We start from the raw sequence: 57,671 nt of genomic DNA, 5'->3' as shown, positions 1-57,671 counted from the left end.
AGAGCCGGTACAGAGGGTGACGATGGGGATATTCAGCATACGGGCAATACGGCATTGGGTTTCGAATTGCAGACATCCTGCTTTTCTTGCCTCTTTATCAGGGTCAATCATATTGAAGGTGCCGGAAAGCGCATCCAATAGGATTCCATATTTACCGGTTATCTCCTTTATTTCTTCGATTTTCTTCTCGTCGAAAGTTTCCGGCAGTGTAGGCATTCCGGCGTTCAGCAGATTGAACTGCGTATGAACAAGTCTCTCAGCCTTCATTCTTAGGCAGGTCTCTTCTATATTATCTGTTTCATAAGTGCGGGAAAAAATTCCTAGTTCCATTCCTTATAATCCTCCCTTTACATCTTTAAGCTTCACCCATGTGCCGCCTTCTTGCACGGACTGGTAAGTAGCGATTAACGCCTGCATAATCATAATACCGTCCTGTGCGGTAGCACCTGTGCATGGAACTTTCTCCAAGATGCTCTCCGCAAATCCCTCCAGCTCCCGGCGGTAGAACTGCCCGTCAAAGGCAGCAGGAGTGAAAGCAGTTTCCGTAGATTTATCAAAGCATTCTACAACGGAGGAGCGGAATTCCCAAGGATTAAATGTCTTTGCATAGACGGTTCCCTCTGTGCCGTAAATCTCACAGCCTTCATGCCAGTGCTGGGCAATCGCTACCGTGAGGTCCAGGCTTCCGATGGCGCCGCTTTCGAAATTACAGTCGATAAGCCACGAGTGAAGATTTTCCTTATGAATGTAGCGGGCACAGACGTCTCGAATGGGCCCCATAAAGTATAGGGAAGTATCGAACAGATGGCTGCCGTGTCCGAGAAGATAGTAACGGTCCAGCATGGCTTTTGGATTCCCCTCCGGTTTTTTCATAGATGAGCTGGAGTAAAGGATGGGCATGACATTGTCGGTGAGAGTATAACGTCCGATACTGTCGCAGTACCAGCCTTTATAGGTAGTGATTTCGCCCATTTTCTCTTCCTTGAAGCGTTTCGCATATTGGAGTCCCTCGTCATATCGTTTCATATGCCCAACTTGCAAAAGAAGGCCCCTTTCCTCCGCCAGTTTTTTCAGCTCCAAACATTCCTCGATGGAAACTCCCATCGGCTTTTCTAAAAGAACATGTTTGCCTGCTAAAATAGCCTGCTTTGCGCAGGGCACATGAAACTGGTCGCCGATTCCGATGATGACGGCCTCCACAGCGGAATCAGCCAGCATTTTCTCATAATCTGTATAGATGCTGTCCGGTTCGTAAACAGCGGCCATTTTATTTAAGAGCTCTTCAGAAACATCACAAATTGCCTGCAAATGAATATTTTTTGCCTTACTGCTTCCGATGAGATGAGCCGCCTGACAGATAATGCCGCACCCCAGGACGCCGACGCGCAGACAGCGTTCGTCTTTCTTTACATTTGTGTTCATTTTAAAATTCTGCCCCTTTCGAGTAAGTTATATTTTTACAATTGCTTATCACCATGGCTGTAATAAGGGATAATGCATTATATTTACCGTAGCACTTGCATGGTGTAGTATCAAGCATATATCTTGCGCGTTTTTGCATGTTTTATATTCAAGAGGATGAAAACGCAGTATTTTCGGAGATAGATAAAATCTGCACGAAGATATCTGCGAATAAGAATGATATTGCAATGAAGGGAAGAGGGAGTTGGCTTTGCCTTTCAAATAGGCGGAAGTGCCTTGCTGAATGCTGTTTTAGGAGTGCGGCATTCAGCAAGGTAATGATTCTATTATAAAATATTTTCAAAAATTAAAAATTTTTTCCCAATTAAAGCAGCCGGATTCTTCCGTGCTTTTCGGCCACTGGCTGCACCATGCAGGGACATCGGGATTTTCCACTCTGTCAAGACTGGGTGTGTAGGGCTTGATGTCGAGCACGGGTGTTTTGTCATTTGCGTCAATAAAGGTAACTTGGATAATGCCTTTTTCAAAGTCGATTTGAATGATTTCTGTTGCGGTCAAAGCTATCGGATTAGGACGTATAGGTGATCTTGTAGCAAAAATTCCCATTATTTCCGGAGCTCCTTTGTAGGGTTGCTCTGTTTGCAGTACCGAGCGTGATCTTTCGTCATCATATTCGCTGAACCACCAAAGTACGTTGATATGGCTAAAACCATCCAGCGCTTGTAAAGCCGGAATATAATTTTTATCCACCTCAATAAATGTACCGTTTTCATTGCTGCAAATCTTTCCAATGGAATGTACTGCTAAATTACTCATATGAATATCCTCCTTATATTTGATGTGGGTACAGCGTAAACCCTCACATCATGTGAGGGTCAAGGAAATAAAAAAACGTCCTGCAAAAATGCAAGACGAGTTGATTATAAGGTTTCCAATGGTATTTGGAGTTCGATCAGATATTTTTCAGAATTATTTTCATTCCATGGTCCGCGATGCACAATTTGCCGCGTTTGACCGGACATCTTGTACCGGCTGTTCGTTTGCAGCCACTCGGCGAAAGCCGCATATGCTCCGGCGATATTAGAAAAATCACCATATACCATTGTGCAAGCCATGACCGGTACAGGCTCGGTGTTTCGATATATAAAAATATCAGTATCTCTGCCATATTTTTTCACAGGAGCACATAGCTCAACATCGACATTAGTTTCTTTGTACTCGATATCGTGATAAATAGAGAAAGTATCATTTGATAAATTAATCTGGTTATCTGCGGCAAAAGTGGATAACTCCTTCCATAGCCCGCCCTCCGCATAGTAGTCTGCTATTACCCTGCGCAGGGAGAGGACTTGATAACCGGGGATGGATTTAATGGAAATATTATAGTGCATTTCGTTTTTTTCGTTTTGAATTTCTTTTTTAGCAAGTTCTATTTTTCTTAGTTTTTCCCGTTCATTTTGAATTGATTTTTCTATTTCAGAATATTTTTCATCGAGCTGTTCCACAAGCAATTTATCATCTTTTTTGTTAAGGGCGGAGGCAATTTCTGAAACATTGAATCCACTGTCGCGCAGATATACGATTCTGTTAAGAACGGGTATTTGTGAAGCGCTGTACATACGATACCCTGTCCATTTATCAATTTCTGCGGGCTTTAAAAGTCCTATCTCGTCATAGTATCGGAGCATTCGTATTGAAACTTGTGTCAGTTTTGAAAATTCTCCAATTTTGAACATAATATCACCACCTGATATCTATCATTATAAGCATTGTCTTTGATACTTCAAGATTGCGTCACCAGCAGATTTTATTCTTATACTTTGTTTGCATCTGTTTTGTGACCGGATGCTCGCAAATAATTCTGTCTGCGGCATCGATGGGGCAGATAATATAGTTAGAAATTTTATTTAACTTTGAGCAGGAACACATGACATTGATTTCCGAGCTGTTTTCCACAAGAAGCCGTTTTACAGAGGTTTCGTCCTCAAAGGGATAGGGCACCGAGATACCGCCCTGTGCATCTACCGCGTAGGCACCCAGAAAGCATTGGTCGAAGCGAAATTCCTTTAGCTGTTGATAGACGGTCTCGCCCACGGTAGTCTGAGATTCCTTGTTGTAATGTCCTCCCAGAAAGGTGACATCTATGTTGGGGCGCTTACGAAGCTCTTCCGCAACCGGGAAACTGTTAGTCACCACGCGCAGGGTGATGGAAATCGGCATGAGCGAGGCGAACAGTGTATTTGTCGTGCCGCCGTCCACCGCGATGAGAGAATATGGGCGGACGAGGCCGGTGGCCTTTTTGGCGACCATGTATTTTTCGGTTCTTTCCAGATTCTTCCTTGCATCCAAAGCTAACGGCTGCCGCTTCTGTGCAATAGCGCCGCCGTACACCCGCCTTAAGATTCCCTGTTCCTCTAATTCGCTCAAATCCCTTCGGATGGTGTCTCTGGACAACCGGAAATTATGTGCCAGTTCCTCCACATTCACCGTTCCGGAAGAATATAGAACATCTAAAATATGCTGATGGCGTTCTTCCTTTAACATAACCTTCTCCTCGCAATTCATTGGAATCGTAGATTGTCTAAGCCTTAATATTGCCAATATTTTAACATATTTCTGCTATATTTCCAATAAGCCTGAAAAGCTAAATTAATTGGGGAAAGATACCGATAGTAATAGTACAAGGATGTAAATTGTGCTATGGATGGCGGTTTCTTTGAAGAGGGTAATGATATGGCGATAACGGGATTGAGAAACGGTTATGACGAACAAAGCGGATTTTGTCAGAAGCTGCGGGAAAAGTGCGGAGATGAGAAGGATAACCGGACATCGGACTTTATGCAGCAGATTCGCGACAAAAAAGAGGAGATACTCGAAAAGGTAAAAAATGGGGATACGGAGCCGAGCTTCCAGATAGGGAGCCAGTCATTTACGCAAAAAGAATGGGACAAACTCCTTAAAGCTTTTGACGGGCCGGAGGAAGAAATGAAGAAAGAGGACCGAGCCGGCGATGAAGCTGTTTCTGCAGGAGAACAGCTTTGGCAGTTGATGAGGCAGAAAGAACAAAAGTGTGCTTCGCAGGCTTCCATGACCAAATACGGAGCCTTTCCTATACATAATATACCATAGGCGGACCGGTAAGGCTCCGCCTATGATATACCGGTAAATAAGTTCAAATTATCTCGTATGTGCCCCGCTTACGCTATGATATATGCGCTGACAATTTCAGCGCAGTAAGCGACATGGTAATCTTTGTTCGAACCGTGGAAACTGCTGTCCACGTCCTGCGGATAAAATGCATTATTGATTTCTTCCGGAAGCTTGCTGCCTTCCTGCTTATTCTTATAGAGTACTTTACATTCCAGTGTAAGGGGAAGTTCCTTGATGCCCGGTACGGAAGTTTTTGCGGGAGCTTCGAGAGTTAAGTCCAGTTCCTTTATCTTATCCACGTCCCGGCCGGATTTCGCGCCGCAGAAGCCCAAAATCTTTTTATCGAAATCGCCGTAGGGCACGTTGATTGTGAACTCCGCATTTTTCTCCAGCTGGGAATTCGTAAAACGGCCTTCCCTGACAAACACTGTAAAGATGGGCCTGCCCCACTCAATACCCAGCGTTCCCCAGGATATGGTCATGGAATTTACTTTGTCATCTGTTTTCGTAGTTAATAAGACGCCCGTCTTCACGCCGCTCATAATCTCATTTGCATAGTTAAAAACTTCAATTTCTTTTTTCATCGAATATTCCTCCTTGATGATTCATTATTTGTATGATACATTGATATGCGTGAAACTGCAAGTATGCACTTTTGGGTGAGATACTATCGAAATAGAGAGTGGGAATTGTGAAATATGGGTGGGGGTGAGTGCAGTTGAGGGAGGGTGTGAGAGCCTTTCTTCGGCGGCTTTGTTTTCTGTTCCGGCGTGCGCGGCTGCATTTTCTAAATGAAACCGGGGATGCGGTGGTAACGGACGGGGCGGCAGCAACGCACATCCATGTGCTATGCTGCCTAAACACCGCATCCGTGCGGTGTTTACCCTGGTGGTTGAAGGTTTCATTAAGAAAATGCAAGCCGCTTACTTAACGGAACAGAAAACAAAGCCGCCAAAGAAAGGCTCGCTCAAGGTGGTGAAACGGCACTTGGAGGTTACGGTAGTGTATTTCGACAATTGGTTGGAAGGGAGAAAAGGGATGGAAAGCTGTGGGGCAAATGGTGAGGTGAATGTGAGGCCTTTTGCGTATGCGATGTCGTTGATCGATGGTAAATGGAAGATGCATATATTGTTTTGGCTTTGGAAGAGGGATGTGTTGCGGTATGGGGAGCTGAAGCGCTCGCTTGAGACGATTACACATAAGATGCTTAGCACGCAGCTGAAGGAGCTGGAAGCGGATGATTTGATCGTGCGTAAGGAGTTCTCTCAGATTCCGCCGAAGGTGGAGTATTCGCTGTCTGAGAGGGGATTGACTCTTATGCCGGTTTTACAATGTTTGTGCGAGTGGGGGAACAGTCATATGGATGATGATGAATCATTGGAAAATAGAAGAGGTAAGTGAATAGGACGGCAGATATTTATAGGTATAATTAATAAATAAAATTTATATATTTTATATAATGTTAATTTTGCATCTAAAATATCATAGTGTATAATAAAGAGTAGGGCTACCGGGTAGTGGATACTCGGCAATCATGTTATACAACCTAATGGGATTTTAAAAAGAGGAGAGAAAATGAAAGTAACGAGAGATGAAAATGGGGCTGGATTCGAAAGATTCAGCGGAGGAGAAGTAGGCAAGGGTTCCTCCAACTTTAAGAAAGTGGTGAGGGGAATCAAGATAACCCTTTTGGTTCTTATCGCAGCAGTCTGTCTTCTGAGCAGCTTCTATAAAGTAGGGGAACAGCAGCAGGCTGTTATTACTATGTTCGGTAAGGTGGTAGATGTTAAGGGAGCCGGATTATATGCCAAAATCCCTTTTATTCAGCATGCGATTAAGGTAGATACTACCACACATGGTTTGCAGATAGGCTACCGTACATCCAGCGAGGAATCGGAGAATTATAGTGTGCCTGAAGAGGCGATGATGATTACTTCCGACTTCAATTTTGTCAACGTGGATTTTTATTTGGAATATAGAGTAAGCAACCCTCAAACTTATTTGTATGCCTCGGGTTCTCCCGAAGAGATTCTTCGCAACACCGCGCAGGCATGTATTCGAACGATTATAAGCAACTATAAGGTCGATGACGTTATTACCACGGGAAAGAGCCAGATTCAGGCGGACATCCGGGTTTTACTTGGTGAGGAGCTGCAAAAGAACGACATCGGACTCCAGATTGTAAATCTGACCATTCAGGATGCCGAACCGCCTACAGACATTATCATGCAGGCGTTTAAGTCTGTAGAGACTGCAAAGCAGGGAAAAGAGACCGCTATCAATAACGCCAAGAAATATCAGAATGAGAAGGTACCGCAGGCGGAAGCGGATGCAGATAAGATCGTTCAGCAGGCGGAAGCTGCCAAGGCGGCGAGAATTAGTGAGGCAGAGGGGCAAGTGGCGAGATTTAATGAGATGTATGCGGAATACATCAAGAATCCTCTCATAACGAAGCAGCGTATCTTCTACGAGACGATGGAGGATGTGCTTCCTGACGCAAAGGTTATTATCGATGATGGGAATACCCAGAACATTCTGCCCTTGGAGCCTTTTGCAGGTACGGAAAGCAGCAAGTCTTCCGCTGCTCAAAGTGCAGGAACCGATACGGAGGGAAACGCACTTCTTGAAAAAAGCGACGAAAGTAAGGAACAGTAGAGAGACGAGTATGGATAAAAAGAGGGAAAATAGATGAAAAAAACGAAAATTATAGCGGTTATTGTAGTTCTGGCAGCATTGTTCATATCCGGCAATTCGATTTTTACCGTTGCGGAGAACGAATACGCGGCAGTGACTCAGTTTGGAAAGATTCAATATATAGTATCTGAGGCGGGAGCCAGTTTCAAGGTTCCGTTTATTCAGACGGTAAGGAAGATTCCTAAAGAGCTGCGGCTTTATGATATCAATCAGTCAGATGTCATTACGAGCGATAAGAAATCGATGATTGCTGACGATTATATATTATGGCGCATTACAGATCCGGTTAAATTTGCACAGACGCTGAATTACTCCATCGGAAGCGCAGAGGACAGAAGCAGTGTGGCAGCTTATAATGCCACTAAGAATGTCATAAGCTCTATGACGCAGGATGAAATCATTATGGCCAGAGGAACGAAGCTGACAGAGATGATTACCCAGAACGCCAATGCGGCAATCGGAGAGTATGGCATTGAAATCGTCAAGACGGAAATCAAGCTGTTGGATCTGCCTGATGATAATAAGGAAGCGGTATATGAAAGAATGGTCTCGGAGCGTAATAATATAGCGGCTTCTTATACGGCGGAGGGCAAATCGGAAGCACAGAAGATTATGAACCAGACGGATAAAAATGTATCGGTCATGCTGGCAGAGGCCAAGATGCAGGCGGCTGTTTTGGAAGCCTCGGGCGAATCGGAATATATGAAAAAGCTTGCGGAGGCTTATAACGATGAGAGCAAGGCAGATTTTTATACGTATATCAGAAGCCTGGATGCGCTTAAGAACTCCTTACAGGGTGAGAATAAGACAATTATTCTGGATAAGGATTCTGCTATCGCGAGATTATTTTATCAATAAAAAACAGTTAATAGTATAAAAATGTCATTTATTAGTATAAAATCGGGGAGAATGTCGAAAAATATTCTGCCCGATTTCTAATTATTTTATCAATAATATTGAATACGCGAAACCAATATGATATATTTGAACTTACGTGGGGAGTAAGCAAACTTGGTTGGTAGGAAAGTAGGGAGCTTATGAAACGGAAAAGGAAAGGATGCCTTCTTGTATTCTGTGTCAGCATGATATTAAATATGATAACTTCCATTCCGGCGCTGGCAGCAGAAAGCAGCACGATGGATTTGACCCGGGAAGAGAAAGAGTATCTGGAGGAAAAGGAAGTTCTCAGAGTCGCAGTAATTGACGGATGGCGTCCTTACATGTACAAAAGCAGCGGGGATACCTATTCAGGCTTTGCCTTGGATATGTTGGAAACCTTGCAGAAAGAAAATGGAATAACCATACAATATGTGGAAGCGGAAGATTATGAGAGGGCTCTTGAACTGCTGAAGGACGGTCAGGCCGATATCGCCGCATTTATGGAGAAGGAAGGCCTTCAAGAAGATGCTCAGAAGGGTTTCGTCCCCTATATAACTGCGCCCTTACAGATGATTACAGGGACAGGCGCAGTACTATTTGAAGATCGGAGTTTGAAAGCGGCTGTACCGGCGGGCGTGGATTACATAAATTTTGATAAATACGGGAAGATTGAGCGGATGGAATTTCCAACGCTTGAGGACTGCCTGAAATCGGTAGAGAAAAAGCAGACGGATTTTATCATAAGCGATTTCTATACGGCGGAATCACTGACTCGCTATGCAATAGCTCAGACAATAGTGATAAAGAATATCCCACAGGCTTATGTGACGATAGGATTTTTGACCGGAGAATCGGAGGGTGTACTGCAGGGGATTCTGGAAAAGCTGAGGGGGAGTATATCCGATGCAGAAGTGGTGAACAGTCTGACGCTTCACGGGGATCGTCTTTTGAATGAACCGAAGATTATAAAGCTAATGTATAGTAATAGTTTTATTGCATTAAATGGTGTGTTTATTCTCATCTTTTTAGCAGTATTTATTTTGCTCTTATATATGAAAGCACATGCAGAGAGGCAGAGTGAACTGTATGGCCATGAGCAGAGCTATCAGCTTCTTGCGGATACTTTCGGTCAGGCGGGCATGGAATATGATTTTCTAAATGACAGATTAGTGCTTTTTGGTAACAGGCATGATGAAATAGATATACCGGAAGTAGTGGAGAACCTTCATGATAAGTTGGCGAAACGGGAACTCCGCATTACTTTGACAAAGGAAGAGTTCGATAAATTCTGTTTGAACAGTGAACCGGGAAAGACCTACCAGACGGAATTCCAGTGCGGTATGCGGGGAGAGGGCTGGAACTGGTTCAGTATGATATATATCGTAGTGGGCAGCGAGGAGTCGCGCCGCATGCAAAGGAGACTTCTGGGTGTTTTAGTGGATGCGCAGAAGCAGCATCAGACTCAGGAGAAATTGTTGGAAATCGGTCAGTACGATAAGCTGACGAAGGTTTTCAACAGGGCGGGAGCAGAGGCCTTGCTTGTACAAGCACTGCAAAATCTGGGGGAATATTCCCAGAACGTCTTCCTGCTCATGGATGTGGATAAGTTCAAGCAAATCAATGATACTTACGGACATTTGTACGGAGATGAGGTACTTCGTACACTGGGCCGCAACATGCAGGAAATCTTTCAAGGAGATACGATTGTCAGCCGGTGGGGCGGCGATGAGTTCATTATGTTCGTCAGAGGGCCCGGAGCGGAAGATGAGCTGCTGAGAAAGCGTGTCGAAGAGCTTCGCCGCAGAATGAAGGAATTTCAATACGATGGAGTGGCATATCCCATCGGGCTTAGTATAAGCGGCGTGGTGCCCAAAAAAGGAATATCGCTTCAGGACTTGTTCAAAAAAGCGGATGAAATGCTATATCGGATAAAGCAAGAAGGACGTGACGATTTTCGTATTCAATAGGAATCGGGAAGAGGAAGAATGATGAATAAGGTCGGTTTGAAAGAGGACATGGTGCACGGAACGGTGAAGTTTCCTCTTGCCGTATATTATTGGCAGAAGGCACAGGAGCGGTTTGCGGTAAAGCTTCACTGGCATGAGGAAACGGAAATCATTTATCTTGTGAGCGGCAGATTCAGCGTAAACGTCAATATGAAAAAGTATAAGCTGCAAGGCCCGGTCATTTTATTTGTGGGCGCGGGCGACATCCATTCCATAGAGGGAGAGCCGGGCGGTCTGGAGAATGCAATGGTATTCGATATGAAAATGCTCAGCTTTGAACAATTGGACGGCGTACAGTTGCAGATTATAACACCTCTTTTGGAAAAACGCATGCAGTTTCCTCAAATTGTTACGGCCGATGATTCGATATGGGAAGAGCTGAAACGGCTTTATGAAGCGGTGCTTTCGGAGGCAGAAAAAGAAAATCCGGCTTCTTGCATGAAGGCTAAGGCATATTTGTATGAAATGCTGGCTTATCTTTATGAGAGCGGAAGCTTTATCAACATGGAAAATACCGGCGATTATAACAGTGAAAAGATCAATAATGTAAAAAAAGTCCTTGGATTCATCCAGGAGCATTATAATAGACGGATTACAGGCAAGGATATGGCTCAGCTCATCGGTATCAACGAGCAGTACTTTTGCCGGTATTTCAAAAAAATTACGGGAAAGACGCCCACCACGTATGTCAATGAGGTAAGAATCGAGAAGGCGGCGCGCTATCTCCAGCAGACAGACCGAAAGATTATAGATATCGCCATGGAATGCGGCTATGATAATATAGGATATTTTATTAAGCGCTTTAGAGAGCAAAAAGGTTTATCGCCCTCGGAGTACAGATTAAAAAGTCAAAATAGTGTAATAATTAGTCAGAATAGATAAAGAATGATAAGATATGTGTTCATATAATGTAATTAAGCTTACAGACTAGCAGAAAGGCAAGGTTACTTACATGAATATGAAAAAACAGTGGTGGCATGAAAAAGTAGCATACCAGATATATCCTAAGAGCTTTAACGATACCGACGGTGACGGAATCGGGGATATCAGAGGTATCATTGAGAAATTGGATTATTTGAAGGAGCTGGGAATCGATATCATATGGATTTCTCCTCTTTACCAGTCTCCGTTCGTGGATCAGGGCTACGATATTTCGGATTATTATAAGATTGACCCGGTATTTGGAACGATGGAGGACTTTGACGAGCTCCTTTTAGAAGCGAAGAAGAGGGACATGTATATCCTTATGGATTTGGTAATCAATCATTGCTCCGATAAGCATGAATGGTTCCAGAAGGCACTTGCGGATCCTTATGGTGAATATGCGGATTATTTTTATTTTGAAAAGGGAAGAGATGGGAATCCGCCCAGCAATTACCGCTCCTATTTCGGAGGCAGCGTATGGCAGCAGGTGGAAGGAACGGATTTATACTACCTTCATTTATTCGCTAAGGAACAGCCTGATTTGAACTGGGAAAACGCAACGGTACGGAAAGAGCTGTATCAGATGATCAATTGGTGGCTGGATAAGGGACTGGCAGGTTTTCGTATCGATGCGATCATCAATATAAAGAAGGTGCTAAGCTTCCCTTCTTATGAGCCTGACGGAGACGACGGCCTGGTCACATGTACGAAAATGGTGGAGGAAGCGCAGGGAGTAGGCGATTTTCTTCAGGAGCTGAAGAGGGAAACCTTCGAAAAGCACCATGCGTTTACGGTGGCGGAAGTATTTAATATGAAAGAGGATGAGCTTAGGGAATTCATCGGAGAAGAAGGGCATTTTTCTACCATGTTCGACTTTTCACCGCTTTCCGTAACTTTCGGAGAACACGGCTGGTACGATGCGCCGGAGTTCGACTTTAGAAAATGGAGAGAAGTGCTGTATACCTCTCAAAAGGAATGTAAGAATACCGGATTTTTAGCGAATATTATAGAGAATCACGATGAGCCCCGGGGGGCATGTACCTATCTTCCGAAGCATGCGCAAAACGACAACGGTACCAAGATGCTTGCCACTACAAGCATTCTGTTACGGGGACTGCCGTTCCTCTACCAGGGACAAGAAATCGGTATGAAAAATTGCATGATGGACAGTATCGAGGAATATAATGATATTGATACCATAAATCAGTATGAACTTGCAAGGAAAGCCGGCCTGTCGGATAAGGAAGCCCTTATGGCATGCTTTAGGCACAGCAGGGACAATGCAAGAACCCCGATGCAGTGGAGCGGGGCGGATAACGCAGGGTTTACGGAAGGAACTGCATGGCTTAAGGTAAATCCGTGCTATAAGGAAATTAATGTGGAGGCGCAGGAGAAGGATGTAAATTCCGTGCTCTCTTATTATAAAAAACTGATAACTCTTAGAAAGTCAGAGGCTTATAGAGAAATATTTACCTACGGAGATTTTCAGCCGGCCTTCGAGGCGGAGGAAATGATATTAGCTTACTATAGACAGGCAGAAGGCAGGCGAATCCTCGTTGCGGCGAATTTTGGGAAAACGGAAGCCGCGCTCACTGTAGACGAAACGGGGGAAATGTTGCTTTGTAACATGGAAGGCATAGAAATAAAAGGCATAGGAGAAGGCGGCAGCAGGCTAATGCTTCCCTCTTGCGGTGCGGCGGTAATTGAGATATTATAAGAGTTGGGATAACAGATAGATGCGCAGTTACGCGCGGAACAAAAGTTGTGCTGCCAAACCTTGGCCGCGGGAGTGTGTGAAACACACTTTTATTGTACAAAAATAAACATATAATTTCAGCAATACAAAAGACATGTGAAACCGGAGGGCTGGTTTTATATGTCTTTTTGTGTAAAAAGACGGTAAGAGTCAGGGAGAGTTACATGAAAAAAGCTTTAACGTATTTAGGCTTGTGTCCGGGCGGAAGGTATGGAAAAGACGTAGAGGAAGAATTATTTTACTATTCGAAGCAGTCGTATCATATTATGCGGCTCATTATCTGTGTATGTGAATTCGGACTGATATTTCTATCGGCAAGGAAAGCGAAGGGAATTTTCAGCGCGGAAACGGAAGTAGGATATCTTCTTTTGTATGCGGGCATGCTGGCTGTGACGGTGGTTTTTATAGGACTGGATATTTTGTGGGAAGTGAAGAAATTCAAGCAGTATATCTTATATAGAAATCTGGGATTTATCTATGTGATGTTTACCGTGATGTGGGCCGGCGGGGTCACTTTGTTCGACCGCTTCCGGGGGGACGGTCTGACGGTATATACCTATATACTTTTGATGATTGCGGCGCTGGCTGTGCTGGAACCATGGCAGAGCATTCTGACTTTTTCATCGGCCTTTGTGGTATTCAGTGCAGGGCTTCCCTATTTTCCGGCTCCTGCCGGAGAAGAAAATATCTTTTATCAGAGGATGAACGGTTTCTTTATTGCTGTCATTTCCGTGGCTGTCTCCGTTTATTTCAATTGGTATAGAGCGAGAAACTACAAGAATCAGAAAACTATCGACGAACAGAACAAGGAGCTTTCTATGGCCAACGAGCGCCTGAATCGGGAAATCATCGTGGACAGTTTGACCGGATTGTACAATAGGCGTTATTTGGCAGAAATCGTTCATCTGCGCTTCCATGACAGCATCGATAAGATGGAGAAAAAGCCGTTAGCCTGTCTGATGCTGGATATAGATTATTTCAAGCAATATAACGATACATACGGACATCAGCAAGGCGACGAGTGCCTTGTAAAAATATCGAGAATCATGAAAAAGTGTCTTCCTGCCGAGACGGCGAAAATTGTTCGCTATGGCGGGGAGGAATTTGTAATCTTCATCTTCGGCTGCACAAAGGAACAGGCCCTTGCTTACGCCGAGAACCTGCGGGAAACGGTGGAACAGAGCCATTTTGAAAGGCAGGATACGGCACAGGGATTCCTTACGGTCAGTATAGGAGTATACACAGAGATTCCGGGAAGTGCAGACAATTCGGAAATGCGCGGCTTTATCTGCAAGGCGGACGAAGCATTGTATGAAGCGAAGCGGGACGGAAGGAATTGCGTGAAGGAATATGGGGAATAGGAGGGCGTATTACCGCTCTCTTTTTTATGTAATAGGAAAATGCTCCTATTACATAAACAATGGATGCGCAGCTGCGCGAAGCACACTTTTTTTACATGGATTTTACCCAATCTTAAGATAAGAAGGATAGCTGTGAAAAAATAAATATATTACTATGGGAAATAATAACATCTATGGGATGAAATGAGTAAAATATACTCATTGAGTAAAGAACGCTCATAAAGAAATGCAAAGGAGATAAGATAATATTGAAGCAGGTCACATATAAGATGATAAAGGATTCGGAGGAAATTAACGCCTATATAAAGAAAGGAAATGATACCCTCGGAACCATGGGATATACAGAACATTCGGAGAGGCACGCGGCGAAGGTAGCAGAGACGGCGGGAAAGATACTGAGGGAATCGGGTTATGGGAAGAATGTTATCGAGCTGGCTAGGATAGCAGGATATATGCACGATATAGGAAACAGCATAAACCGTTCGGATCACGCTCACAGCGGCGCCCTGATGGCGTTTCAGATACTGCGCGATATGGGAATGGATTATAAAGATATAGCAGTGGTGGTAAGCGCTATCGGGCAGCATGACGAGAGCACTGGAACGGCGGTGGACGAGGTGTCGGCAGCGTTGATATTGGCGGATAAGACTGATGTGCGGAGAAATAGGGTAAGAAATCAGAACATTTCTACCTTTGACAAACACGATAGAGTAAACTATGCAGCCATATCCTCAGAACTGGAAATCCATGCGGACAAAAAAGCTATTCGTCTGAACATAGAATTGGACGAAGAAATCTGCTCTATTATGGATTATTTTGAAATATTCCTACAAAGAATGCTGATGTGCAAACGAGCATCGGAAATCCTCGGGATGCAGTTCAAATTAAATGCGAACGGTAATAAAATCTGTTGAGAGGCAAAGCGAAAATGGTAGATTGGAAGCTGGAATTGGACAATATTATTGAGGAGAAGAGGATAAGGTCGGTATTCCAACCAATTGTCTCCCTGCGGGACGGGGATATTCTGGGATTCGAGGCGTTGAGCCGTATCTTGGGCGATTCTGTAATCAAAAATATAGAAATGCTATTCGAGCAGGCGGTGTTGCAGGAAAGAATCTGGGAGCTGGAGAAACTATGCAGGACAAAGTCCTTAAGCACTTTATTTGAAGCAAGAAGCTATAAAAAAAAGCTGTTTTTAAATGTGAATCCTCTTGTAATGCACGATGCCAAATTCCGGCAGGGATTTACGAAGGAGCATTTGGATACTTATCATGTTTCTCCGGAGCAGGTAATTATAGAGATAACGGAAAACTGCTCGGTAAAAGAAAGCGAAGCATTTCAGGCAACGGTTGCTCACTATAAACAGCAGGGGTATGAAATCGCGCTGGATGACGTGGGCTCCTGCTATTCCGGACTGAACCTGATTTGTGATATAAAGCCTCATTTTATAAAGCTGGATAGGAAATTAGTTCAGAATGTCCACAATGACGGAATGAAACGCGCCCTGATAAAGAGTCTGGTGGGACTCACCGACAGCTTGGGAATGTTTTTGATTGCAGAAGGAATCGAAGCGGAGGAAGAACTGGATGCGCTCATAGAAGTTGGAGTCCATTATGGACAAGGCTTTTTGCTTGGACGTCCCGGAGAGGTAATAGACACACTGGATCATCAAGTGCTTTCCATCATAAGAAAATGCAATGCGAGGAAGAACAGCGGAATCCATATGGGGGTGGAGAAATATTACATCCATAATATCAGTGCCTTCGGAAAGACGGTTCCCTTTCATATGATGGTGGAGGAGGTCGCTGTGCTGTTCGATAAAAATCCCGATATTCAGGGAGTGACGGTAATAGATAATAACAATAGGTCTATGGGAATCGTAACAAGGGATAAGCTTAGCCAGTGCCTGGGAGGAAGATACGGTTTCAGCCTTCATCAGAGGAAAAAAATAGGCTCTATCATGGAGAAAAGGTTTTTGATGGTTGACCGCATGTCATCCATCAGCGCGGTTGCCAACAGTGCTATGGAAAGAGAAAACGAGTGCCTTTACGACTTTGTAGTGGTGACTAACGCAGGAGAATACGGTGGAATAGTGACGGTCAAGGACCTTCTGCAAAAGACGATAGAAATAGCAGTAACTGCGGCAAAATTGCAAAATCCTTTAACGGAGCTTCCGGGAAATCTCCTAATAGAAGAGGAAATCGAAAAGGCGATACGCAGTGAAGAAAAATATACGGTGGTATATTTCGACCTGGATAATTTCAAAGCCTTTAACGACGTTTATGGCTTCGGAAAGGGCGATCTTGCAATTAAGGAATTTGCCGAGATATTAAAGAGCAATATATCTGAAGAAGATTTTGTAGGGCATATCGGCGGTGATGATTTCGTAGCTATATTCAAGCAGCATAACTGTGAGTACCTTTGCTCGAGGATTATAAAGGATTACGAGGAAAGGGTACACAGCTATTATTCGCCGGAAGACCGTAGAAACGGATACATTGAGACTCCGAACAGACAAGGGGAACTGGAACGTTTTCCGCTATTGTCGGTAACGGCGGCCATAGCGGACAGTAGGGAAAAATGCTATTCCTCTGCGCAGGAAATATCGGAACTTTTGGCAGTGAGAAAGAAATATAAAAAGAATCAGAAGGGGAAAGTGGCAATGTAGAAAAACGTGTTGGCACTTTCATCGATTTCAATTCGTTCAACCAGCGCCGGAACAATCGGTCTGTCTAGTTCATCCATGTGCTTCAAGCTCTTGATCAGGGCAACAAAAAAATCTCATGCGCCTTGGCCCGGTCAGGGTATGACTGTAATTCCCTCTGAACAATACCTCTTGTTTTCTTATACATATAATATTAAGATTTATTCTATTGATTTTATTCGATTTGGCATATACACTACAAGCTATAGATGTGCAACGAAGTAATTATAAAACGCTTGATTATATGTCCGTACAGCAGGCAGCCACCTGCTTCGATCATATATGGGCAATTCCTAGGAATGCGGAAAAACCTGCTGATGCGGGGAAGAAAAAATGGAATCAGGAGGAAGGAATGAAAAGTAAAAGTTCAAAAAAAGCTATATTTATCATAAGTATAACATTAATTCTGCTTTTTATTTCCGGATATATGTTTATATCTCGGAATGTTAAACAGATTATTCACCCTAATGACAGGCAGACTGATACCAAAATCGACGTGGATACGCGAACCCTTTTTTCGGAAGTTGAGAAACTGATAATAAATAAAATGAGGCAAGGGAAGATTCCCGGATTATCAGTGGCGATTGTCAAAGGCGGAGAAACGGCATATAAAGCGGGATTCGGTTATGCCAATATAGAAACTGGCGATAAAGTTACATCCGATACTTTATTTCAACTTGCTTCAAACAGTAAGGCTTTTACAGCTCTCGGAGTGTTGCAATTACAAAAAGACGGCCTGATAAATCTGGAGGATCCTATTTCAAAATACATACCATGGCTGAAACTCCTTTATAACGGTAAAGAGACCGACGTGACCATTGCAGAATTCCTGCATCACACAAGCGGAATCTCATCCAATACGATTTACAGGATTCCTGAACTGAATGAAGAAAATGATGATGCAATTGAAAAGACCGTCAGAACGGTCGTTGGCCTGGAATTAGCAAGTAAGCCTGGTACTAAATACGCATATGCAACCATTAACTATGATGTTTTAGGACTGCTTATTGAAGAGGCCTCAGGAAAAAAATATGAGGATTATATTCAAAAATATGTGCTGGATGCCGCAGGACTATGCAATACCTATATGTTTAAAAGCAAGGCGAATTCAACCCAATTGGCATCCGGATATAAATTAGGCTTCTTATCGCAGCAGTATTACAATGCTCCTTGGTATGAAGGGAATAAACCGGCGGGTTATATCATTTCCAGCGCCGATGATATGGCTGCATGGTTGAAAATTCAGATGGACACAGGCAAATCATCTTTACTGGATACGAAATTAATTGCACAGTCACAATATCCCAATCTGAGTGTGGATACTTTTGGGGAAGGAATGGCCTATGCTGCTGGCTGGATAGTATACGATAATGCGGGGACAGAAATTCTTCACAGCGGTTCCAACCCTAATTTTTCTTCCTTTATAATATTTAGACCAGATGAAAAAATAGGTGTGGCAATCTTATGTAATACAAATACGACATACGCTATGGATATTGCGCAATCTATTATAAAGCTATTTTCTAATAGTCAAAGTAGTTATACAAGTGTTGCAGATTATAATCAAAAGATAGATCAGATTTGCATAGCGATAATTTTCATATTGTTCTTTGCTATATGTGTAAACTTATACTCGCTTATGAGTTCAATTTATCGGTTTGCAACAAAGAAAGAAAAGCTTTATTCACTAAATAAAAAAGCTGTTATAAAAATATCTGTTATATCAATTATCTTTGTTATGATAAGCAGCATCGTATATTTTTTACCAAGATTTTTATTTAATGGAGCTACATGGGGTTACATGATTGTATGGTATCCTGTTACCGTGAAAGTTGTATTATATTCAACCTATACATCATTATTTCTATTATTATGCAATACTTTAATAAAGATTTTTCGCAAAAGTAGCAGTTTATGAACACCCGCCCAACAAAAAGATGTAAGTTTTACGGGTCTCTTTCTATGTGAGAATTATTAGTTTGCGTTAGGCTCTACTATGTGTACCTGAAAGTAACATCAAAAAAGGTTGACATTGTCCGCTGCTTTTAATAAACTTGATTTAAGTTGCGCTGTATTGCATTAAAACAATAAAGTCCCGAGAGGAGAAATAAAATGTCAGAAAAGAAGATACCGTATAAAATATATCTGGAAGAAAGCGAGATGCCGAAGCAGTGGTATAACGTGCGTGCGGATATGAAAAATAAACCCGAACCGTTATTGAATCCGGGAACCTTGAAGCCGATGAGCTTTGAGGAACTCCAAGGTGTGTTCTGCGATGAGTTGGTAAGGCAGGAGCTGAATGATACCGATGCTTATATCGATATTCCTGAGGAAATCAGGAACTTTTATAAGATGTATCGCCCGGCGCCCCTTGTTCGCGCTTATTGCCTGGAGAAAAAGCTGGGAACGCCTGCGAAAATCTATTATAAATTTGAAGGAAACAATACAAGCGGAAGCCATAAATTAAACTCCGCCATCGCACAAGCTTATTATGCGAAGGAACAAGGCTTGAAGGGTGTAACTACAGAGACCGGAGCGGGACAGTGGGGAACAGCCCTTTCCATGGCGTGCTCGTACTTTGATTTGGACTGCCGTGTATACATGGTAAAGGTTTCCTACGAACAGAAGCCGTTTCGCCGTGAAGTAATGCGCACCTATGGAGCTAAGGTTACGCCTTCTCCATCCGATACGACGAATGTGGGCCGTAAGATTCTGGAGGAGTTCCCCGGAACGGGCGGAAGCCTCGGCTGCGCGATCTCCGAAGCGGTAGAGGCAGCTACCGGTATGGAGGGTTATCGCTATGTACTTGGAAGCGTGCTGTCTCAGGTACTTTTACATCAATCGATTATCGGTGAAGAGACGAAGGCTGCCTTCAAGAAATACGATATTAAGCCGGATATTATCATAGGATGTGCGGGAGGCGGCTCCAACTTGGGAGGATTGATTTCTCCTTTTGTAGGGGAAAAGCTGAGGGGTGAAGCGGATTATCGAATCATAGCGGTAGAACCGGCATCCTGCCCCAGCCTTACGAGAGGAAAGTATGTATATGATTTCTGCGATACGGGAAAGGTATGTCCGCTTGCGAAGATGTATACGCTGGGAAGCGGATTTATGCCCGCACCGAATCATGCGGGAGGTTTACGTTACCACGGAATGAGCTCTGTCGTTTCCAGGCTGTACCATGACGGTTTGTTGGAAGCGGTGGCTGTAGAGCAGACGTCTGTCTTCGAGGCGGCGGAACAGTTCGCAAGGGTGGAAGGTATCCTTCCTGCTCCGGAAAGTTCTCATGCAATAAAAGTTGCAATTGATGAAGCGCTGAAATGCAAGGAGACGGGTGAAGAAAAGACCATTGTATTCGGGCTTACCGGTACCGGATATTTTGATATGGTGGCTTATGAGAAATTCCATAATGGAGAAATGTCGGATTATGTCCCTTCGGACGAGGATTTGGCGAAAGGATTTGCAGGAATTCCTTCATTCCCGGGAAATGAAGTTTTTTAAGCTTGGTACTTGACATTTATATGAGAAGCATGTAAAATAAAAATCGTTGCGAACGAGAATGACGTTTGCAACGGATGTGTGCTTAGCTCAGCTGGATAGAGCGTTTGGCTACGGACCAAAAGGTCGGGGGTTCGAATCCTCTAGCGCACGTGGAGCGTGCGGTATGCACGTATAGAACCCTGCAGGTGAAAGCTTGCAGGGTTTTTTAATAGGCGTTTAAAAAGGTGGGGGGGGAAAATTCAAGTTTTGAATCACTTAAAAAAATATAGTCTTTATCTTTTTTCAATCTTGGGAGCAGTAATTTGCTTCGTGGCTGTTTATGGGGTTAAGATTCTCAATCCGTTGTACGACGACTGGCTGCTGCGGGGCGGAGACTTGACGCAGCATTATATCGGATGGGAATTTTTCCGCATGAGTGAATGGAAGTTTCCGATAGGGCTTATGGATACTATCGCATATCCAAATGATGTTTCCGTTATTTTTACGGATTCCATTCCTGTTTTCGCCGTTTTTTTCAAGCTTTTATCTCCAATATTGCCGGATACATTTCAATATTTTGGACTATGGGGATTTCTTTGCTTTATTTTACAAGCGGTTTTCTCGGCAAAATTGATTTATCACTTTATTCGTGATGAGGTCGTTGCTTGTGTCGGAAGCATTTTCTTCGTGATGGCGCCTATATTTATCGCCCGTATGTTTTTCCATACAGCATTATCCAGCCAATGGCTGCTGTTGCTTGCTTGGTGTCTGTCTTTGAAATACATTGATGGTGAAACAAAGGTCATAAGGAGTTGTGCAGTTTGGGGAGGGATGGGAGTATTATGCGCGATGATACATATATATTATATCCCTATGTGTGGAATTATCATGGCTGGATTTCTGCTGGCCAGGTTTTTAAAAGATAGAAGCAATATTTCCCTGTTTTTAATTGTGCCATCATATCTTTTTGGTTCTTTATGTATGATTTACCTGCTAGGTGGTTTTTCTCATGATCATCAGCTCGACGCCGGTGGGTTAGGACAATTTAGCTTTAATATGAACGGTTTCTTTAATTCTATGGGCTGGTCGAGATTCTTTCCGCCATTATCCGCTTACGGAGAAGGTTCAGGAGATGGATTTGCTTATTTAGGAAGTGGTATATTTATATTGCTTGCCATTTCCATTCTTTATAGCCTTCTGAATATTTTCAGGAGAAAAGAACCAAAAATATCATACCACTTTTTTGCGTATATTTTTATATGTGTTGCATGTGTTATGATTTCGGCTTCCCATCTATTTGCAATAAATGGGAATTTAGTATTTGAGCTACCGTACCCGAGTAAATTGGTTTCCTGGTGGGGGTTGTTTCGTGCCAGCGGACGATTTATCTGGGGAGCAGTATATTTGATTATGTTTTATTCTATCGCCAGAGCAACTAAGGCATTTGGGAAAAGGTGGGTATCTGTGCCGATATTATTTATCTTATTGATTCTGCAAATTTACGATATAAGCAACGTTTTGGGGAGTAAGAGGCTGGAATTTAAGTCTGATGTGAAATATGAGAGTATGCTGCAGGGCGATTTATGGGAGACAATTGCCAATGATAAAAAGCATGTGATATTTGTTTCTCATGTAACAAACAACCATGATATTCTTTACAATGTGGGTCAGTATGCCTATCTCCATAAAATGACTGTTAACAATTTTTATTTAGCCCACTCTGCCGCAGCAGGAGATATTCATGATAATTTGGAAACAAGTATGGGAAATCTGCAAGAAGATACTATATACATATTTAAAAAGGAAGACGAAGCATTGTGCAGCCAATACCCTCTTATGTATTATGAATCAGATGGAATCATTGTGGGACTCAAATAGAAGAAATATTATTTCATATAATATGCAATTCATCTTGCATCCGCAATTCTTATAAACTATAATATTTTATATCGACGAAAACTCGGACATATTGTTGATGTGGTTCGAGTTTTGTTTTATGTACCGCGGGCGTGTTCGAAACATACTTTTGTTCTTATGACCGGAACCTTCCCAATGAAAAAGGAGACAACTACGAATGAGAAATCAGACATTGGATTACAGCGAATATATTGAAATTGCGCAGGGGGTCTACTGGGTTGGGTTTGCCGATGAGAACATGGGGCTGCATTGCAATCCCTATCTTATCGTGGATGAAGGAGAAGCAGTTTTGATCGATAGCGGCAGCAGGGGAGACTTTAGTACAGTAATGCTGAAGATTCTGCGGACAGGAACGAGTCCGAGTCAGATTAAGAATTTGATTTACCAGCATTATGATCCTGATTTATGTGCGAATATTCCGCATATGGAGGCCATGATTAACAGCGAGGACCTGAAAGTTATTTCGCACCGGGAGAACAACCTTTTTATCAATTATTACTCGACAAGATCGCCAAAGCTTTGCATTGAGAAGATGGGAATGCAGTTTGAATTCGCAAGCGGCAGACGCCTGCAATTTATCAGGACGCCTTATTCGCATTGTCCCGGCAGCTTCGTTACTTATGATACGAAGACAAAGGTATTATTCAGCAGCGATATTTTCGGAAGCTACGATTACAATTGGCATCTTTATACACAGATTGATGAGCGCTGCAAGGATTGTCTGCCGCAGGAAATCTGTCCCTATACGAATAAGAATTGCCAGATAGAGGGTATCTGCAATTTTCATAAGCATAATATGACATCGAAGAAGGCGCTGATTTATGCGCTGGAGAGAATAGAGGAACTGGATATTTCCCTTATCGCGCCGCAGCACGGAAGCATTCTTCATACAAGAGCTGCGAAGGAAGCGGCCATATCACATTTGAAAGCATTGACCAACGTGGGAATCGATTACTTCTTAGAGGAGGAAAGCTGTTGAAACGGGCGGAAGAAATTATAGCGGAAATGGAAGAAAAGCAGCCGAGCTTTTATGAAGACGAACATATAAAGACCGTTTTTGATTATTTTGCAAATCAGATCGATAACTGTATACAGACAAAGCTGGTTTCAGAGCTTATGACCAGATACGCGGAGGTGTCCAAACGGCTGGAGAGGAGCGATGCGAGGCTTAGAGAAGCACAGGAGATTGCGTTGCTGGGCAGTTGGGATTTGGATATCGGGACGAAGGAACTGGGGTGGTCTGGTACGACGAATAAGATATTGGAGCTTGGAGATGATGAGGAATCGAGTCTGAACATCTTTTTCGGCAAAGTTCATCCTGAGGATAGAAAAAGGGCGATGCGGATCCTGGATGATTTCATGGAGGGAGCCGAACTTCCCGAACTGCGTTATCGTCTGGTTATGGAGGATGGAAGAATTAAGTGGGTTCACATCCGCAGTGTGGTTTTGCGCGATTCAGGCGGAGAAGCGATATCGGTGCACGGTACGATTCAGGATATTACCGCGGCTAAGATAGCCGAGGAAAAAATGACGGAATACAACAATCATTTGGAGGATTTAGTCCGGGAAAAGGTGGAGGAAATAAGTGCCTCTCAAATAGCCACCATCCATGCGCTGGTGAAGCTGGCCGAGTCCAGGGATGATGATACGGGTGAGCACGTTGTGAGAACGGCCCAATATTGCAGCTTCGTGGCAAATAAACTTTGGGAGCTGGGGGCATATTCCGGTGAAATCGACCAGACCTTTATAGAAAATATAGGAAAGGCAAGTCCCTTGCACGACATAGGCAAGGTGGGAATCCCCGATGCGATTTTGTTAAAGCCGGGCAAATTGACACCCGAGGAATTCGAGATTATGAAGACTCACGTTACCATAGGGTATGAAACGCTGTCCAGCATTCAGAAGAAATACAAGATGAACGAGTTCATTAAAATGGGAATGGATATTGCCCTTTACCACCATGAAAAGTGGGACGGGAGCGGATACCCCAATCGTATAATGGGAGCGGATATTCCGGTAGCTGCAAGGATTATGGCGTTGGTAGACGTATACGATGCGCTCCGCTCCAAGAGAGTGTATAAAAAGAGCTTTTCCCATGAAACGAGTGTGGATATCATTAAAGAAGGAAAAGGAAGCCATTTCGACCCGCTTCTGGTAGACATTTTTTTAGAGAATGACGGAGAATTTTATGAAATATCTGAGAGAACAAATCATGTCCCATAACAATCAGAAAAAAATGGCAGTAATTAATGACTTATCCGGTTTCGGGCGTTGTTCCCTTACGGTATCGATGCCGATTATCTCTTATATGGGAGTACAGTGTTGTCCGGTACCTACTTCTATTTTTTCTAACCATACCGGATTTAAGGATTTCTTTTTCGATGATTATACGGACAGAATAGAGACTTATATTTCCAAGTGGCATGATCTTGAGCTGGAATTCGAGGGAATCGCATCCGGATTCTTAGGCTCCAGAAAACAAATAGAGACGGTAATTCATTTCATCGAAGAATTTCGAAGCGATAGGACTACCGTTGTGATCGATCCTGTCATGGGCGACCACGGCAGAATGTACGCCACCTACACGGACGAAATGTGTGATGAGATGGGGCGGTTAGTTGCCTATGCTGATATTATAACGCCTAACCTGACAGAATGCTGTAAACTGACGAAGACGCCATATAAGGAAAACGGCTGGAAGAAAAAAGAGCTATATGCTATGGCGGAGGCACTTTCCTGCCGCGGGCCGGAAAAAGTGGTGATTACCGGAATTCCACAAGGGGAATTCATTGCAAATTATGTAATGGAAAAAGGAAAGGAACCAAAGCTTCTGCGGACACATAAAGCGGGAACGGAGCGATCGGGAACGGGCGATGTATTTGCTTCTATTATAGCAGCGGATGCAGTAAACGGAGTGGATTTTGACCGCTCTGTAAAGAAGGCTTCCGATTTCGTGAAGAAATGTATTGTGAAATCCGTGGAGATGAATATTCCCCAGACCGACGGCGTATGCTTTGAAGAAGTTTTGTATACACTGAAGAGAAATTGAGAAAATCGAAATAAGGAAGGAACCACCACGGCGAAGAAGGCCGTGAGAAAGGTATAACCGTCATGATGACAATTTTATATGAAGTGTACGATAATCTGTATGTGAATTTGACCAATCGCTGCCCCTGTGCCTGCACATTTTGCTTGCGGCAGACGCGGGAGGAAATGAATCAGTCGGGCAGCTTATGGCTGGAAAGGGAACCTTCTGTACAAGAGGTAAAAGACGAATTCGAAAAATTTGATATGGCTAAATATAAGGAAGTGGTATTTTGCGGATTCGGCGAGCCTACGGAGAGGCTGGAGGATCTTTTGGAAATAGCAGGATTCGTAAAGGAGAAGTTCAAACTTCCGATACGGGTGAATACTAACGGGCTTTCCGATTTAATCCATAAAAAGAACACGGCGCCTATGTTTGGCGGCTATGTGGATACCATATCCATAAGTCTGAATACGCCGGACAGAGAGGAATACTATAGATTGACCCGGAATAAATTCGGAGAAGAGGCTTTTGATGCGCTTTTGAAATTTGCAGAAAATGTGAAAAGATATGTGCCTAAGGTTATACTTACGACAGTGGAAACTGCAATTACAAAAGAGGAGCAGGAAGAATGCTTGAAAATCTGTGATTTATTAGGCGTTTCGTACCGCATCAGACCGTGGGAAGATTGAAATAATATAGTGAAAGCATATTGACAAATTTTATCAATATGGTATTATATATTTAATGATACTAAGTATTATTAGCATATAATTTGATGACGTCAGAGCAGAGTCGAATACCTCGCAGTAGGCCTACTTGATTCGTTGCCTTCGCGAGAATAACAAAGGGGTGATTCTCATGGCAGAACGCAGAAATACGATACAGCAGGAAATCGTGGCGCAGACCTTGCGGCAGATGCACGATCATCCTACGGCAGATGACATTTATATTGAGATCTGCAATAAGCATTCGTCTATTAGCCGTGCTACCGTTTTCCGGATATTGAACCGGATGGCGGAGGAGGGCCGTATTCTGCGGATATCCAGTGTAGGAGGAGGAGACAGGTTCGATTACGAGACTGAGAAGCATTGTCATGTGCAGTGTAAGAAATGCGGCAGAATTGGCAATGTAAGTATGAAGCAGTTTCCTGTACCGGAGGAAGAAATCGAATGTTCACATGGCTATCGAATTATAGGACATACTTTGCTGTTCGAAGGAATTTGTGAGGAATGTGACAAGCGTGTCAGTAAAAATGACACAAAGGCGGCAGACTGTTGACCAAGTCGGTAATAGGGTGCACAAGCGGTGGAAAGGGTAATAAGCCAGGGAAACCGTAAAAATAACTAAAAAGAAAAGGAGAACAAGACTATGGCAGATTTAAAGGGTACAAAGACAGAAGCTAACTTAAAAACAGCATTCGCAGGGGAATCAGAAGCGAGAAACAAATATACATACTATGCTTCCAAAGCGAAGAAAGACGGATATGTTCAGATAGCGGCTCTTTTTGAAGAGACGGCGAATAACGAGAAGGAGCATGCGAAGATATGGTTCAAGCTTCTTCATGACGGCATTGGCAGTACTATGGACAATCTGAAGGATGCAGCGGCAGGCGAGAATTACGAATGGACCGATATGTATGCCAAGTTTGCAAAAGAGGCGAAAGAAGAAGGATTCGATAAGATTGCAATGCTGTTCGAAAGCGTAGCGAAAATCGAAAAAGAGCATGAGGAGAGATATCTTAAGCTTCTTTCGAATATCGAAGGAGATGCGGTATTCTCAAAGGATGGAGACGTTATCTGGCAGTGTGCGAACTGCGGTCATATCCATGTCGGAAAGAAAGCGCCTCAGATATGCCCTGTTTGTGATCATCCGCAGTCATATTTTCAGGTAAGAGCTGAGAACTATTAAGATGAATGGCGTAGAATAAGAACATCCGGTAAAGCTTTCGTAAGTTTTACCGGATTTTTGTAAATGCGGAGGCGGACGAAGGATGTGAAAAGGTTTATTGGCGTAGTTTTTAAAATAGTATTCAGCAGGACGATGATTACCCTTATTCTTCTGTTGATACAGCTTTTTTGGCTGATTGCCGGATTCAGGTGGCTGGAAGAATATTCGGAAGTGTATTTGGCGGTGATGGTATCTGTAAGCGCTGCCCTTCTGATTTATATTATCAATAAGGATGAAATGCCCGAATTCAAGCTGGCGTGGGTCATACCCATTTGTGCGACTCCGGTGTTCGGGGCGTTGCTTTATCTGTTCATTGTAGGAGACTGGACGAACCTGGGGATGAAAAAGCGGCTGAATAAACGGAGAAAGGAAACGGAAGAATTTCTCCATACCGATGAGAGGACGAGAAAACGAATGGAAATTTCAAGTACCCATATGGCCAACTTAAGCCGTTATGTGGAAGCGGAAGGTGGTTTTCCTTCGTATGGCGGTGCTTCCGTCACTTACTTTCCTACAGGAGAAGAAAAATTCGCTGATTTGTTGAAGGAGCTTAAGGATGCGAAGGAGTTCATTTTTTTGGAATATTTTATCGTAGAGAGAGGGCGGATGTGGAACTGCGTTCTGGAGATTCTTAAAGAAAAGGTGAAGGAAGGCGTGGAAGTCCGGTTCATGTATGACGGTATGTGCTCTCTTTTACTCTTGCCCTATTCCTATCCGAAGCAATTGGAGGCTTGCGGGATTAAGACAAAGATGTTCTCACCTATTATTCCCCTCCTGTCTACGGCCCAGAATAACAGAGATCATAGGAAAATTCTCGTCATAGACGGCAAGACGGCGTATACCGGCGGAGTCAACATGGCAGACGAATATATTAACGAGGTAGTCAGATTCGGACATTGGAAGGATGCGGCGATTAAGGTCGAGGGAGATGCTGTGAAAAGCTTCACGCTTATGTTCTTACAGATGTGGAACATATCGGAAGCCGCAGAGGGGGATTATTCCAAATACATCAGGAAGAGCGAAAAGAAAGCGGTAAGAAGCTCCGGCTTCATAATACCTTATGGAGACGGTCCGGCAACTCCGGAAAATGTCGCTGAGACGATTTATATGGACGTGGTAAATCAGGCGACGAACTATGTACATATCATGACTCCTTATTTTATCGTGGACAACGCGATGCTGGATGTTCTTCAATATGCGGCCAGAAGAGGAGTAGATGTCAAGCTGATCGTCCCCCACATTCCGGACAAGAAAGCAGTTTTTGCAATTTCCCGCACCTATTATCCTGATTTGCTGGGGGCAGGAGTAAAAGTATACGAATATGAGCCGGGCTTTATACATGCGAAGGTTTTTGTTTCTGACGATGAAAAAGCGGTGGTGGGGACAGTAAACCTGGATTACCGCAGTCTGTATCATCATTTCGAATGTGGTGTCTATCTGTACAGAAATGAGGCAGTGGCAGACGTGGAAGCAGATTTTGCAAAAACCTTGAAAAGCTGCATTGAGATAAATATGGCTTATTATAAAAAGATTCCGGTGCTTTTAAGGCTTACAGGAAGAGTGCTTCGGCTGTTTGGGCCGCTAATGTAAAATACAATATAAAAACTCCTGCAAGGATGGGAAGGCATATCAAATATTTTGCAATCCTTGCAGGAGTTTATTAATGAATTTTTAGCCCATTACGACTGTTACATCGTAGAAGGTCTTTCCTTTTACGTAGGGGATGACACATCCATTGATCGGACTTCCATCCACATAAATTTGCTTTATACCTTTTTCTGCATTGTCGGGATTTTGTACCTTAATCGTATAATTGCCCTCGCGGAATTGTCTGGTCAACTCGAAATCGCCGAAGTTCTTAGGCACACAGGGATTGATAGAAAGTCCGGTGTGAGTCGGGTACAAGCCTAAAATATATTGTGAAATATTGACAAAAGTCCAAGCTGCAGTTCCGGTCAGCCAGCTGTTTTTTGCTTCGCCGTGGAATTTCGCATCGCGTCCTGCCACCATCTGCGCATATACGTAAGGCTCCGTTCTGTGAATCTCGCTAATTTCTTCCACATAAGCAGGACAAGTTTTCTGATAGATTTCAAAAGCGCGGTCTCCGCGTCCTATTACCGTCTCAGCAATGGAGACCCAAGGGTTATTATGACAGAAGATACCCGCATTTTCTTTGTAGCCCGGCGGATAAGAGGAAACTTCTCCAAGCTCCAGATGATATTTAGTATAGGCAGGCTGTAAAATCATAACGCCGTATTCGGTATCCAGCTTTTCTTTTACAGAATCCAAAGCTTTTTTTGCTAATCCTTCTTCTACGCCGACTCCGGCAAGGGAACAAAAGCCCTGAGGTTCTATGAAAATCTTGCCTTCCTCACATTCCTTGGAACCGATCTTATTGCTGTATGCATCGTAAGCGCGGATAAACCACTCACCATCCCATCCGTCTTTTATAATCGCCTCGTTCATGAGCTCGGCTTCTTTTCGGGCTCTCTCAGCTTCTGTGGGCATTCCCATCAATTCGCAAAGCTGAGCGTATTCTTCGCCGTACTTAACGAACATGCCGGCAATAAATACGGATTCTGCTACTGGCCCTTCGCTGGGGCCGAAAGTTTGGAAGGACTCCCCGGGATGCTCGGAAAAGCAATTCAGGTTCAGACAGTCGTTCCAATCGGCACGTCCGATCAGAGGCAGCTTATGAGGGCCTTTGTGTGTTATGACATAATCTAACGAACGCCTTAAATGTTCCATGAGCGGTGCTGCTACAGAAGCGTCGTTATCGAAAGGAACCATTTCGGTCAATATGGAAACGTCTCCTGTTTCCCGGACATAAGCGCTTGTTCCGGCGATGAGCCATAACGGATCGTCATTAAAACCGCTGCCGATGTCGGAATTGCCCTTCTTCGTAAGAGGCTGATACTGATGGTACGCGCTTCCGTCCTGGAACTGGGTAGAAGCGATATCGATAATCCTTTCTCTTGCACGGTCAGGAATGAGATGAACGAAACCGAGAAGATCCTGGCAGGAATCGCGGAAGCCCATCCCCCTTCCGATTCCGGATTCATAATAGGATGCGGAACGGGACATATTGAAGGTTACCATGCACTGATACTGATTCCAAATATTTACCATACGGTCCACTTTATCGTTTGAGGACCTGACCGTATATTTGGAAAGAAGACCGTCCCAATAGTTGTTTAACCGGGCGAAAGCTTTTTCCACATCCTCATCCGTCTGATACTTGGCCAGCATCTCGTCTGCCGGTCTCTTGTTGATTATACCTGAAGACTCCCATTTTTCACCCTGCAAATTTTCCAGGTAGCCGAGCACGAAGATGAAGGATTTCGTCTCGCCGGGCTGTAAGGAAAGATTGAGCTGATGGGCGGCGATGGGAGACCAGCCGCTGGCGATGGAACCCGTACACGCACCGTTTTCTACTGCCAAAGGAGCGTCAGCGCCGCGATATGCGCCGAGGAAATCATCGCGGCTCGTGTCGAAGCCGTCAATTTTGGAATTTACCGAGTAAACAGCGTAGTGATTCCTGCGTTCCCTGTATTCCGTCTTATGATAAATCGTGGAGCCGATGACTTCCACTTCTCCGATGCTCAGATTACGCTGGAAGTTCTTCATGTCATCATCTGCGTTCCAAAGGCACCATTCCACATATGAGAAGAGCGAAAGTGTCTTTGCAGAAGAGGAATTGTTGGTAAGCTTCAGAGAACTGATTTCGCAGTTATCACCCAAGGGAACGAAGGTAAGAACCTGAGCCTGCACATCGTTCTTGGATGAAGTAAAGCGGCTGTAGCCGATGCCGTGGCGGCATTCGTAGGAATCCAGCTCGGTCTTCGTAGGCTGCCAGCCGGGATTCCATACAGTATCTCCATCTTTAATAAAAAAGTATTTACCGTTTACGTCGCCGGGAACATCATTGTAACGATATCTGGTAAGACGTAAAAGCTTCGCGTCTTTATAGAATGAGTATCCGCCGCAGGTATTGGAAATAATGCTGAAAAACTCATTGCATCCGAGATAATTAATCCACGGAAGGGGCGTCCTGGGGGTGGTAATGACGTACTCCTTCTTGCTATCATCAAAAAATCCAAATTTCATAATAACTCCTATCTGTGTGCTTTAGCACACGTATAAATCAGGATGTTGAAAAATCTTTTACCTTTCAACCTATCCTCCCTATCCTATAAGTAAGAGTGTGAAATATAAATCCACCATGTTTATCATTGCGTCAAATCTAAGCAATAAAATGAATCAATCAAAAAATAGAACAAAAGCAGTGTATCCATTGTTTTTGTAATAGACGCACTCCTTATTACAGAAAAGTACAGCAACGAGAATACAGCAAGAATACAACAACAAAAATTAAGTATAAAGGTACTTAAACAAATGGGAACGCATGAAAATATGTACGAAAACAATTAATGACAGCAAAAATACCTCTTAAAAATGCATTATAGAAAACGATTAAGTAAAAGTCAAGTAAAAGACGTAATTCTTTGTGAATTAAATTATACAGAATATATTTCTATAATGCAAGACAGAAACGTGTAAAACACAAGTAAAAGTATGAGTTCTTTATACGATTGCAAAAAATGATGTAAAAAGCAGAAGTTTTTTGCTTGTACGAAAACGATTCAAGAAAATATCCGTATCAAATGCATTATATAGAAGAAAAGGAAATGAGAATTGTGCAAATGCTTGAGAAAACTATGCTTAAAACTGTTTAAAATTTACAAAAGTATAAAAAATGAACAAAACAAATAAAAAAACTCTTGAAAAAGTATAAAAAGTGTTATACACTAAGAGTACGAAAACGATTAAGTGATTCAAAACACTCATCTCTATAAAAGATGTTTGGTTGGAGTTTTGGATAAGATAAGTTATAATATTCTATAAACGGCAGAGACCGAACTTCTAAATAATTGGAGGGAGTAAGTGACATGGTGTCAATGAAAGATATTTCGGTAACGTGTGGGGTATCGGTAGCAACGGTAAGCAAGGCGCTGAATAACCACAGCGATATCGGGGAAGAAACGAAAGAGCATATCAGAAAGGTTGCCAAGGAAATGGGGTACTTTCCCAATTCGGCGGCGAAAGCTTTGAAGACAAACCGTACATATAATCTTGGAGTACTTTTTGTAGATGATGACCAAAGTGGTTTGAAGCATGATTACTTCTCATACGTTTTAGACAGCTTCAAGAGGACGGCAGAACAGAGAGGGTATGATATGACCTTCATTAACTGCTGCAAGACCAGAACGAACAAGATGTCTTATCTGGAGCATTCGATGTATCGGGGCTTTGACGGAGTGGCAATAGCTTGTATCGATTTCTATGACCCGGAGGTTGTGGAGCTGGTCAGAAGTGATATTCCGGTAGTGACCATTGATCACTTGTTCAATAACAGAATTGCAATCATTTCAGACAATGTGAAGGGAATGAAAGATTTACTTACTTTCGTATATAACAAGGGGCATCGGCACATCGCTTATATCCACGGTATGGATTCGGCGGTAACGCAAAGCCGGTTGTCTTCCTTTTATAAGACGGCGGAGGAACTTGGACTGGAGGTTCCGGATGAATATATAAAAGAGGCCGCATACAGGGATACGAAAGGTTCTTTCGCACAGACGCAGGAACTTTTGGATTTACCCAATCCGCCGACTTGCATCTTGTATCCTGATGATTTCGCCAGTTTCGGGGGAATCAATGCTATTACAGAGAGAGGTCTTAATATCCCTCAGGATATTTCCATAGCGGGGTACGACGGAATAAGGATTGGAAGACATTTGGAGCCGCAGCTTACGACTTTGCGTCAGGATACCGAGCAAGTGGGAGCCAAGGCGGCAGAAAGCCTGGTCAACCTGATAGAGCATCCGAAGACAACATTGATTCAGCAGGTTGTGGTGGAAGGAGAGGTTTTTGAAGGAAGATCGGTAGGAACAATAATTTAGGCATTGTTGCTGTGAGAGACACAATATTGAAATGACAATATTTATTTCACGGTAATCATATAAATGCAAACAAACAACACACCTATTATTAAACTAACTCAAAGGGAGGAAATGTAAATGAAAAAAAGAGTACTCAGTGCTTTACTTTCAGTAACCATGGTAGCCAGTCTACTAGCAGGCTGCGGCGGAAGCACAACAACTACAACGGAAGCGCCTGCTGAAGAAGCGGCACCTGCAGCAGAAGAGGCTGCGCCTGCAGAAGAGGCAGCACCGGCAGACGATGCGGCAGCATCTACGGATAAGTTCTATATCTATTCATGGAATACGGAACTTGGTGAGAGACTGGAATATGTTTATGCAGCATATCCGGAAATCAAAGACAGAGTTGAATATGTAAACGTTGGTGACTCCGCAATATATCAGGAGAAAATCGATCAGTTGTTACAGACACCCGATGCGCCGGACTATCCGGATTTGATCGCCTTCGAAGCAGGTTACATCATGAAATATACGAACAGCGATTATACTCTTCCTGTAACGGATTGCGGACTTACAGATGCAGATTTGTCTGAAATGTATCCTTATACAATAGATATCGCGACCGACCAGAGGGATAATTCCTTAAAGGGTGTTTCCTGGCAGAGCTGCCCCGGTTCCTTTATCTACAGAACAGACCTTGCAGAATCTTTGCTTGGAGTTAAATCTCCCGAAGAAATGCAGGCTAAGCTCGCTACTTGGGATGATTTCCTCGATACAGCAAGAGAAATCAAAGAGAAATCCGGCGATGCTACAAGAATTGTTTCCTCTAACGGTGACGTAGTTAACACATTCATGTCTAACAAGACTCAGCCTTGGGTTGACAAAGAAGGCATTTTCCATATGGACGATTCAATGCTTCAGTACATGGACGTAGTTAAGACATTAGAGCAGGAAGATTTGACCCAGAAGACAACACAGTGGTCTGAAGAGTGGAATGCAGGACCTTCCGGTGACTCCGTATTTGGTTACTTTGGATGTACATGGTTCTTACACTGGGTAATTAAGTCCAACTGCGGCGGCGAAAAAGTAGGCGAAGGTACTTACGGACTTTGGAACATGACTCAGGGACCGGCACCTTATTACTGGGGCGGTACATGGTTGGGCGCAACAGCAGGCTGTTCCGATACGGCTTTAGCAGGACAGATCATGAAAGGTCTTTGCACCGATACTGAAATTATGACTAAGATGTCTGAAGAAACACTTGATTATGTAAATAACAAGGCAGCAATGAAGACGTTATCCGATGCAGGAAAAGGCGCATATGACTTCCTCGGCGGACAGGATTTTATCTCTGTATTCTCTCCCCTTGCTGAGGATGTAGATGTATCTTGGATGTGTGCATATGACCAGAAGGTTAATGAGCTTCTCGATACACAGGTTACTGAATACTCTTTAGGCAACAAAGATAAAGATGCGGCAGTTGCGGACTTCAAAGCAGCAGTAGCAGAAGCTTATCCGGCTGTAACAGTAGAATAAGTTGTGAAATAGATTCCTATAAGAAATTTGAATTCTGTACCGGCTTACTCAGCCGGTACAGATATTCTTAGGAGAAGTTTCTATAATAATGTTGCTCGCCGGCATAACGGCATAGATGTTTGACAAGGTTTTATTGATAAACGGATAAGGACTGATAAAACCGTGTCCAATGCCTATGCAGGAATGCAAAGGCAGAAATGAAAGGCATCACAAATAAAATAATAAGGAAAGAGGATGTGAAGATAATGGCAAAACCTGCAAAACAAAAGCGTAAGACAGTGGAATACGGCAGATACGGTTATTACTTTATTGCTCCATTTTTTATTGTATTCGCAATATTTCAGCTATGGCCTCTGATTTATACGATCGGTTTGGCTTTTTGTGAAAACTACACCGATACGATGTTCAACGTAGAAGTAGGCCCGGTATTTAACGGAATTGAGAACTTCAAGACGGTATTCATCGGAAAAGACGGTACTCTGTTCAATACATATACGTTTCAGTCTTTATGGAACACTATTTTGATGTGGCTTATGAACTTCGTTCCGCAGATACTTTTAGCGCTTGTGCTGGCAATATGGTTTACAGATACACGCGTGAAGATGAAAGCGCAAGGCGCATATAAGATTATGACCTTTATGCCTAATATTATTACGGCAGCTACGATTTCTGTATTGTTCTACAGCTTGTTTAATTATCCCAACGGCCCGGTGAACCAGTTCCTCTTAGAGTCCGGTCTCCTGTCTCAGCCGTATAGATTCTTTCAGCAGAAATGGGCGACGAGAGGAATCATATCCTTTATCAACTTCTGGATGTGGTATGGAAATACGATGGTCGTTTTGACTGCCGGCGTGCTCGGCATCAGCCCCTCGCTTTTCGAGGCGGCAAGGGTGGACGGAGCATCGAGCTTCCAGATATTCAAAAAGATTACGTTGCCGTTACTTCGTCCGATATTGCTGTTCACGCTTGTGAACTCCGCGATCGGTGGTTTGCAGATGTTCGATATCCCCAAGCTTCTTACTACCAGCGGCTATGGAGATCCTGATTATACGACGAGAACAATTACTATGTACATGCGAGAGCTGGCATTCACCGGTGCAAAGCAGATGGGTAAGGCTTCCGCTACCTCTGTTGTATTGTTTGTCGTAACCTTGTTCTTCAGCTTGGTTCTCTTCTATATTATGCGGGATAAGGATGCGATAAGAGAGAGAAAGCAAAATAAAGCAATACAAAAAGAAATAGCAAGAAAGGGGGCGAAGTAATATGGCGACAAATACTTCTCGGGCAACAAAAGTGAAGGATGGCGCTCATGCGAGAGTCATGGGAGCCTCCATATTTAGAAATGCTGTTTGTATTTTCCTTTGCTTTTTAAGCTTGATTCCTTTCTGGATTATGCTGGTAAATGCGACAAGATCCAGTACGGAGATTCAGATGGCATTTTCACTCATTCCTTCGACGCATATTTTGGAAAACTTCCAAAAGCTGCTGTATCAGGCAAACCAAAATGTGCCTTTGTACAGATATATGGTAAACAGCTTTGCTATCGCAGGATTTAGTACCGTGTTGTCCGTATATTTCTCTACGGCGACGGCATACGGCGTAACCGTTTATAAATTTAAAGGAAGCCAGTTTGCATGGGCATTCATCATGGCAATCATGATGATTCCTACGCAGGTATCCTCTATCGGTTTCTTCCGTTTTATGTACAATCTGGGATTGAGCAACAATTACATACCGCTTATTGTCCCCGCAATCGCAGCCCCTGCGACAGTATTTTTTATGAGACAGTACATGCTGAGTGCATTGCCCTTGGAAATCATCGATGCAGCAAGAATCGACGGCTCTGCAGAATTCAAGACCTTCAATACGATCGCTGTGCCTCTTATGAAGCCGGCAGTTGCGACACAAGCAATTTTCGTTTTCATTGCGTCATGGAATAACTTCTATACGCCATCCATGCTGTTGTCATCCCAGAAATTGTATACTTTACCGATGTTCGTACAGTTGATGAGAGGAGAGCGTTTCCGTTCCGATTATGGTATTATTTATGTAGGCCTCGTAATTACAATTTTACCCATATTTATCGTATATTTTGCTTTGTCCAAGTATATTATCGCGGGCGTGGCATTAGGCGGTGTGAAGGAGTAAACGGCTTTATAGATAGGAAAGATATTTTTTATAAAAATGTAATTTGACGAAATTAAAAATCTCCACTATCATGAAGATGATGTGGAGATTTTTTGTGGTATGTCAGCGTAAGGGCTGATATAGAATACATTTATGGAAGAAGAGGGACTATGACAAGAAACGAATTTATTGAAACATTGCAGAGAGTTTTAGCCGGCAGCTTGAGCAGCAGCTCTGTAAATGAAAATATAAGGTATTATCAGGATTATATCGATATGCAGATTCGCTTAGGACAGAGTGAAGAGGAGGTCATCGCGAGTCTGGGTGATCCGCGCCTTCTTGCCAAGACCATTATAGAGGCTTGCAAACTGGAAGGGCGATGCGGATATCAGGAATACGATGAGGTTTATGAAGAGGGCTATGAGGAGAAAGAGCGAGGCGGCTTTGGCGGGAAGGTATACCGTATGCCGGGCTGGCTGCTAGGACTTATTATAGCGATTGTATTGATATTTATAATAGGAATAATCGGCTCCGTTTTATCTGTATTTCTTCCTATTATAATACCGATTCTCTGTGTGATATTGCTCGTCCGTTTTTTGCGAAGCAGGTAGCTGCTTTGCAAAGGGGGCGGGCATTTCTTTTTATGTAAATGGAAAGCTTCGTTACTGTATTTAAATTCGCTCCGCGAAGCGGAAATTATCTCTTGCATCATATTCTTACATAGCTTAACAGCAAGTGCTAAGCTACTGTGTGAACAGTAACAATTATCCCTATTGTATAAGTCATCAGCACTGGCTGGCTTTACATCAGCGAATGCCCCCGTGTGGAAAAGAAAAATAAAAAGCAGCAGAGCGTCAGAAAGGGTCTGACGCTCTACATGAGGGGAGTATAAATAATTAATATAAGGGTCTGTAAATAGAAATGATGAAGGGTTATTTCTATTTACAAATGTAATTATAACACGAATTTTGAAAAAAGCAATACCAAAATAGTACCAAAGTCCTATTAAGTTTTTGTGCAATTTGAATAAAAAAATAGTACCAAAGTCCTATAAATGAAAATGAATACTTTCTTATATATGATGACATACTACTTTTGTAACAAAAACTTATCAGGAGGAATTAAACATGTCTAGAAACGATTATAACCAGAGCAGCGACAAGCAAAATCAGGAAAACAAGTCCAGTAACAGCAACAAACAGAACCAGAAGAACAGCACTAACAATAGTTCTAACAACAATAGCTCTAACAACAATAGTTCTAACAACAATCAGAAAAACAGTAATTACTAAAATGGTTCTGGGATAGGAAGGGCATCGGAAGATGTCCTTTTTCATGTAAATAGGAAAGTGTTCCTATTACAGAAATAATGGTCGCTCAGTTACACGTGCGGGACAAAAGCGATGCTGCCGAAGCATGCTTTTGTCCCGTATAAAAGGAGATGGTCCTGTTTTCCGCAAGTTTAAGCGGAATAAGTGATTGACACGGAATGGAAAAAGGACTTAATATAAAAAGGTATATTATTAAATCAGCATAAAGACAATAGGATGTAAGGTTGAGGATCGGATGAAAAGATATGAGTTGATTGCGCCCTGTCACTTCGGGCTGGAAGCAGTTTTAAAGAAGGAAATTATTGATTTAGGTTACTATATAAGCGGGGTGGAGGACGGAAGAGTCACTTTTTACGGGGATGAAGAGGCGGTGTGCCGTGCCAATGTCTTTTTGCGTACGGCGGAGAGAGTCCTCATTAAAATAGGAAGCTTTAGGGCGGAGACTTATGAAGAACTTTTTCAGGGGACGAAGGGTCTGCCTTGGGAGGAGTTCATTCCAAGAGATGGAAAGTTCTGGGTGGCGAAGGCGGGAAGCGTAAAGAGTAAGCTGTTCAGTCCTTCGGATATTCAAGCGATTATGAAGAAGGCTATGGTGGAGCGGCTGAAAGAGGTATACCGCGAAAGCTGGTTTGAGGAAAGCGGAGAGTCATTTCCGGTAAGGGTCTTCTTATTAAAGGATGAGGTGACGGTAGGGTTGGACACTACCGGCGATTCATTACATAAGAGAGGATATCGAAAGCTGACGGCGAAGGCTCCTATTGCGGAGAATCTTGCGGCGGCGCTCATTATGCTGACACCGTGGAGGGCGGACCGGATCTTGGTGGACCCGTTCTGCGGCAGCGGTACCATCCCGATAGAAGCAGCGATGATGGCAGCGAATATGGCACCGGGCATGCGTCGGGGATTTACGGCGAAGAACTGGCCTCATATCGTAGGGGCACAGATTTGGCAGGATACGCTTGAGGAAGCGGAAGAGATGGTCGATTTTAGCGTAGAAACGGATATACAAGGGTACGATGCGGATGAGGATATCGTTGCGGCAGCGAGAGAAAATGCGCGCCTCGCAGGAGTGGAAAAGCTGATTCATTTCCAGAAGCGTGAAGTAAGCGAGTTAAGTCATGCGAAAAAATATGGCTTTATCATAACCAATCCCCCCTATGGAGAGCGTCTGGAGGACAAAGAGAATCTGCGGCCTCTGTATGAGACGATTGGTGAACGCTTCCGTATGCTGGATGCGTGGTCCCTATATATGATTACCTCCTATGAGAACGCGCAGCAGGACATAGGACGGAAAGCGGATAAGAACAGAAAAATATACAATGGTATGATGAAAACGTATTATTACCAGTTCCTAGGGCCGAAGCCGGCAAAAAAGCCGAGGCCGGAGGGTGGAAACCGTCAGGAGTAAAGTATGTATGCGGCAGCAATTGATGAGAAAAACAGTAATATATAGTGTAATATTTGCGGTTGCCGCAATGGCTTTTATCGTATATACGGCTTCCCACAAGGTAATTATAATTGCAGATGTGGCGCAGGACGAGGTACAGGCAAAAGCACAGAGCGAAGGAAGAGCGTCCGAGGAGAAAAATCTTCTCTTCTTCGGAGAGAATGCGCAGAATGCGGATTATCTCTGCATTCCTTTTCAGGAAGGAATAAAGGCGGAGACTGTAAAAATAGAAAATCACTATATGGATCATGAATTATGGATAAGCTTTGAGAATGATTGCAGCGATTTTTATAAGAACAACCCGATTACAGGGAATAAGGATAATATAAATAACGGTTATTATGAGCAGGAAGAAGAGAAAACGATATTAAAATTTTCGTTGACAGGAGTATTCGAATATCGTAGTATTTTGGAAGAAAATAATCTGTACATAGAATTTCTTCCGCCGAAGGAGATGTATGAAAAGATAGTAGTCATCGACCCGGCTGGCGGCGGGAAAGAAAACGGAGCAAGAAAAGGGCTTCTTTCGGAGAAGGAAGTGACGCTGGAGATTGCAAAGAAGCTGAAGGAAAAGCTGGACGCTACGGATATCAAGGTATATTACACAAGGATGGAGGATGTGTATCCCGACGAGGAGAGTCGGGTGGCAATCGCTAACGATACGAGGGCGGATATGCTGATACGCATTCAGGTAGGAGCGAACGTGGATCCTTCGTTATTTGGTACGCAGGCAGTATACAATGAAAGTTATTTCATACCGGAATTCAATAGCATCGAGCTTGCCGATTTACTGGAGCGGGAAGTGGTTACCGCGATTCAGGGCAAGGCAGTTGGGCTGGTCGCTGCTAAGGAATCGGAATATGTGCTCCAAGAGGCTATGGTGCCGGCAGCGGGCATACGGGTAGGATATATAACGAATGAAAAGGAAGAGGCTTTTTTGAAAAGCGAAGCCTATCTGGAGAAGGTTGCGGATGGGATATACAATGCTATTTTAAAAGCATATGAATGAGGCATATTATATGGGCAGAAAAATTGTTTTTGCTACGGGAAATGCAGGTAAAATGAAGGAAATCAGAGAAATTCTGGCTGATACGGAGTGGGAAGTGTTTTCCATGAAAGAAATGGGAATCGATATACCAATAGAGGAGAACGGCGCAACCTTCGAAGCGAATGCGGTCATAAAGGCAAAGGCGGTATCCGAGTTTTGCGGAGAAATCGTTCTTGCGGACGATTCAGGTTTGGAAATTGACTATTTAAATAAGGAACCGGGAATTTATTCGGCAAGATACATGGGAGAGGATACCTCTTACCGGATTAAGAATGCCAATCTGATAGAAAGGCTTTCCGGGGTACCGGATGAAGAGAGAACTGCGCGCTTTGTATGTGCCATAGCGGCGGCTTTTCCGGATGGAGAGATAATCACTACATATGGAGAGGTCGAGGGAAGGATCGGTTATGAGGAAAAAGGGGAAAACGGGTTCGGCTATGATCCGATATTTTATCTGCCGGAACGGGGAAGAAGCACGGCTGAGCTTAGCAACGATGAGAAAAATGAGATTAGTCACAGGGGAAAAGCATTGCGTAAAATGAAAGAAGAGCTAAAGAAAAAGCTTTGAAGAGAGGAATAGTATGCGTGTACTGATAGTAAGTGACACACACCGCCAGAACAATAACTATCTGAAGGTTCTTGAAATGGTAAAGCCCATTGATATGGTGGTTCATTGCGGAGACGCTGAGGGAAGTGAATATTTAATCTGCGAAGGTGCAGGCTGTCCGGTGGAGATCATCACCGGAAATAATGATTTTTTCTCCGATCTCCCCCGGGAAAAGGAATTCAGCATCGGCAGCTACAAAGTATGGCTGACCCATGGACATAACTATTATGTGACGATGGGAAACGAAGCCCTCAAGGAAGAGGCGATTGCGCGCGGCGTCGACATAGTCATTTACGGACATACCCATAAGCCTCTCGTCGATATCGAAGATAAGATTATCGCGGTCAATCCGGGAAGTCTGGCTTATCCCAGACAGGAAGGAAAGAGGCCGTCTTATGTGATGATGGAGCTGGATAATAAGGGAAAAGCACATTTCGATATTTGCTATTTATAGGGATGAAAAGCTGATAAATTTTAAGTGCTGAGAAAGTTGTAAAAATATGTTGACACGATTAGAACCTTATTATATAATATATCTTGCGCTGTAACAAGGCGAGTGAGTGCGCCGGGGTGTGGCTCAGCTTGGCTAGAGCGCTTGGTTTGGGACCAAGAAGTCGCAGGTTCGAATCCTGTCACCCCGATTTTTAATCGGATGTTGTAATAGAATATGCGGGTGTAGTTCAATGGTAGAACACTAGCCTTCCAAGCTAGATACGTGGGTTCGATTCCCATCACCCGCTTTGGCGGAGCCGAAGCGTACAATGGGAATGATTTATTTCATTTTGCGGCTCATGTCATATATGTGTTCGTAGCTCAGTCGGATAGAGCAACGGCCTTCTAAGCCGTGGGTCGGGGGTTCGAATCCCTTCGAGCACATTTGAGATAGGAATTACTATCTTGCAATAGGAATTAATATCTCGCTATGGTGGGTGTAGCACAGTTGGTTAGCGCGTCAGATTGTGGTTCTGAAGGTCGAGGGTTCGAATCCCTTTACCCACCTTTTTACTTTTAAGAGGAGCATAACGCCCTCGAGGTTGTCTTTACGGACAAGCTTGGTGTTAAAAGTGATGGGCTATCGCCAAGCGGTAAGGCACAGGACTTTGACTCCTGCAGTCGCTGGTTCGAATCCAGCTAGCCCAGTTTAAATATGGGGTATTAGCTCAGTCGGTAGAGCACTTGACTTTTAATCAAGTTGTCCGGGGTTCGAACCCCCGATGCCTCACTACAACAAAGTGACATCTTTAGCTTATAAGCTATAAGATGTTCTTTTTTATGTAACAGGAAATTATGTTTTTTACACTGAAAGGATGAAATTATGGAATTGCAAAAAGAAAATAAAATGGGTTATATGCCTGTAAATAAACTATTATTGTCGATGTCATTGCCTATTATGGTTTCCATGCTGGTACAGGCTCTATATAACATAGTGGATAGTGTCTTTGTGGCGATGATTAATGAGAACGCATTGACGGCAGTCTCCCTGGCGTTCCCGGTACAAAGTCTTATGATTGCCGTAGCGGTAGGTACCGGGGTAGGAAGCAATGCGGTATTATCCAAATCGTTGGGAGAGAAGAATTTTGAAAAAGTAAATAGAACCGCAGTCAATGGGATTTTTCTTTCGATTATATCCTACCTCCTCTTTCTTGTGATAGGGTTGACGGCAGTGGTGCCGTTTTATCGCAGCCAGACGGCGGATGCACAGATTCTGGAATATGGCAAAGTGTATCTGACCATCGTATGTGTGGCTTCTCTGGGCATATTTATTCAGATTACATTCGAACGTATGCTGCAATCCACCGGTAAAACCATTTATACCATGATAACACAGGGAACGGGAGCGATTATCAATATTATTTTGAATCCCATTCTCATATTCGGATTGCTTGGAATGCCAAAGCTCGGAATTGCCGGTTCAGCGGTGGCTACTGTGGTAGGACAAACAATTGCAGGAATTTTAGCGGTGGTCATTAACCATAAGATAAATAATGAGGTAAAACTGCATTTTAAAGGTTTTCGGCCGGACAAGGGGATTATCAAGCAGATATATATTATAGGGATTCCTTCCATTGTTATGCAGGCTATGGGTTCCTTAATGACTTACGGTATCAACCTCATTCTTATTTCCTTTACGGCGACGGCAACGGCGGTATTCGGCGTATACTTCAAGCTTCAAAGCTTTGTTTTTATGCCAATATTCGGTTTGAACAACGGGATGGTTCCCATTATTGCGTATAATTACGGTGCAGGGAAGAGAGAACGCCTTGTAAAAACAGTAAAGCTCAGCATTTTTTATGCGGTAGCGCTTATGGTGGTGGGTTTCTTTATATTCCAGATATTCCCGCATACACTTTTACAGTTATTTAACGCTTCTGAGACGATGCTTTCCATAGGAGTACCTGCACTGCGCATTATAAGCATTGCTTTTTTAGTAGCAGGATTCTCCATTATATGCAGCTCTGTGTTTCAGGCGTTGGGAAATGGGGTATATAGTATGGTAATTTCGCTGATCAGACAGTTAATCGTGCTCCTTCCGGCGGCGTACCTTCTGTCGAAGCTGGGAAATGTAGATTATGTATGGTGGTCGTTTCCGATTGCGGAAATAGTGGCGTTGATGCTGTCCGCATTTTTCCTTGGCCGTATTTATCGCAAAGTAATAAGGCATATAGGAGAGAAAGTATAAAATAAGATTACTTTTAAAGAGCTATACTGATAATAAGACGACGGGATATTAAGATAACTTACGTAAGAATAATCGGCATACTGAGAGCAGGAGCCTTGATTTAGGTAAGGAATTGGGAAAAGTCCTCTGGAGAAGTCCAGAGGGCTTTTTGTGTAATAGGAAAGCGCTCCTATTACACAAACCATGGATGCGCAGCTTCGCGCGCGGAACAAAAGCTTTGAACGGGATTGTATATTCAATATTATGAACCGAAAAGAGTAATGAAGATGCCTGCTATTAATGCGGAACCAATCGTGCTGGATACGATGGGCCCCATTGCATGCATTAAAAGATAATTATGCGGATTATATTCCTGCCCTAGCTTTTGAGAAACGCGGGCGGCCATCGGCATAGCAGATACACCTGAATTTCCGATTAAAGGATTTACTTTTCCGCCGGTTACTTTGCACAGAATCTTTGCTATAATAATACCGCCGATCGTTCCAAAGGCAAAAGCAAACAACCCTAAACAAATAATCAGGATAGTGTGCGGGTTCAAAATTCGTTCGGCAGTGGCCGTTGCTCCCACGGAAATGCCAATTAGCAACGTTAATATATTTAATAAATCATTTTGTAACGAACGGACATATCGTTCGGTTACACCGCTTTCTTTAATGAGATTTCCCAGCATCAGCATAGCGATTAATGAACCCGCGGCAGGAACTAAAAGTAATGTAGCAAGAGTTATTGCAAATGAAAAAATAATTTTTTGTTTGCGGGTTACTCTTTTTGATTCCGGCATTACGATAATCCGTTCCTTTGGTGTGGTAAGCGCCCGCATGATCGGAGGCTGGATGATGGGAACCAAAGCCATGTATGAATAAGCAGCAACGGTGATTACGGGTAATAGATCAGGCGCAAGGCGGTCCGCGGTATAAATAGAGGTTGGCCCGTCCGAACTGCCGATAATACCAATAGCAGCAGCCTCACTCAGGCTAAATGGTTCCAGTCCGGGGATGATGTACGCGAGGGCTTGCCCTATTAATAAGGCTCCACCCATGGCGACAAAAATACCAAGCTGACCGCCCAACCCGATAAGTGCGTTACGGGGAGAAGCAATCAAAGGACCAAAGTCGGTCATAGCTCCAATACATAAAAAAATCATCGGTGGATAAATACCCAAATCAATCCCCTGATACAAATAATAAATCAGGCCGCCATCATCATATGAAGAAAGAGCCGCTAACGGAATATTGGCGATCATCATGCCAAAGGCCAGAGGAAGAAGCAATAGCGGTTCATATTTTTTAACGATGGCAAGATATGCTAACAACAAAGCAATCAATATCATAATAACCTGTGGTAAGGTTATATGCATAAGTCCAAAGTTAGAAAAAAGTTTATCCCAGAATGTCATGTACAAATCCTCCTTGATATATAAGTCCTATGTTTTTGCCCCCCCCTTACTGGTAATAATAAGAACGTGAATACTCCTTTGGGGGCTCCTCAATTTTACTTTTTGTATTTTAATTGTATTTCATTAAAGAGAGATTAAAGAGAGATTAAAAAGGCTGCTTCCTAGCCTTCTTTCTGTAAGAAGCTTTAGGCGGCCATCAGAAAGGAAGCATGCCAAGTCCGGATGTTAAGTCACATGCTCATATCAGGGTGGAAAAGTTGAAACGTTTCCGGTATAAGAGGTATAATCATCAATATCTGCATCAGGGCGGCAGAAAGGAAGAATAATTTAATCTTTCTTTAATGAGGGCCGCCTAAAATAAATAGTAAATTTCCATGGAGGTGACATATGCGCATTCTGGTGGTTGAAGATGAACCTGATTTGAATGATGTTATAGTGAAGAAGCTGGAATCGGAGCATTATGCCGTAGATTGGTGCATGAATGGCGACGAGGCTATTGATTACATTAATTGTGCGGAATACGATGCTATTATCCTCGATATCATGCTGCCGGGTATTAACGGTCTTGAGGTATTAAGAAAAATCCGCTTACAAAACAATAAAACGCCGGTTCTGTTATTGACGGCACGTGACAGTATAGAAGATCGTGTGGCAGGCCTGGATAAAGGGGCGGATGATTATCTCGTAAAACCATTTGCTTTTGATGAGTTATTGGCGAGGATTCGTGCCATGATCCGGCGTTCCTCCGGTCATGTTAGTAATATTCTCTCTATTGCAGACTTGATTATGGATTGTGATTTCAGGGAAGTAACCCGCGGCGGCACTTCGATATCGCTGTCCAGCAAGGAATTCGCGATACTTGAATTCATGATGCATAATAAAGGCATTGTACTGACAAGGGAGAAGATTTCCCAGCACATCTGGAACTACGACTATGAGGGGGGCTCCAATGTGATTGATGTGTATATCCGTTATCTGAGAAAAAAGATTGATGAGAATTTTTCTAAGAAGCTCATCCACACGATTAGGGGAACCGGTTATGCTCTGAGGGAGGATGAATGAATAGGATTTCGATTAAAACGAAGGTGACGCTCTGGTATACTACGCTGATGGTCGTTCTGGTCTCGCTTATGATGATGTTTATATTTTTCATCAGCAAAGGTCTTGAAGAGACTTCGACAAAAAATGTTCTCGTTGGGGTGGTTGAGGACAGACTTAACAAAATTAACTATGAGGATGGAGAAGTACAGATAGACAATGATTTTGATTCCTTCTATCTCCAGGTCTACTTATCTGTATACAGTAAGGACATGCAAAAAGTATATGGAGAATTGCCGGAAAACCTTAATAGCCCCCTGAGCTTCACCGATAATACGGTGCGGATGGTAAATAACGGTAACTCTAAATGGTATGTGTACGACAGCCGCGTTTCTTTTGAGGAGTATGGTGATATATGGGTACGAGGCATTACGGCTATCTCCGATTCTGAAAGTGCGCTGATTACTATGCTTTCCATTGCGGGGGTTACGTTGCCTTTTTTGGTCGTCATTGTCGCGTTAGGAGGATATTTTATCACAGGACAGGCGTTTAAGCCGGTAAGGCAGATTAACGAGGCGGCAGAGCGCATAGGAGGAGGCCGTGACCTCTCACAGAGAATCCCGATTGGCGAAGGTAAGGATGAAATATATACCGTGGCAAAAACCTTTAACGACATGATTGGACGTTTGGAACAATCGTTTGAAAGTGAAAAACAATTTACCCTGGATGTTTCTCATGAGCTGAGAACACCTGTCTCGGCAATTGTATCGCAGAGTGAATATGCCTTGGAGAATGCGAAGACGATGGAAGAGGCAAAAGATGCACTTTCGGTTGTACTGACACAAGCTCGTAAAATATCAGGATTGATTTCCCATCTCTTGATGCTTTCCAGAATTGATATGGGACACAAGATGCTGACTTTAGAGCTGCTCAATCTGAGCGAGCTTACCGAGATGGTTGCGGAGGAACAGTATGAAGCAGCAAATGAAAAGGGCATCGAAATTCAAACGAATATCACACCCGGTTTACATATACAGGCCGATGAAACGATGATGCTTCGAATGCTCATTAACCTCGTATCGAATGCCGTTACATATGGTAAGTCCGGAGGACACATCATAATAGGACTTGCGAAAGGCGGAAACAAAATTATCGGTTCCGTTGCCGATGACGGAATTGGGATTGCTGAGGAACATCTCTATCGGATATGGGAGCGTTTTTATCAGGTAAATCCATCGAGAACGTCAACAAAGGCAGGCGGTGTGGGTCTGGGGCTTTCTATGGTCAAATGGATTGTGGAAGCTCACAGCGGCAGCATTTCAGTTAGCAGCAAGCTGGGAGAAGGCAGCACATTTACCTTTGTGCTTCCGCTCGCGCAATGATATCCTGTCGCTTAATTCCAAGGGCAGCAGATGAAAAGGATGGTAAAAAAATAAAATTTAACTTGACAAATAAAAAAAGGTATTGTTAAAATTAACATAGAAACTATGTAGTGATTCTACCTAATTTTGAGGGTACAGTGATGAATAAAAGTGAAGAAAGAGTATTCGGGTCTTGTTTTGGAAGTATCTCTCATATTCTCTATTACATGAGCGATCAGAGGTTGAAACAGTTGGGAATTACTCACCAGCAGGGGAGACTTTTAGGATTAATTTATGACAATATAAAAGCCCATCATGTCATAAGCAGGCATTATCTGGAAGAGTCTATGGATCTGCGCGGGCCTACGGTCACCAGTCTTTTGAATTGTTTGGAAGAAAAGGGATACGTTATCAGGACCATCAGTAAAGAAGATCGGCGTGCCATGGAGCTGATAATTACTCCCAAGGGAGAACAACTGGTATCCGATATCCGGGAAGTTTTTAACAGTATGGAAGAAAAGCTTTTACAGGGCATGACAAAGGAAGAAATTCTCACTTTAAGAACACTGTTATTTAAAGTTTATGATAATCTTTTAAAGTCATGAACGTCAGGAAACATGTTTTTGAGGAAAATTCAGCAGGCGATGAGCCTGCTTTCCAACAAAATAATAGATAGAGATTCTACCTATTATTTTATTGAAGTATTGTTTACAGCAGTGAGCAAACAGGTGCAAATAAAAGAAAGGATGATTTTATGAGATGGTACGAAAAGAGTAAAAAAGAGGTGCTAGAACAATTAGAAGGCAACATGGTAATGGGGCTTTCATCAGAACAGATAAAACAAAAACAGAGACAGTTTGGTAAAAATGAATTTTCAAGAGCTAAAAAACCAAGTCTTATCAGGACTATCCTTCATCATCTAAAAGATGTCTCAACAATAGTTCTTATCATAGCAGCGGTCCTTTCCTTCTCGCTGGCACTGAAGCATGGAGAAGGTTTTATAGAACCGCTGGTAATATCCATAATTATTGTTATGAATTTAACCTTGGCTATTACCCAGGAAGGGAAGGCAGAGAAAGCATTGGAATCTCTGGCTAATCTTAACAGCCCATCCTGTCTTGTAATTAGAGACGGAATAAGGCAAGAAATCGATACGAAAGAGCTTGTGCCGGGCGATATGATCCTAGTAAAAGCAGGCTCTTTGATTCCGGCAGATGCAAGAATCTTGGAAAGCAACAACCTTATGGTTGATGAATCTTCTCTGACAGGAGAGAGCGAACCATTGGAGAAGAATGCGTTGGTATTGGCCCCGGGTAAGATTCCCGTTGCAGAGCAGAGCAATATGATATTCTCCGGATGCCTTGTTACAGCGGGAAATGCGGTTGCCGTTGTTACGGAAACCGGGATGAATACGGAGATGGGAAAAATAGCCGGATTTTTAGAGAGTACCATAAAAGGAAAGACTTCGCTGCAGCAAAGGTTAGATCGAGTCGGAAAGAATATCAGCACGGTTGCTGTCATATCTGCCGCTATCCTATTTCTTATCGGCATGAGGCAGGGATCGGATTTTTGGAGCATGATTATGCTGGCGGTTACTTTGGCAGTGGCGGCAGTTCCGGAAACCTTGTCTTTGATTGTAACCTTAAGTTTGTCCCATGGTGTTAAGAATATGGTAAACAAAAATGCGCTGATCAGGAAACTTCCCGCGGTGGAGACTCTGGGCAATACCTCTGTAATCTGCTCAGACAAAACAGGAACACTTACACAGAATCGGATGTCTATCAAACGGCTGTGTTTAAGCGGAGGAAAACCGGTAAAAGATACCGACGAATTTTCTGAGGCCCAGACAACATTCCTTAAAATGCTTGCCTGCGCCAGCAATGCGGTGGGTCAAGAGGATGAAGAAAGAAATATACAGTATATAGGAGATGCAACAGAGACGGCCATCATGCGGCTCTTTAGTGAAAAAGGTCTGGATAAGGATGTGGTGGAAGGGGAATATCCAAGAGTTGCTGAAATTCCCTTTTCCTCCGAAAGAAAAATGATGACCGTTATCATCAGAGATCCGAAGGGAGGATATATTGTCCTTACGAAAGGCGCCATAGATCGAATTCCTTTCTGTCAAGAGGATGAGGAAGAAATAGAGAACATCCGTAAATTGCATGATGCATTTGCTGAAGATGCCTTAAGAGTTATTGCACTGGGTATAAAGCATATTGACGTGCTGCCCGGCGCAGAAGAGCTTGAGTCGGTGGAAAGAGAGCTTACATTCATCGGAATCGTGGGTCTTATCGATCCGCCCAGACCGGAGGCCGCAGTAGCAATACAAAGGGCTAAAAAAGCGGGTATCCGCACTATAATGATAACCGGTGATCATGCCGCTACAGCCGGAGCCATTGCAAGAGAACTGGACATTTTGTCTGACGGCCAAAAGGTTGTTACCGGGGTGGAGCTAGAGGAAATGACGGATGAAGAACTGTTAGCTTCAATTGAGGATTACTCTGTATATGCAAGGGTGCCTCCTTCTGACAAAATACGTATTGTGGAAGCATGGCAGAAAAAAGGTGAAGTAGTTGCAATGACTGGTGACGGGGTCAACGATGCTCCGGCCCTGAAAGCAGCCGATGTCGGTGTCGCCATGGGGCAGGCGGGAACGGAAGTGGCAAAGAGCGCTTCCGATATGATATTAACCGATGACAATTTCGCAACCATTGTGGAAGCTGTGCATGAAGGCCGGAAAGTTTATTCAAATGTAAGAAAGGTCATTTATTTTCTGTTAGTATGCAATCTTTCTGAAATTGTAGTCATGTTGTTTGCGCAAATCGTAGGCTGGGGCGTTTTGGTCACTCCTGTAATGCTTCTGCTGATTAATGTTTTAGGAGACGGCATTCCCGGCCTGCAGCTGGCGAAAGAAGATTCTGCAGCCAAGATTATGGAAAGCAAACCGGTCAAACGTTCGGAAAGCTTGTTTGGCGGCGGATTGCTCAATGTAATTATCCAGCAGACAATCATCTGCTCGTTGGTTGTATTGGCAGCCTTTTATGTAGGAGCATATATTCCGGTCGGTATAGGAAATCCATCCCCAGAGTTAGGGCAGACCATGGCGTTTCTTGTATTGGGATGGACATCGATCCTTCATATATTCACCGTGCGAAGCAGGGAATCTATGTTCAAACGTTCCTTGTTTGATAATCCGCTGCTGGTGGTCAGTGCGGTGAGTATGCTTCTGGCGATGGTCGTTCTATGCACAGTGCCTGCCATTGGAGTACACTTTGGACTGACGGTAATTGAGCCTTCTCACTGGCTTGCTGCAATTGGTCTTAGCTCAATGCCTACCATAGCTGCGGAGGTAAGAAAGCTTTATGATAACCGTATGAATTATAAAGAATATATAGAGATTGAGTTTTCCGCCAGATAAGGCGGTTCGGCAATCCGTCAAGAGACTCATCGTCAAAAGGTTTTCTCAGAGAAAAATTGATAAATATAAAAAAGAGCGTTACATAAGCCATGTATGAATCCACTAAGGCTTCTTGTGTAACGCTCTGACTGAGAGAGTGCCACTTCTGAAATGTGGCAGGCGCTCATTATTGTAAATATGTAACTGCAAGGCATCCGCTGATAGGATTCCTATATATTTCACATTTCGCATCGTAAATCTTTTGTATGGTATCCTTCACCAATATATCCTCCGGCTTTTAATGTGCAACAACGCGCCCTGCTTTCATGACATGCAGGTAATAACATATGCAGCTGCCAATTCCAAGTCGTGCAATGCGGCCAGAGCCGCCCTGATAATTTCCATATCCATATCGTTATCTGTTTCAAGCAGTTTCTTATAAGGGGAGTACCCCATTGCAACCATGTCCCATACAGTAAAGTTAAAACTAAGCTCATTGAATTGTCCCGCTACAGCAGATTATTGCCCAGCAAATCCATTTCATCCAAAAGAATTTTACCGCATTTTGGATTTATCACTATATATATCGTTTTGAGCAATGTACTTTTTCCGCATCCGTTAGGGCCGATAATTCCTACGAACTGGCCATCCATTACCTTTAGATATCCTCAATAATATCTGTTACTGTAAGATTAACTCCAATATCAGACACATATAGATTCAAATCTAGTTCCCTCCAGAGTGGTAGTTGTGTTGGGTGAAAAACAAGACTTTTTATGGGACACTACATATGCGGTGTTCGACGGTCAGGTCGCGAGAGAAAAAATTGACGGCTTTAGAAACGGGTACGGTACTATTTTATATTTTATTGATGAAAATGTAGTGGAATCATTGCAGGAGCAATTTGAATTCTACGCGGATAAATTCCCTGTCTGGGCAAATCAGGCAAATGGAATGCTGCAGTTCAATCTTTGGGTTGCTTTAAGAGAAGCAGGAATTGGAGCTTCCTTGCAGCATTATAATCCGGTTATTAATGAAGCTGTTGCCAAGCTGTTCGATCTTTCCCCCAAATGGACTTTAATGGCACAAATGCCGTTTGGAGGATTTGAAGAAGAACCGGCACCAAAAGAAAAAGAAGATATAGCAAAGAGGGTTATAATTAAAAAATAACTTATTGCTTTATGAAAACGCTTCGTCTCATAATTATTTTGTAGGTTTGTCAAACATATATTTACACTCTGCGAAAATAATCCACTAGTACCTGCCGTGGGGTATTCCAGCCTAATGGACGCATGGGAAAGTTGTTGCAGTCCCTGCGATTATATACCTTTAGCTGATTTGAAAAATCCTCAAAGGAATAAAAGCTGTGGGTAGCATAGAACCGCTCATTGGCTTCGCGGTGGCGCCTTTCTACCTTTCCATTGTGCCTTGGCGTAAAAAGACGGATCAGCTTATGCCGGATGCCATTGCGTTCCAGATGGACTTGAAAAAGGGTTGGTTTTTCCAAACAGGCGCAAAAATAGGGAATCTATACTTGACAAAAAATATCAAGTGAATTATAATATTATGCATAGATTCGAGCAAAAGACAATGGTGTCGATTGTATTCTTACAATCAATCATGCCTTGCGCTCTATTTTTGTATCTAAATATTATTATGGAGGAGATTGAAATGAAAAAAGTATGGGCATTAGTAGCATGTGGGGTCCTGACGACTGGAATGCTTATGGGATGTGGGTCTTCTGTAACAAATGAAGAAACAGCACCGGCAGAAGCCGTAACAGAGGAAGCAACAACAGAAGAGGCAGCACCTTCAGGGGATGCAGCAGCTTCGGCTGACAAGACATGGATCGTTGCAACAGATACCGTATTCAAACCTTTTGAATATACGAATGAAAACAATGAATTCGTTGGAATCGACGTTGATATCCTTGCAGCGATCGCTGCAGATCAGGGATTTAAATATGAATTACAGAGCCTTGGATGGGATGCGGCAGTAGCAGCAGTTCAGGCAGGACAGGCAGATGGTCTTATTGCAGGAGCAACTGTCAAACAGGAACGTATTGATTCAGGATGGATCTTCTCAGAAGGCTATTATGATGCAACTCAGGCATTTGTAGTTGCTGAAGGAAGCGATATTGCCAGCTTTGAAGATTTAAAAGGAAAAAATGTAGCAGTTAAGAATGGTACGGCGGGAGCAGATTTTGCAAACAGCTTAAAAGACCAGTATGGCTTTACAGTAACTGTATTCGAAGATTCACCAACAATGTATCAGGATGTAATCCTTGGAAACAGCGCAGCATGTGTTGAAGATACACCAATCATGGCAGCGTCTATCAAAGAAGGCGGACTTGCACTTGCGATTCCGGAAGGAATGGAAAGTGCAGGAGCTCCTTACGGATTTGCAATCATGGATCCAGCAGATCAGGAATTACTTGATATGTTTAACGCAGGACTTGCTAATATCAAGGCAAATGGAACTTATGATGAAATCCTTGATAAATATCTGAAATAATATTATATTATTGTTAATGCTGGCGTGGGAGACCTGTTGCAGGTTGCCCACGCTTTTTTGAAAATCAAAACAGTTAAAAATTGGCGAAGGAGAAGAAATCAATGATCTCGATTATCCAATCGTATAGCACTATGCTGCTGGGAGCGCTGGGAAAAACCTTACTGCTCACCTTGCTGTCATTAGTATTTGCCATGATTATCGGTATGATCTTTGCACTGATGAACGTGGGAAAGAACAGAACTTTAAACCTGACAGGAACGGTCTATGTAGATGCAGTCCGCGGTGTGCCGCTGATTGTACTGGCTTATTTTATTTATTTTGGTGTTCCGGCAGGAATCAAAATGATAGGCATTCAGGACTTCAGACTGACTGCACTTCAGGCAGGTACGATTGCACTTGCGATGAACTGTGGTGCTTATATGGCTGAAATTATTCGTGCAGGAATTGAAAGTGTAGACAGAGGTCAGATGGAAGCCAGCAGAAGTCTTGGGCTTACTTACGGAAAAAGTATGCGCCTTGTAGTTTTGCCGCAGGCAATCAGGACCATGATTCCTTCCATCATCAATCAATTCATTATAACGTTAAAAGATACCTCTATTCTTTCTGTTATTGGATTTCCTGAACTTACCAATATGGGAAAAACAATCAGCGGAAATACTTTCAAGAGTCTTGAGACATGGGCAGTTGTCGGCATTATGTATATGATCGTAATCATCACGCTCAGCAAGGTCGCAAAGAGAGTCGAAAGGAGGGTGAATCGTGGCAGATAACAGAAATATTATCCAGGTTCAAAATCTGAGAAAAGATTTTGGAAAGCTTGAAGTCTTAAAAGATATCAGCATTGATATAGAAGTAGGAGAGGTTGTTGTTTTGCTCGGACCTTCGGGAAGCGGAAAATCAACATTCCTACGATGTCTGAACCAGCTTGAGTTAGCAACGGCAGGTACGATTCTGGTAGATGGGAATAATGTAACAGATAAACATACTGACATTAATAAAGTAAGAGAAGAAATTGGAATGGTATTTCAGCATTTTAATCTGTTCCCTCATAAAACAGTACTGGAAAATATTATGCTGGCACCTGTTGAATTAAAAAGGATGAGAAAAGAAGAAGCAAAGGAAAAAGGACTGCAGCTTTTAAGAAGAGTAGGACTTGATGCAAAATCTGATGCATACCCTTCCCAGCTGTCAGGTGGTCAGAAACAGCGTGTTGCGATCGCTCGGGCACTGGCGATGAATCCTGCCATCATGCTTTTTGATGAACCTACATCAGCTCTGGATCCAGAAATGGTAGGAGAAGTTTTAAATGTTATGCAGGAGCTTGTTGCGGATGGAATGACGATGGTTGTTGTGACACATGAAATAGGCTTTGCAAGAGAAGTTGCGGACAGAGTTGTTTTTATGGATGCAGGATATATTGTAGAGCAGGGGCGACCAGAAGAGATTTTTAACAATCCCAAAGAAGCCAGAACGATTGATTTCTTAAATAAAGTTCTATAATTCATCCGGAGGAAGAAATATGAAGAAGATAATTACAATCAGCAGAGAGTTCGGTGCAGGAGGCGGAGAGACCGGCCGTAAGATAGCACAGGCTCTGAATTATGATTATTATGATAAAGAAATCATTTTAAAAACAGCAAAAGAATCTAATGTCGATGTAGAAAGTTTGCTTAAGTGGGATGAAAAGGTTCCAATGAATTTTGGATTTGCACAGAGTCTTTTCGATTTTTACAACAAGCCGCTGAGCGAAAAGCTTTTTGATGCACAGCAACAGGTGATCAGAAAAATTGGAGAAAAGGGAAATTGTGTAATTGTAGGACGCAATGCCAATACAATCCTGAAAGAGTTTGATCATAGTCTCCATGTATTTGTGTATGCAGACCCTTACTGGCGGATGGAGCGAATGAAGGAAAAAATGCCGGATGCCACACGAGCAAAAATGAGTGAAGAAATTCGCGCTATAGACAGGACAAGGAAAAAATACTGTTCTTATTATACGAATACAGAGTTTGGAGTAGCTGACTATTATGATATCTGTCTGAATACATCAAGCCTTGGAATTGATACTTGTGTAGATATTTTATTACAACTTGCAAAATAAAAGGAGGGCTGATGCAAAATGATTGATTTTTAATCATAGAGCAGCAGCTCTGTCTTTTTCAATAAAAACGAGTCAGGAATAAAAAGTGTGTACCTGTCCGCTCTTTTTGAATTTTTTCATGTAATTTGTTGATGTTATATCCAAAACTAAGCAAAAGAGTCTCTAATTTTACTTTGGTTTTCTCACGCAATAAAAATCTTTGAAACTCATAGTCATTTTTCAATACTCCGAATACTCCTTCCACCTGGATTGAACGGCTCTTTCGATACAGGATCTACGTTCCATTCATGATGTTCTCGTAGAATTGCTGACGCTTTTTTGTGAATTCCTTGGATACATACCATCTTTTGTTTTCCCTCGCTTTGGTGTATTTCTCTTTGTGTGAACAACTATCACAGCCTTCACGCTCATAAACAATTATCTCGGCTTTTGTGACCCCATGTTTTTGCGCTTATTTGAGGAGGGATAGATGATATCTTATAGCTCGTGTTATACTGGCCATGCGGAAATTCCTCGTTTCTTGTTGCGTTTTGGTTTGGCGTTTAAATATAACACAGAAATAGTATTTCCGTCTTTTTAATTATTCAGTTGTAACACATGTCTTGTAATCCTACAATTTAAGTATATTTTAATTGAAATTATGTATTGACAATAAAATTTAAAAATGATAATATCTTGATATCAAGATATTATTAAAGGAGGCAGATTCCATGGGAGATGATTCCGCCAAGCTGGTAATTGCTCTATCCAGGAGCTACAATGTTCTGTTTACCTTAATTGAAAAAAACGTAAGAAATTATGGACTGACGGTCAGTGAATTCGGTGTATTGGAAGCATTATTGCATAAAGGTGAGTTACCGGTGCAAAAGCTTTGTGAAAAAGTATTGGTTACAAGTGGTTCAATGACATACATTGTAAATAAGCTGGAGGAAAAAGGATACGTTAAGCGTTACAAATGCGAAAAAGATGCCCGGATTTGGCTTGTCCGGCTAACCGGACCGGGACATGAATTTATTTCAAAGATTTATCCTCAGCATGAGGATTTTTTAAGAACGATATTAAGTGAAATAGATGCGGCCGAGAAGGCAGATTTAATCGAGAGCCTTTTTCGTATGAAGGATATTTTGGAGAGAAAGCCATAGACTAAAGGATGGTGATAATTTATGGTAAGAAGAATGGATCATAAAAAAATGGGAAAAAGTAATCTGGGATGGTTAAATAGTATCTTTCATTTTTCCTTTGCAGAATATTATAATCCACTGAATATGAATTTTGGTGCCTTAAGGGTCATCAACGATGACTTGATTGATGCAGGAACAGGATTTGATATGCATCCGCATGAAGATATGGAGATTGTATCCTATATTATAAACGGAGAATTGACCCATGGAGATTCCCTGGGAAATACAAATACATTAAGCCGCGGCGAAGTGCAGTATATGAGTGCCGGTACCGGCATATTCCACAGTGAGTTCAATCGGGGAAATGAAACCTTAAGGCTTTTACAGATTTGGATTTTACCGGATCAGACGGGCTATAAGCCAAATTACGGAGATTATCGATTTAAATGGGAAGACAGAAAGAATAAGTGGCTCCAAATCGTGAGCGGTTCAAAGGGGGATGCACCCATTCGAATTCATCAGGATGCAAACTTATATGCTATAGAATTGGAAAAGAATCAGGAAATTATTTTTGAAGTCGGGAAAAGGCGCCAAGCCTATTTGGTCCAGATGGAAGGAAGTTCCGGAGTTAATAACGAAAGCATAAATATGAGAGACGGGTTGGAGTCGGTCGAGGAGGATTTAAAAATAAAAGCCTCTGAAGATTCACATATTTTAGTAATAGAAATGGAAAAACAATAAAAACAAATAAAAACAA

General features: G+C 42.9%; 56 protein-coding genes and 7 tRNA genes (1 of these 63 running past the window's edge). 51 read left to right on the top strand and 12 right to left on the bottom strand.

The window, feature by feature from the left end; translation table 11 throughout:
* From CC90_RS0121735 to CC90_RS0121710, 5 genes are all read right to left on the bottom strand, one after another.
* Window positions 1-330: the beginning of a sugar phosphate isomerase/epimerase family protein gene (locus CC90_RS0121735; RefSeq protein WP_031392803.1), read on the bottom strand. 504 nt of this gene lie to the left of the window's left edge; 330 of the gene's 834 nt are visible here — the first part of the coding sequence; it begins with the start codon at window positions 328-330; its stop codon lies off the left edge, out of view.
* Between the two features lie 3 nt (window positions 331-333).
* Entirely contained in the window at window positions 334-1,422 is a 1,089-nt protein-coding gene (locus CC90_RS0121730; protein WP_031392802.1) for a Gfo/Idh/MocA family protein, read from the bottom strand.
* Window positions 1,423-1,761: 339 nt separating this feature from the next.
* Window positions 1,762-2,238, bottom strand: a complete 477-nt coding sequence (locus CC90_RS0121720) for an SAM-dependent methyltransferase (protein ID WP_031392800.1) — start codon at window positions 2,236-2,238, stop codon at window positions 1,762-1,764.
* 104 nt (window positions 2,239-2,342) lie between these two features.
* Window positions 2,343-3,158, bottom strand: coding sequence for a MerR family transcriptional regulator (locus tag CC90_RS0121715; protein WP_031392799.1), 816 nt, complete (start codon window positions 3,156-3,158; stop codon window positions 2,343-2,345).
* Window positions 3,159-3,216: 58 nt separating this feature from the next.
* Window positions 3,217-3,966, bottom strand: a complete 750-nt coding sequence (locus tag CC90_RS0121710; RefSeq protein ID WP_051869962.1) for a DeoR/GlpR family DNA-binding transcription regulator — start codon at window positions 3,964-3,966, stop codon at window positions 3,217-3,219.
* Window positions 3,967-4,122: 156 nt separating this feature from the next.
* Between CC90_RS0121710 and CC90_RS0121705 the strand changes: the two genes are divergently transcribed.
* Window positions 4,123-4,551 carry a hypothetical protein gene (locus CC90_RS0121705; protein WP_031392797.1) on the top strand — a complete coding sequence of 143 codons (429 nt, stop codon included), beginning with the start codon at window positions 4,123-4,125 and terminating at the stop codon, window positions 4,549-4,551.
* A gap of 68 nt (window positions 4,552-4,619) precedes the next feature.
* On the opposite strand, the gene CC90_RS0121700 is transcribed toward CC90_RS0121705, so the two are convergent.
* The gene (locus CC90_RS0121700; protein WP_031392796.1) at window positions 4,620-5,156 is read right to left on the bottom strand and encodes a flavin reductase family protein; all 537 of its coding nucleotides are present in this window, start codon (window positions 5,154-5,156) and stop codon (window positions 4,620-4,622) included.
* Between the two features lie 265 nt (window positions 5,157-5,421).
* Between CC90_RS0121700 and CC90_RS0121695 the strand changes: the two genes are divergently transcribed.
* The 9 genes from CC90_RS0121695 to CC90_RS0121655 all read left to right on the top strand — a co-directional run bounded on the left by CC90_RS0121695 (window position 5,422) and on the right by CC90_RS0121655 (window position 16,860).
* A complete protein-coding gene (locus CC90_RS0121695) occupies window positions 5,422-5,973 on the top strand; it encodes a winged helix-turn-helix transcriptional regulator (protein ID WP_330373277.1) in 552 nt (183 codons plus the stop codon).
* Window positions 5,974-6,147: 174 nt separating this feature from the next.
* Entirely contained in the window at window positions 6,148-7,227 is a 1,080-nt protein-coding gene (gene hflK / locus CC90_RS0121690) for an FtsH protease activity modulator HflK (protein ID WP_051869960.1), read from the top strand.
* Between the two features lie 33 nt (window positions 7,228-7,260).
* A complete protein-coding gene (gene hflC, locus CC90_RS0121685; protein ID WP_031392793.1) occupies window positions 7,261-8,124 on the top strand; it encodes a protease modulator HflC in 864 nt (287 codons plus the stop codon).
* Between the two features lie 179 nt (window positions 8,125-8,303).
* A complete protein-coding gene (locus tag CC90_RS0121680; RefSeq protein ID WP_031392792.1) occupies window positions 8,304-10,112 on the top strand; it encodes a transporter substrate-binding domain-containing diguanylate cyclase in 1,809 nt (602 codons plus the stop codon).
* An 18-nt stretch (window positions 10,113-10,130) separates the two neighbouring features.
* The gene (locus tag CC90_RS0121675) at window positions 10,131-11,033 is read left to right on the top strand and encodes an AraC family transcriptional regulator (RefSeq protein WP_051869958.1); all 903 of its coding nucleotides are present in this window, start codon (window positions 10,131-10,133) and stop codon (window positions 11,031-11,033) included.
* Window positions 11,034-11,109: 76 nt separating this feature from the next.
* Window positions 11,110-12,792: an alpha-glucosidase gene (locus tag CC90_RS0121670; RefSeq protein ID WP_031392790.1), complete on the top strand. Its 1,683-nt coding sequence runs from the start codon at window positions 11,110-11,112 to the stop codon at window positions 12,790-12,792.
* 203 nt (window positions 12,793-12,995) lie between these two features.
* Window positions 12,996-14,192: a GGDEF domain-containing protein gene (locus CC90_RS0121665; RefSeq protein WP_031392789.1), complete on the top strand. Its 1,197-nt coding sequence runs from the start codon at window positions 12,996-12,998 to the stop codon at window positions 14,190-14,192.
* Between the two features lie 269 nt (window positions 14,193-14,461).
* Window positions 14,462-15,106: an HD domain-containing protein gene (locus CC90_RS0121660; RefSeq protein WP_051869980.1), complete on the top strand. Its 645-nt coding sequence runs from the start codon at window positions 14,462-14,464 to the stop codon at window positions 15,104-15,106.
* Window positions 15,107-15,120: 14 nt separating this feature from the next.
* Window positions 15,121-16,860 carry a GGDEF domain-containing protein gene (locus CC90_RS0121655; RefSeq protein ID WP_031392787.1) on the top strand — a complete coding sequence of 580 codons (1,740 nt, stop codon included), beginning with the start codon at window positions 15,121-15,123 and terminating at the stop codon, window positions 16,858-16,860.
* Here the strand turns inward: CC90_RS0121655 and CC90_RS25350 are convergent.
* Window positions 16,836-16,955 (bottom strand): hypothetical protein, encoded by a 120-nt coding sequence (locus tag CC90_RS25350; protein ID WP_408606126.1) that lies wholly within the window; start codon window positions 16,953-16,955, stop codon window positions 16,836-16,838. The two genes, CC90_RS0121655 and CC90_RS25350, sit on opposite strands and share 25 nt — an antisense overlap.
* A 293-nt stretch (window positions 16,956-17,248) precedes the next feature.
* Here CC90_RS25350 and CC90_RS0121650 point away from each other — a divergent pair, with 293 nt between their 5' ends.
* From CC90_RS0121650 to cls, 11 genes are all read left to right on the top strand, one after another.
* Window positions 17,249-18,814: a serine hydrolase domain-containing protein gene (locus CC90_RS0121650; RefSeq protein ID WP_035316047.1), complete on the top strand. Its 1,566-nt coding sequence runs from the start codon at window positions 17,249-17,251 to the stop codon at window positions 18,812-18,814.
* A 194-nt stretch (window positions 18,815-19,008) separates the two neighbouring features.
* Window positions 19,009-20,397, top strand: coding sequence for a TrpB-like pyridoxal phosphate-dependent enzyme (locus CC90_RS0121645; RefSeq protein WP_031392785.1), 1,389 nt, complete (start codon window positions 19,009-19,011; stop codon window positions 20,395-20,397).
* Window positions 20,398-20,473: 76 nt separating this feature from the next.
* Window positions 20,474-20,547: transfer RNA gene (locus tag CC90_RS0121640), tRNA-Arg, on the top strand.
* Between the two features lie 96 nt (window positions 20,548-20,643).
* The gene (locus tag CC90_RS0121635) at window positions 20,644-22,254 is read left to right on the top strand and encodes a DUF6311 domain-containing protein (RefSeq protein WP_031392784.1); all 1,611 of its coding nucleotides are present in this window, start codon (window positions 20,644-20,646) and stop codon (window positions 22,252-22,254) included.
* Window positions 22,255-22,450: 196 nt separating this feature from the next.
* Complete coding sequence (locus CC90_RS0121630; RefSeq protein WP_031392783.1) at window positions 22,451-23,272, top strand: oxygen-binding di-iron domain-containing protein; 822 nt, start codon at window positions 22,451-22,453, stop codon at window positions 23,270-23,272.
* Window positions 23,269-24,516 (top strand): HD-GYP domain-containing protein, encoded by a 1,248-nt coding sequence (locus CC90_RS23490; protein WP_051869956.1) that lies wholly within the window; start codon window positions 23,269-23,271, stop codon window positions 24,514-24,516. Before CC90_RS0121630 ends, CC90_RS23490 begins: the two co-directional genes overlap by 4 nt.
* Complete coding sequence (locus CC90_RS0121620; protein WP_242843372.1) at window positions 24,482-25,342, top strand: pyridoxamine kinase; 861 nt, start codon at window positions 24,482-24,484, stop codon at window positions 25,340-25,342. Before CC90_RS23490 ends, CC90_RS0121620 begins: the two co-directional genes overlap by 35 nt.
* 62 nt (window positions 25,343-25,404) lie before the next feature.
* On the top strand, window positions 25,405-26,010 hold the full coding sequence (locus CC90_RS0121615) for a TIGR04100 family radical SAM protein (RefSeq protein WP_330373275.1): 606 nt from the start codon (window positions 25,405-25,407) through the stop codon (window positions 26,008-26,010).
* 169 nt (window positions 26,011-26,179) lie between these two features.
* Complete coding sequence (locus CC90_RS0121610; protein WP_051869954.1) at window positions 26,180-26,599, top strand: Fur family transcriptional regulator; 420 nt, start codon at window positions 26,180-26,182, stop codon at window positions 26,597-26,599.
* A gap of 90 nt (window positions 26,600-26,689) precedes the next feature.
* Window positions 26,690-27,229 carry a rubrerythrin gene (rbr, locus tag CC90_RS0121605; RefSeq protein WP_031392778.1) on the top strand — a complete coding sequence of 180 codons (540 nt, stop codon included), beginning with the start codon at window positions 26,690-26,692 and terminating at the stop codon, window positions 27,227-27,229.
* A 132-nt stretch (window positions 27,230-27,361) separates the two neighbouring features.
* Window positions 27,362-28,858: a cardiolipin synthase gene (cls, locus tag CC90_RS0121600; protein WP_108702683.1), complete on the top strand. Its 1,497-nt coding sequence runs from the start codon at window positions 27,362-27,364 to the stop codon at window positions 28,856-28,858.
* Window positions 28,859-28,939: 81 nt separating this feature from the next.
* Here the strand turns inward: cls and CC90_RS0121595 are convergent, their stop codons facing one another.
* On the bottom strand, window positions 28,940-31,375 hold the full coding sequence (locus tag CC90_RS0121595) for a GH36-type glycosyl hydrolase domain-containing protein (protein WP_031392776.1): 2,436 nt from the start codon (window positions 31,373-31,375) through the stop codon (window positions 28,940-28,942).
* 842 nt (window positions 31,376-32,217) lie between these two features.
* Between CC90_RS0121595 and CC90_RS0121590 the strand changes: the two genes are divergently transcribed.
* The 17 genes from CC90_RS0121590 (at window position 32,218) to CC90_RS0121510 (ending at window position 43,986) form a co-directional block, all read left to right on the top strand.
* Window positions 32,218-33,231, top strand: a complete 1,014-nt coding sequence (locus CC90_RS0121590; protein ID WP_031392775.1) for a LacI family DNA-binding transcriptional regulator — start codon at window positions 32,218-32,220, stop codon at window positions 33,229-33,231.
* A gap of 117 nt (window positions 33,232-33,348) precedes the next feature.
* The gene (locus tag CC90_RS0121585) at window positions 33,349-34,746 is read left to right on the top strand and encodes an ABC transporter substrate-binding protein (RefSeq protein WP_031392774.1); all 1,398 of its coding nucleotides are present in this window, start codon (window positions 33,349-33,351) and stop codon (window positions 34,744-34,746) included.
* A gap of 245 nt (window positions 34,747-34,991) precedes the next feature.
* Window positions 34,992-36,008 carry a carbohydrate ABC transporter permease gene (locus CC90_RS0121580; protein WP_031392773.1) on the top strand — a complete coding sequence of 339 codons (1,017 nt, stop codon included), beginning with the start codon at window positions 34,992-34,994 and terminating at the stop codon, window positions 36,006-36,008.
* 1 nt (window position 36,009) lies between these two features.
* Window positions 36,010-36,894 (top strand): carbohydrate ABC transporter permease, encoded by an 885-nt coding sequence (locus CC90_RS0121575; protein ID WP_242843371.1) that lies wholly within the window; start codon window positions 36,010-36,012, stop codon window positions 36,892-36,894.
* Between the two features lie 149 nt (window positions 36,895-37,043).
* A complete protein-coding gene (locus CC90_RS0121570; protein ID WP_031392771.1) occupies window positions 37,044-37,484 on the top strand; it encodes a DUF1700 domain-containing protein in 441 nt (146 codons plus the stop codon).
* A 516-nt stretch (window positions 37,485-38,000) separates the two neighbouring features.
* A complete protein-coding gene (locus CC90_RS24300) occupies window positions 38,001-38,165 on the top strand; it encodes a hypothetical protein (RefSeq protein WP_157837578.1) in 165 nt (54 codons plus the stop codon).
* A 274-nt stretch (window positions 38,166-38,439) separates the two neighbouring features.
* On the top strand, window positions 38,440-39,612 hold the full coding sequence (locus CC90_RS0121560; protein ID WP_031392770.1) for a THUMP domain-containing class I SAM-dependent RNA methyltransferase: 1,173 nt from the start codon (window positions 38,440-38,442) through the stop codon (window positions 39,610-39,612).
* 7 nt (window positions 39,613-39,619) lie between these two features.
* A complete protein-coding gene (locus tag CC90_RS0121555) occupies window positions 39,620-40,660 on the top strand; it encodes an N-acetylmuramoyl-L-alanine amidase family protein (RefSeq protein WP_031392769.1) in 1,041 nt (346 codons plus the stop codon).
* Window positions 40,661-40,670: 10 nt separating this feature from the next.
* A complete protein-coding gene (locus CC90_RS0121550) occupies window positions 40,671-41,267 on the top strand; it encodes an XTP/dITP diphosphatase (RefSeq protein WP_031392768.1) in 597 nt (198 codons plus the stop codon).
* A 13-nt stretch (window positions 41,268-41,280) separates the two neighbouring features.
* A complete protein-coding gene (locus tag CC90_RS0121545) occupies window positions 41,281-41,760 on the top strand; it encodes a metallophosphoesterase family protein (RefSeq protein ID WP_031392767.1) in 480 nt (159 codons plus the stop codon).
* 112 nt (window positions 41,761-41,872) lie between these two features.
* Window positions 41,873-41,947: transfer RNA gene (locus tag CC90_RS0121540), tRNA-Pro, on the top strand.
* A gap of 28 nt (window positions 41,948-41,975) precedes the next feature.
* Window positions 41,976-42,046, top strand: a tRNA-Gly gene (locus CC90_RS0121535).
* Window positions 42,047-42,108: 62 nt separating this feature from the next.
* Window positions 42,109-42,182, top strand: a tRNA-Arg gene (locus CC90_RS0121530).
* Window positions 42,183-42,231: 49 nt separating this feature from the next.
* A tRNA-His gene (locus tag CC90_RS0121525) sits at window positions 42,232-42,305 on the top strand.
* 69 nt (window positions 42,306-42,374) lie between these two features.
* A tRNA-Gln gene (locus tag CC90_RS0121520) sits at window positions 42,375-42,446 on the top strand.
* Window positions 42,447-42,455: 9 nt separating this feature from the next.
* Window positions 42,456-42,528, top strand: a tRNA-Lys gene (locus tag CC90_RS0121515).
* 93 nt (window positions 42,529-42,621) lie between these two features.
* Window positions 42,622-43,986: an MATE family efflux transporter gene (locus CC90_RS0121510; protein ID WP_031392766.1), complete on the top strand. Its 1,365-nt coding sequence runs from the start codon at window positions 42,622-42,624 to the stop codon at window positions 43,984-43,986.
* 241 nt (window positions 43,987-44,227) lie between these two features.
* Here the strand turns inward: CC90_RS0121510 and CC90_RS0121505 are convergent, their stop codons facing one another.
* The gene (locus tag CC90_RS0121505) at window positions 44,228-45,382 is read right to left on the bottom strand and encodes a sodium ion-translocating decarboxylase subunit beta (protein WP_031392765.1); all 1,155 of its coding nucleotides are present in this window, start codon (window positions 45,380-45,382) and stop codon (window positions 44,228-44,230) included.
* 387 nt (window positions 45,383-45,769) lie between these two features.
* On the opposite strand from CC90_RS0121505, the gene CC90_RS0121500 reads away from it, so the two are divergent.
* The 5 genes from CC90_RS0121500 (at window position 45,770) to CC90_RS0121480 (ending at window position 51,199) form a co-directional block, all read left to right on the top strand.
* A complete protein-coding gene (locus CC90_RS0121500; protein ID WP_031392764.1) occupies window positions 45,770-46,444 on the top strand; it encodes a response regulator transcription factor in 675 nt (224 codons plus the stop codon).
* On the top strand, window positions 46,441-47,802 hold the full coding sequence (locus tag CC90_RS0121495) for a sensor histidine kinase (RefSeq protein WP_031392763.1): 1,362 nt from the start codon (window positions 46,441-46,443) through the stop codon (window positions 47,800-47,802). Before CC90_RS0121500 ends, CC90_RS0121495 begins: the two co-directional genes overlap by 4 nt.
* A 140-nt stretch (window positions 47,803-47,942) precedes the next feature.
* The gene (locus CC90_RS0121490) at window positions 47,943-48,386 is read left to right on the top strand and encodes a MarR family winged helix-turn-helix transcriptional regulator (RefSeq protein ID WP_051869950.1); all 444 of its coding nucleotides are present in this window, start codon (window positions 47,943-47,945) and stop codon (window positions 48,384-48,386) included.
* A gap of 18 nt (window positions 48,387-48,404) precedes the next feature.
* The gene (locus CC90_RS24920) at window positions 48,405-48,539 is read left to right on the top strand and encodes a hypothetical protein (protein WP_278245498.1); all 135 of its coding nucleotides are present in this window, start codon (window positions 48,405-48,407) and stop codon (window positions 48,537-48,539) included.
* Window positions 48,536-51,199, top strand: a complete 2,664-nt coding sequence (locus tag CC90_RS0121480; protein ID WP_031392761.1) for a cation-translocating P-type ATPase — start codon at window positions 48,536-48,538, stop codon at window positions 51,197-51,199. The genes CC90_RS24920 and CC90_RS0121480 overlap by 4 nt, the downstream gene beginning before the upstream one ends.
* Window positions 51,200-51,502: 303 nt before the next feature.
* On the opposite strand, the gene CC90_RS24915 is transcribed toward CC90_RS0121480, so the two are convergent.
* On the bottom strand, window positions 51,503-51,634 hold the full coding sequence (locus CC90_RS24915; protein ID WP_278245497.1) for a hypothetical protein: 132 nt from the start codon (window positions 51,632-51,634) through the stop codon (window positions 51,503-51,505).
* 53 nt (window positions 51,635-51,687) lie between these two features.
* Window positions 51,688-51,831: an ATP-binding cassette domain-containing protein gene (locus tag CC90_RS24770; protein WP_242843370.1), complete on the bottom strand. Its 144-nt coding sequence runs from the start codon at window positions 51,829-51,831 to the stop codon at window positions 51,688-51,690.
* A gap of 100 nt (window positions 51,832-51,931) precedes the next feature.
* Between CC90_RS24770 and CC90_RS22770 the strand changes: the two genes are divergently transcribed.
* The 6 genes from CC90_RS22770 (at window position 51,932) to CC90_RS0121440 (ending at window position 55,793) form a co-directional block, all read left to right on the top strand.
* Window positions 51,932-52,348 (top strand): nitroreductase family protein, encoded by a 417-nt coding sequence (locus CC90_RS22770; RefSeq protein ID WP_330373274.1) that lies wholly within the window; start codon window positions 51,932-51,934, stop codon window positions 52,346-52,348.
* A gap of 196 nt (window positions 52,349-52,544) precedes the next feature.
* Entirely contained in the window at window positions 52,545-52,733 is a 189-nt protein-coding gene (locus tag CC90_RS24765) for a hypothetical protein (RefSeq protein WP_031392760.1), read from the top strand.
* Window positions 52,734-52,849: 116 nt separating this feature from the next.
* Complete coding sequence (locus CC90_RS0121455; RefSeq protein ID WP_031392759.1) at window positions 52,850-53,692, top strand: transporter substrate-binding domain-containing protein; 843 nt, start codon at window positions 52,850-52,852, stop codon at window positions 53,690-53,692.
* Between the two features lie 101 nt (window positions 53,693-53,793).
* Entirely contained in the window at window positions 53,794-54,462 is a 669-nt protein-coding gene (locus tag CC90_RS0121450; RefSeq protein WP_031392758.1) for an amino acid ABC transporter permease, read from the top strand.
* Window positions 54,452-55,192, top strand: coding sequence for an amino acid ABC transporter ATP-binding protein (locus CC90_RS0121445; RefSeq protein ID WP_031392757.1), 741 nt, complete (start codon window positions 54,452-54,454; stop codon window positions 55,190-55,192). Before CC90_RS0121450 ends, CC90_RS0121445 begins: the two co-directional genes overlap by 11 nt.
* A 19-nt stretch (window positions 55,193-55,211) precedes the next feature.
* Window positions 55,212-55,793, top strand: coding sequence for a cytidylate kinase-like family protein (locus CC90_RS0121440; protein ID WP_031392756.1), 582 nt, complete (start codon window positions 55,212-55,214; stop codon window positions 55,791-55,793).
* 58 nt (window positions 55,794-55,851) lie between these two features.
* Here CC90_RS0121440 and CC90_RS25210 read toward each other — a convergent pair whose 3' ends face one another.
* Window positions 55,852-56,064: a transposase gene (locus CC90_RS25210; RefSeq protein WP_278245502.1), complete on the bottom strand. Its 213-nt coding sequence runs from the start codon at window positions 56,062-56,064 to the stop codon at window positions 55,852-55,854.
* 439 nt (window positions 56,065-56,503) lie between these two features.
* On the opposite strand from CC90_RS25210, the gene CC90_RS0121435 reads away from it, so the two are divergent.
* Both CC90_RS0121435 and CC90_RS0121430 read left to right on the top strand, forming a co-directional pair.
* Window positions 56,504-56,935: a MarR family winged helix-turn-helix transcriptional regulator gene (locus CC90_RS0121435; RefSeq protein WP_031392755.1), complete on the top strand. Its 432-nt coding sequence runs from the start codon at window positions 56,504-56,506 to the stop codon at window positions 56,933-56,935.
* A 21-nt stretch (window positions 56,936-56,956) separates the two neighbouring features.
* A complete protein-coding gene (locus CC90_RS0121430) occupies window positions 56,957-57,655 on the top strand; it encodes a pirin family protein (RefSeq protein WP_031392754.1) in 699 nt (232 codons plus the stop codon).
* Window positions 57,656-57,671 lie beyond the last annotated feature (16 nt).

It is taken from the genome of Kineothrix alysoides, from assembly GCF_000732725.1.
GTDB lineage: Bacteria > Bacillota > Clostridia > Lachnospirales > Lachnospiraceae > Kineothrix > Kineothrix alysoides.
This window is presented reverse-complemented; position numbering and strand designations above follow the sequence as displayed.

Bases quoted from the DNA above. Each gene is read 5' to 3' on its own strand.
- CC90_RS0121505 (WP_031392765.1), bottom strand. From the start codon at position 45,382: ATGACATTCTGGGATAAACTTTTTTCTAACTTTGGACTTATGCATATA.
- CC90_RS0121570 (WP_031392771.1), top strand. From the start codon at position 37,044: ATGACAAGAAACGAATTTATTGAAACATTGCAGAGAGTTTTAGCCGGC.
- CC90_RS0121670 (WP_031392790.1), top strand. From the start codon at position 11,110: ATGAAAAAACAGTGGTGGCATGAAAAAGTAGCATACCAGATATATCCT.
- CC90_RS0121705 (WP_031392797.1), top strand. From the start codon at position 4,123: ATGGATGGCGGTTTCTTTGAAGAGGGTAATGATATGGCGATAACGGGA.
- CC90_RS0121700 (WP_031392796.1), bottom strand. From the start codon at position 5,156: ATGAAAAAAGAAATTGAAGTTTTTAACTATGCAAATGAGATTATGAGC.
- CC90_RS0121645 (WP_031392785.1), top strand. From the start codon at position 19,009: ATGTCAGAAAAGAAGATACCGTATAAAATATATCTGGAAGAAAGCGAG.
- CC90_RS0121715 (WP_031392799.1), bottom strand. From the start codon at position 3,158: ATGTTCAAAATTGGAGAATTTTCAAAACTGACACAAGTTTCAATACGA.
- CC90_RS24300 (WP_157837578.1), top strand. From the start codon at position 38,001: ATGTCTAGAAACGATTATAACCAGAGCAGCGACAAGCAAAATCAGGAA.
- CC90_RS0121730 (WP_031392802.1), bottom strand. From the start codon at position 1,422: ATGAACACAAATGTAAAGAAAGACGAACGCTGTCTGCGCGTCGGCGTC.
- CC90_RS0121675 (WP_051869958.1), top strand. From the start codon at position 10,131: ATGATGAATAAGGTCGGTTTGAAAGAGGACATGGTGCACGGAACGGTG.
- CC90_RS0121550 (WP_031392768.1), top strand. From the start codon at position 40,671: ATGGGCAGAAAAATTGTTTTTGCTACGGGAAATGCAGGTAAAATGAAG.
- CC90_RS0121630 (WP_031392783.1), top strand. From the start codon at position 22,451: ATGAGAAATCAGACATTGGATTACAGCGAATATATTGAAATTGCGCAG.
- CC90_RS0121555 (WP_031392769.1), top strand. From the start codon at position 39,620: ATGCGGCAGCAATTGATGAGAAAAACAGTAATATATAGTGTAATATTT.
- CC90_RS0121620 (WP_242843372.1), top strand. From the start codon at position 24,482: ATGAAATATCTGAGAGAACAAATCATGTCCCATAACAATCAGAAAAAA.
- CC90_RS0121650 (WP_035316047.1), top strand. From the start codon at position 17,249: ATGAAAAGTAAAAGTTCAAAAAAAGCTATATTTATCATAAGTATAACA.
- rbr (WP_031392778.1), top strand. From the start codon at position 26,690: ATGGCAGATTTAAAGGGTACAAAGACAGAAGCTAACTTAAAAACAGCA.
- CC90_RS0121440 (WP_031392756.1), top strand. From the start codon at position 55,212: ATGAAGAAGATAATTACAATCAGCAGAGAGTTCGGTGCAGGAGGCGGA.
- CC90_RS0121695 (WP_330373277.1), top strand. From the start codon at position 5,422: ATGCTGCCTAAACACCGCATCCGTGCGGTGTTTACCCTGGTGGTTGAA.
- CC90_RS0121490 (WP_051869950.1), top strand. From the start codon at position 47,943: ATGAATAAAAGTGAAGAAAGAGTATTCGGGTCTTGTTTTGGAAGTATC.
- CC90_RS0121435 (WP_031392755.1), top strand. From the start codon at position 56,504: ATGGGAGATGATTCCGCCAAGCTGGTAATTGCTCTATCCAGGAGCTAC.
- CC90_RS0121665 (WP_031392789.1), top strand. From the start codon at position 12,996: ATGAAAAAAGCTTTAACGTATTTAGGCTTGTGTCCGGGCGGAAGGTAT.
- cls (WP_108702683.1), top strand. From the start codon at position 27,362: ATGATTACCCTTATTCTTCTGTTGATACAGCTTTTTTGGCTGATTGCC.
- CC90_RS0121480 (WP_031392761.1), top strand. From the start codon at position 48,536: ATGAGATGGTACGAAAAGAGTAAAAAAGAGGTGCTAGAACAATTAGAA.
- CC90_RS24770 (WP_242843370.1), bottom strand. From the start codon at position 51,831: ATGGATGGCCAGTTCGTAGGAATTATCGGCCCTAACGGATGCGGAAAA.
- CC90_RS0121580 (WP_031392773.1), top strand. From the start codon at position 34,992: ATGGCAAAACCTGCAAAACAAAAGCGTAAGACAGTGGAATACGGCAGA.
- CC90_RS0121545 (WP_031392767.1), top strand. From the start codon at position 41,281: ATGCGTGTACTGATAGTAAGTGACACACACCGCCAGAACAATAACTAT.
- CC90_RS0121615 (WP_330373275.1), top strand. From the start codon at position 25,405: ATGATGACAATTTTATATGAAGTGTACGATAATCTGTATGTGAATTTG.
- CC90_RS0121450 (WP_031392758.1), top strand. From the start codon at position 53,794: ATGATCTCGATTATCCAATCGTATAGCACTATGCTGCTGGGAGCGCTG.
- CC90_RS0121510 (WP_031392766.1), top strand. From the start codon at position 42,622: ATGGAATTGCAAAAAGAAAATAAAATGGGTTATATGCCTGTAAATAAA.
- hflC (WP_031392793.1), top strand. From the start codon at position 7,261: ATGAAAAAAACGAAAATTATAGCGGTTATTGTAGTTCTGGCAGCATTG.
- CC90_RS0121575 (WP_242843371.1), top strand. From the start codon at position 36,010: ATGGCGACAAATACTTCTCGGGCAACAAAAGTGAAGGATGGCGCTCAT.
- CC90_RS0121655 (WP_031392787.1), top strand. From the start codon at position 15,121: ATGGTAGATTGGAAGCTGGAATTGGACAATATTATTGAGGAGAAGAGG.
- CC90_RS24915 (WP_278245497.1), bottom strand. From the start codon at position 51,634: ATGGGGTACTCCCCTTATAAGAAACTGCTTGAAACAGATAACGATATG.
- CC90_RS0121455 (WP_031392759.1), top strand. From the start codon at position 52,850: ATGAAAAAAGTATGGGCATTAGTAGCATGTGGGGTCCTGACGACTGGA.
- CC90_RS0121610 (WP_051869954.1), top strand. From the start codon at position 26,180: ATGGCAGAACGCAGAAATACGATACAGCAGGAAATCGTGGCGCAGACC.
- CC90_RS0121660 (WP_051869980.1), top strand. From the start codon at position 14,462: ATGATAAAGGATTCGGAGGAAATTAACGCCTATATAAAGAAAGGAAAT.
- CC90_RS0121590 (WP_031392775.1), top strand. From the start codon at position 32,218: ATGGTGTCAATGAAAGATATTTCGGTAACGTGTGGGGTATCGGTAGCA.
- CC90_RS0121495 (WP_031392763.1), top strand. From the start codon at position 46,441: ATGAATAGGATTTCGATTAAAACGAAGGTGACGCTCTGGTATACTACG.
- CC90_RS0121430 (WP_031392754.1), top strand. From the start codon at position 56,957: ATGGTAAGAAGAATGGATCATAAAAAAATGGGAAAAAGTAATCTGGGA.
- CC90_RS0121710 (WP_051869962.1), bottom strand. From the start codon at position 3,966: ATGTTAAAGGAAGAACGCCATCAGCATATTTTAGATGTTCTATATTCT.
- CC90_RS0121500 (WP_031392764.1), top strand. From the start codon at position 45,770: ATGCGCATTCTGGTGGTTGAAGATGAACCTGATTTGAATGATGTTATA.
- CC90_RS0121560 (WP_031392770.1), top strand. From the start codon at position 38,440: ATGAAAAGATATGAGTTGATTGCGCCCTGTCACTTCGGGCTGGAAGCA.
- CC90_RS0121680 (WP_031392792.1), top strand. From the start codon at position 8,304: ATGAAACGGAAAAGGAAAGGATGCCTTCTTGTATTCTGTGTCAGCATG.
- CC90_RS0121585 (WP_031392774.1), top strand. From the start codon at position 33,349: ATGAAAAAAAGAGTACTCAGTGCTTTACTTTCAGTAACCATGGTAGCC.
- CC90_RS0121720 (WP_031392800.1), bottom strand. From the start codon at position 2,238: ATGAGTAATTTAGCAGTACATTCCATTGGAAAGATTTGCAGCAATGAA.
- hflK (WP_051869960.1), top strand. From the start codon at position 6,148: ATGAAAGTAACGAGAGATGAAAATGGGGCTGGATTCGAAAGATTCAGC.
- CC90_RS0121595 (WP_031392776.1), bottom strand. From the start codon at position 31,375: ATGAAATTTGGATTTTTTGATGATAGCAAGAAGGAGTACGTCATTACC.